42 protein-coding genes (1 of these 42 cut by a window edge) are annotated in these 57,671 nt (G+C 72.5%); 18 read left to right on the top strand and 24 right to left on the bottom strand.

From position 1 onward, the window contains the following. Positions 1 to 162: the start of a hypothetical protein gene (locus tag ACFYNP_RS33465; RefSeq protein WP_388419958.1), read on the bottom strand. 183 nt of this gene lie to the left of the window's left edge; only the first 162 of its 345 coding nucleotides appear in the window; it begins with the start codon at positions 160 to 162; the stop codon falls past the left edge of the window. Positions 163 to 632: 470 nt separating this feature from the next. On the opposite strand from ACFYNP_RS33465, the gene ACFYNP_RS33460 reads away from it, so the two are divergent. Further along, positions 633 to 5,051 carry a molybdopterin-dependent oxidoreductase gene (locus tag ACFYNP_RS33460; RefSeq protein WP_388790875.1) on the top strand — a complete coding sequence of 1,473 codons (4,419 nt, stop codon included), beginning with the start codon at positions 633 to 635 and terminating at the stop codon, positions 5,049 to 5,051. 37 nt (positions 5,052 to 5,088) lie between these two features. Here ACFYNP_RS33460 and ACFYNP_RS33455 read toward each other — a convergent pair whose 3' ends face one another. After that, complete coding sequence (locus ACFYNP_RS33455; RefSeq protein ID WP_388790873.1) at positions 5,089 to 7,077, bottom strand: MFS transporter; 1,989 nt, start codon at positions 7,075 to 7,077, stop codon at positions 5,089 to 5,091. A gap of 232 nt (positions 7,078 to 7,309) precedes the next feature. Beyond that, entirely contained in the window at positions 7,310 to 9,925 is a 2,616-nt protein-coding gene (locus ACFYNP_RS33450) for a serine hydrolase (RefSeq protein WP_388790871.1), read from the bottom strand. 145 nt (positions 9,926 to 10,070) lie between these two features. Between ACFYNP_RS33450 and ACFYNP_RS33445 the strand changes: the two genes are divergently transcribed. From ACFYNP_RS33445 to ACFYNP_RS33435, 3 genes are all read left to right on the top strand, one after another. Beyond that, positions 10,071 to 10,835 carry a GPP34 family phosphoprotein gene (locus tag ACFYNP_RS33445; RefSeq protein ID WP_388419965.1) on the top strand — a complete coding sequence of 255 codons (765 nt, stop codon included), beginning with the start codon at positions 10,071 to 10,073 and terminating at the stop codon, positions 10,833 to 10,835. Positions 10,836 to 11,062: 227 nt separating this feature from the next. Next, complete coding sequence (locus ACFYNP_RS33440; RefSeq protein ID WP_100574024.1) at positions 11,063 to 11,932, top strand: helix-turn-helix transcriptional regulator; 870 nt, start codon at positions 11,063 to 11,065, stop codon at positions 11,930 to 11,932. A 171-nt stretch (positions 11,933 to 12,103) separates the two neighbouring features. Then, positions 12,104 to 12,307, top strand: a complete 204-nt coding sequence (locus ACFYNP_RS33435; RefSeq protein WP_100574276.1) for a DUF397 domain-containing protein — start codon at positions 12,104 to 12,106, stop codon at positions 12,305 to 12,307. A 105-nt stretch (positions 12,308 to 12,412) separates the two neighbouring features. On the opposite strand, the gene ACFYNP_RS33430 is transcribed toward ACFYNP_RS33435, so the two are convergent. Beyond that, positions 12,413 to 13,252 carry a hypothetical protein gene (locus ACFYNP_RS33430; protein ID WP_388419968.1) on the bottom strand — a complete coding sequence of 280 codons (840 nt, stop codon included), beginning with the start codon at positions 13,250 to 13,252 and terminating at the stop codon, positions 12,413 to 12,415. A gap of 81 nt (positions 13,253 to 13,333) precedes the next feature. On the opposite strand from ACFYNP_RS33430, the gene ACFYNP_RS33425 reads away from it, so the two are divergent. Then, positions 13,334 to 14,116 (top strand): SDR family oxidoreductase, encoded by a 783-nt coding sequence (locus ACFYNP_RS33425; RefSeq protein ID WP_388419970.1) that lies wholly within the window; start codon positions 13,334 to 13,336, stop codon positions 14,114 to 14,116. Between the two features lie 388 nt (positions 14,117 to 14,504). Next, positions 14,505 to 16,109, top strand: a complete 1,605-nt coding sequence (locus ACFYNP_RS33420) for a sodium:solute symporter family protein (RefSeq protein ID WP_388790869.1) — start codon at positions 14,505 to 14,507, stop codon at positions 16,107 to 16,109. On the opposite strand, the gene ACFYNP_RS33415 is transcribed toward ACFYNP_RS33420, so the two are convergent. The 4 genes from ACFYNP_RS33415 to ACFYNP_RS33400 all read right to left on the bottom strand — a co-directional run bounded on the left by ACFYNP_RS33415 (position 16,013) and on the right by ACFYNP_RS33400 (position 23,009). After that, positions 16,013 to 16,468, bottom strand: a complete 456-nt coding sequence (locus ACFYNP_RS33415) for a hypothetical protein (RefSeq protein ID WP_388790867.1) — start codon at positions 16,466 to 16,468, stop codon at positions 16,013 to 16,015. The genes ACFYNP_RS33420 and ACFYNP_RS33415 overlap by 97 nt on opposite strands. An 82-nt stretch (positions 16,469 to 16,550) precedes the next feature. Further along, the gene (locus tag ACFYNP_RS33410; RefSeq protein ID WP_388419976.1) at positions 16,551 to 17,675 is read right to left on the bottom strand and encodes an ADP-ribosylglycohydrolase family protein; all 1,125 of its coding nucleotides are present in this window, start codon (positions 17,673 to 17,675) and stop codon (positions 16,551 to 16,553) included. Positions 17,676 to 17,746: 71 nt separating this feature from the next. Then, entirely contained in the window at positions 17,747 to 20,260 is a 2,514-nt protein-coding gene (locus tag ACFYNP_RS33405) for a tetratricopeptide repeat protein (RefSeq protein WP_388790865.1), read from the bottom strand. A 124-nt stretch (positions 20,261 to 20,384) separates the two neighbouring features. Then, positions 20,385 to 23,009, bottom strand: a complete 2,625-nt coding sequence (locus ACFYNP_RS33400) for a bifunctional FO biosynthesis protein CofGH (RefSeq protein ID WP_388790863.1) — start codon at positions 23,007 to 23,009, stop codon at positions 20,385 to 20,387. Positions 23,010 to 23,219: 210 nt separating this feature from the next. Here ACFYNP_RS33400 and ACFYNP_RS33395 point away from each other — a divergent pair, with 210 nt between their 5' ends. Then, positions 23,220 to 24,902: a CocE/NonD family hydrolase gene (locus ACFYNP_RS33395; RefSeq protein WP_388790861.1), complete on the top strand. Its 1,683-nt coding sequence runs from the start codon at positions 23,220 to 23,222 to the stop codon at positions 24,900 to 24,902. Between the two features lie 64 nt (positions 24,903 to 24,966). Here the strand turns inward: ACFYNP_RS33395 and ACFYNP_RS33390 are convergent, their stop codons facing one another. Beyond that, entirely contained in the window at positions 24,967 to 25,797 is an 831-nt protein-coding gene (locus ACFYNP_RS33390) for a TIGR03619 family F420-dependent LLM class oxidoreductase (protein WP_388790859.1), read from the bottom strand. Positions 25,798 to 26,051: 254 nt separating this feature from the next. Here ACFYNP_RS33390 and ACFYNP_RS33385 point away from each other — a divergent pair, with 254 nt between their 5' ends. The 3 genes from ACFYNP_RS33385 (at position 26,052) to ACFYNP_RS33375 (ending at position 28,648) form a co-directional block, all read left to right on the top strand. Beyond that, complete coding sequence (locus ACFYNP_RS33385) at positions 26,052 to 27,575, top strand: CehA/McbA family metallohydrolase (RefSeq protein ID WP_388790857.1); 1,524 nt, start codon at positions 26,052 to 26,054, stop codon at positions 27,573 to 27,575. An 89-nt stretch (positions 27,576 to 27,664) separates the two neighbouring features. After that, complete coding sequence (locus ACFYNP_RS33380; RefSeq protein WP_388419987.1) at positions 27,665 to 28,282, top strand: Uma2 family endonuclease; 618 nt, start codon at positions 27,665 to 27,667, stop codon at positions 28,280 to 28,282. A 42-nt stretch (positions 28,283 to 28,324) separates the two neighbouring features. Beyond that, positions 28,325 to 28,648 (top strand): putative quinol monooxygenase, encoded by a 324-nt coding sequence (locus tag ACFYNP_RS33375; protein WP_388419989.1) that lies wholly within the window; start codon positions 28,325 to 28,327, stop codon positions 28,646 to 28,648. Positions 28,649 to 28,680: 32 nt separating this feature from the next. Here ACFYNP_RS33375 and ACFYNP_RS33370 read toward each other — a convergent pair whose 3' ends face one another. The 6 genes from ACFYNP_RS33370 to ACFYNP_RS33345 all read right to left on the bottom strand — a co-directional run bounded on the left by ACFYNP_RS33370 (position 28,681) and on the right by ACFYNP_RS33345 (position 36,969). Next, on the bottom strand, positions 28,681 to 30,141 hold the full coding sequence (locus tag ACFYNP_RS33370) for an aldehyde dehydrogenase family protein (RefSeq protein ID WP_388790855.1): 1,461 nt from the start codon (positions 30,139 to 30,141) through the stop codon (positions 28,681 to 28,683). Continuing rightward, on the bottom strand, positions 30,138 to 31,877 hold the full coding sequence (locus ACFYNP_RS33365) for an amidohydrolase family protein (RefSeq protein WP_388790853.1): 1,740 nt from the start codon (positions 31,875 to 31,877) through the stop codon (positions 30,138 to 30,140). The genes ACFYNP_RS33370 and ACFYNP_RS33365 overlap by 4 nt, the downstream gene beginning before the upstream one ends. A gap of 628 nt (positions 31,878 to 32,505) precedes the next feature. Further along, a complete protein-coding gene (locus ACFYNP_RS33360; RefSeq protein ID WP_100574011.1) occupies positions 32,506 to 33,627 on the bottom strand; it encodes an LLM class flavin-dependent oxidoreductase in 1,122 nt (373 codons plus the stop codon). 137 nt (positions 33,628 to 33,764) lie between these two features. Beyond that, positions 33,765 to 34,550 carry an SDR family NAD(P)-dependent oxidoreductase gene (locus tag ACFYNP_RS33355; RefSeq protein ID WP_388419994.1) on the bottom strand — a complete coding sequence of 262 codons (786 nt, stop codon included), beginning with the start codon at positions 34,548 to 34,550 and terminating at the stop codon, positions 33,765 to 33,767. Positions 34,551 to 34,635: 85 nt separating this feature from the next. Then, positions 34,636 to 35,544 carry an LLM class F420-dependent oxidoreductase gene (locus ACFYNP_RS33350; protein ID WP_388790933.1) on the bottom strand — a complete coding sequence of 303 codons (909 nt, stop codon included), beginning with the start codon at positions 35,542 to 35,544 and terminating at the stop codon, positions 34,636 to 34,638. Positions 35,545 to 35,748: 204 nt separating this feature from the next. Next, complete coding sequence (locus ACFYNP_RS33345) at positions 35,749 to 36,969, bottom strand: amidohydrolase family protein (protein WP_388790851.1); 1,221 nt, start codon at positions 36,967 to 36,969, stop codon at positions 35,749 to 35,751. A 218-nt stretch (positions 36,970 to 37,187) separates the two neighbouring features. Between ACFYNP_RS33345 and ACFYNP_RS33340 the strand changes: the two genes are divergently transcribed. Next, positions 37,188 to 40,199, top strand: a complete 3,012-nt coding sequence (locus ACFYNP_RS33340) for a BTAD domain-containing putative transcriptional regulator (RefSeq protein ID WP_388419998.1) — start codon at positions 37,188 to 37,190, stop codon at positions 40,197 to 40,199. A 207-nt stretch (positions 40,200 to 40,406) separates the two neighbouring features. Next, on the top strand, positions 40,407 to 40,613 hold the full coding sequence (locus ACFYNP_RS33335; RefSeq protein ID WP_388420000.1) for a hypothetical protein: 207 nt from the start codon (positions 40,407 to 40,409) through the stop codon (positions 40,611 to 40,613). A 219-nt stretch (positions 40,614 to 40,832) separates the two neighbouring features. Here the strand turns inward: ACFYNP_RS33335 and ACFYNP_RS33330 are convergent, their stop codons facing one another. Continuing rightward, the gene (locus tag ACFYNP_RS33330; protein WP_388790849.1) at positions 40,833 to 42,413 is read right to left on the bottom strand and encodes a FadD3 family acyl-CoA ligase; all 1,581 of its coding nucleotides are present in this window, start codon (positions 42,411 to 42,413) and stop codon (positions 40,833 to 40,835) included. Positions 42,414 to 42,507: 94 nt separating this feature from the next. Here ACFYNP_RS33330 and ACFYNP_RS33325 point away from each other — a divergent pair, with 94 nt between their 5' ends. The 3 genes from ACFYNP_RS33325 to ACFYNP_RS33315 are packed head-to-tail and all read left to right on the top strand — an operon-like array spanning position 42,508 to position 44,861. Further along, positions 42,508 to 43,656 (top strand): lipid-transfer protein, encoded by a 1,149-nt coding sequence (locus tag ACFYNP_RS33325; RefSeq protein ID WP_388790847.1) that lies wholly within the window; start codon positions 42,508 to 42,510, stop codon positions 43,654 to 43,656. Positions 43,657 to 43,659: 3 nt separating this feature from the next. After that, positions 43,660 to 44,091, top strand: a complete 432-nt coding sequence (locus ACFYNP_RS33320) for a Zn-ribbon domain-containing OB-fold protein (protein ID WP_388420006.1) — start codon at positions 43,660 to 43,662, stop codon at positions 44,089 to 44,091. Continuing rightward, a complete protein-coding gene (locus ACFYNP_RS33315) occupies positions 44,088 to 44,861 on the top strand; it encodes an enoyl-CoA hydratase/isomerase family protein (RefSeq protein ID WP_388790845.1) in 774 nt (257 codons plus the stop codon). The genes ACFYNP_RS33320 and ACFYNP_RS33315 overlap by 4 nt, the downstream gene beginning before the upstream one ends. Positions 44,862 to 44,894: 33 nt before the next feature. Here the strand turns inward: ACFYNP_RS33315 and ACFYNP_RS33310 are convergent, their stop codons facing one another. The 3 genes from ACFYNP_RS33310 to ACFYNP_RS33300 all read right to left on the bottom strand — a co-directional run bounded on the left by ACFYNP_RS33310 (position 44,895) and on the right by ACFYNP_RS33300 (position 47,668). After that, positions 44,895 to 45,665: a maleate cis-trans isomerase gene (locus ACFYNP_RS33310; protein ID WP_388790843.1), complete on the bottom strand. Its 771-nt coding sequence runs from the start codon at positions 45,663 to 45,665 to the stop codon at positions 44,895 to 44,897. An 82-nt stretch (positions 45,666 to 45,747) separates the two neighbouring features. Further along, complete coding sequence (locus tag ACFYNP_RS33305) at positions 45,748 to 46,398, bottom strand: hypothetical protein (RefSeq protein ID WP_388790841.1); 651 nt, start codon at positions 46,396 to 46,398, stop codon at positions 45,748 to 45,750. Between the two features lie 70 nt (positions 46,399 to 46,468). Further along, positions 46,469 to 47,668, bottom strand: coding sequence for a DNA glycosylase AlkZ-like family protein (locus ACFYNP_RS33300; RefSeq protein ID WP_388790839.1), 1,200 nt, complete (start codon positions 47,666 to 47,668; stop codon positions 46,469 to 46,471). A gap of 122 nt (positions 47,669 to 47,790) precedes the next feature. Between ACFYNP_RS33300 and ACFYNP_RS33295 the strand changes: the two genes are divergently transcribed. Further along, entirely contained in the window at positions 47,791 to 48,603 is an 813-nt protein-coding gene (locus tag ACFYNP_RS33295; protein ID WP_388790837.1) for a hypothetical protein, read from the top strand. 195 nt (positions 48,604 to 48,798) lie between these two features. On the opposite strand, the gene ACFYNP_RS33290 is transcribed toward ACFYNP_RS33295, so the two are convergent. The 3 genes from ACFYNP_RS33290 to ACFYNP_RS33280 form a co-directional block, all read right to left on the bottom strand. Further along, positions 48,799 to 49,632, bottom strand: a complete 834-nt coding sequence (locus ACFYNP_RS33290) for a putative protein N(5)-glutamine methyltransferase (RefSeq protein WP_388790835.1) — start codon at positions 49,630 to 49,632, stop codon at positions 48,799 to 48,801. Positions 49,633 to 49,694: 62 nt separating this feature from the next. Beyond that, a complete protein-coding gene (locus ACFYNP_RS33285; protein WP_388420020.1) occupies positions 49,695 to 52,055 on the bottom strand; it encodes a PQQ-binding-like beta-propeller repeat protein in 2,361 nt (786 codons plus the stop codon). Positions 52,056 to 52,266: 211 nt separating this feature from the next. After that, the gene (locus ACFYNP_RS33280; protein ID WP_388790833.1) at positions 52,267 to 53,058 is read right to left on the bottom strand and encodes a VOC family protein; all 792 of its coding nucleotides are present in this window, start codon (positions 53,056 to 53,058) and stop codon (positions 52,267 to 52,269) included. 505 nt (positions 53,059 to 53,563) lie between these two features. Here ACFYNP_RS33280 and ACFYNP_RS33275 point away from each other — a divergent pair. Continuing rightward, positions 53,564 to 54,211: a TetR family transcriptional regulator gene (locus ACFYNP_RS33275; protein ID WP_100573995.1), complete on the top strand. Its 648-nt coding sequence runs from the start codon at positions 53,564 to 53,566 to the stop codon at positions 54,209 to 54,211. A gap of 261 nt (positions 54,212 to 54,472) precedes the next feature. Here the strand turns inward: ACFYNP_RS33275 and ACFYNP_RS33270 are convergent, their stop codons facing one another. Next, complete coding sequence (locus ACFYNP_RS33270) at positions 54,473 to 54,931, bottom strand: nitroreductase family deazaflavin-dependent oxidoreductase (protein ID WP_388790931.1); 459 nt, start codon at positions 54,929 to 54,931, stop codon at positions 54,473 to 54,475. Between the two features lie 38 nt (positions 54,932 to 54,969). Then, on the bottom strand, positions 54,970 to 56,157 hold the full coding sequence (locus tag ACFYNP_RS33265; RefSeq protein WP_388790831.1) for an acyl-CoA dehydrogenase family protein: 1,188 nt from the start codon (positions 56,155 to 56,157) through the stop codon (positions 54,970 to 54,972). A gap of 170 nt (positions 56,158 to 56,327) precedes the next feature. On the opposite strand from ACFYNP_RS33265, the gene ACFYNP_RS33260 reads away from it, so the two are divergent. Continuing rightward, positions 56,328 to 57,509 (top strand): acetyl-CoA acetyltransferase, encoded by a 1,182-nt coding sequence (locus tag ACFYNP_RS33260; RefSeq protein ID WP_388790829.1) that lies wholly within the window; start codon positions 56,328 to 56,330, stop codon positions 57,507 to 57,509. Positions 57,510 to 57,671: the final 162 nt, after the last annotated feature.

Below are 57,671 nucleotides of genomic sequence, written 5' to 3'. Positions count from 1 at the left end.
CAACCCCAGTGCATCCAGGGCTTGCGTGATCTGCTCACAGAGCTCGGCACTGAGCCGAACCCGATCGGGAGCGGCGTACCGCTTGATGAAGCGCATCGAGAGGCGCTTCACGCCGTGATCCACTTCAACCGCGTGCGCGATAATAGTGAAGTCCATAAGCATGTAGTTAACTAAATTAAGCCCTTGTGGTCAACGCCGTTAGCGAGGACTGTCGTTGACTCAATCTCCGTGCGACCTCTCGGCCTGGAGGAAGCGCCCTTCACCTATGGCCGCGCAGCAAGGCCCGACCGCGTCGTGACAGTCAGCCCGCACTCGACAACCCCAAAGACGCGGACGCCGTGGAAGCGAGCGCGGTGAGGCCGTCGTCCTGGACTCGTAGGGGCTCCCCCGGTCCGAGCTGATCCCTGTCCCTGTCCCGCATCGACATTGTCGCGGTACGGCACCTCCAGACTTCGGCCCCAGTGGCACCGGCTCAGGCCCGCCCACCCCCACCTCACACCCCCCACCCCACCCCCGTGTGCCCGGCGTAACCCCCCGCCTGCCCGGCCCGTGACGGCGGGGTAATTCGGGGTTTCTAGGGTGGTGGTGAGCGGAGCCCGCCGGGCGATGCGGGCGGAGGGGAAGGGGGCGTGATGGACGGCGGTGGGGTGCGTACGGTCTGTTCGTACTGCGGGGTCGGGTGCGGGATCGTGCTCGATGTGCGGCGGGGTCCGGGCGGGCCGGGCGAAGTCGGTGAGGCGCACGGGGACGCCGGCCAGCCCACCAACCCCGCACCCGGGGACGCCGGCCAGCCCACCACCCCCGCACCACGCGAAGCCGCCCCCGCACCACGCGAAGCCACCCCCGCACCACGCGAGGCCACCCCCGTCCCCAGCCACGTCATCAAGGTCTCCGGGGACAAGGCGCACCCCGCCAACCTCGGCCGCCTGTGCACCAAGGGGGCGACCAGCGCCGAGATGATGGCCGCGCCGGGGCGGCTCGGGCGGGCCCTCGTGCGCGGCGAACGCGGCGGCCCCGCGGTCGAGACCGATGTCGACGAGGCCGTCGCGGCCGTCGCCCGCCGGCTGCGGGGCATTCTGGACGAGCACGGCCCCGACGCCCTGTCCTTCTACGTCTCCGGCCAGATGTCCCTGGAGGCCCAGTACCTGGCGAACAAGCTGGCCAAGGGGTTCGTACGGACGCGGCACATCGAGTCCAACTCCCGTCTGTGCATGGCCTCCGCGGCCTCCGGCTACAAGCTGTCGCTCGGGGCGGACGGGCCGCCCGGCTCGTACCAGGACTTCGACCGCGCGGACGCGTTCCTCGTCATCGGTGCCAACATGGCCGACTGCCACCCCATCCTCTTCCTGCGCATGATGGACCGGGTGCGGTCCGCCGGGGCGAAGCTCATCGTCGTCGACCCCCGGCGCACCGCCACCGCCGACAAGGCCGACCTCTTCCTGCGGATCCGGCCCGGCACCGATCTGGCCCTCCTCAACGGGCTCCTGCACCTCCTCGTCGCCAACGGTCACACCGACGAGGAGTTCATCGCCGAGTTCACCGACGGCTGGGCCGACCTGCCGGGCTTCCTCGCGGACTACCCACCGGACAAGGTCGCCGACATCACGGGCCTCGCCGAGGACGACATCCGGCGGGCGGCGCGCTGGATCGGCGAGGCCGGCGCGTGGATGAGCTGCTGGACGATGGGGCTCAACCAGTCCACCCACGGCACCTGGAACACCAACGCCCTGGTCAACCTGCACCTCGCCACCGGCGCCATCTGCCGCCCCGGCGCCGGCCCCTTCTCGCTCACCGGCCAGCCCAACGCCATGGGCGGGCGCGAGATGGGCTACATGGGACCGGGTCTGCCCGGCCAGCGCTCGGTGCTCGTCGACGCCGAGCGCGCCTTCGTCGAGAAGCTGTGGAACATACCCGGGGGCACCCTGCGCACGGAGGTCGGGAGCGGCACCGTCGAGATGTTCGAGCGACTGGCCGCCGGGGACATCAAGGCGTGCTGGATCATCTGCACCAACCCGGTCGCCTCCGTCGCCAACCGCAGCACCGTCGTGGCGGGCCTCGAAGCGGCCGAACTCGTCGTCACCCAGGACGTGTTCGCCGACACCGAGACCAACGCCTACGCCGATGTCGTACTGCCCGCGACCCTCTGGGCCGAGTCCGACGGCGTCATGGTCAATTCCGAGCGGAACCTGACACTCGGTCAGCGATGCGTCGAACCGCCGCAACAAGCCCTACCCGACTGGGAGTTGATCGCGCGGGTCGCCTGCGCCATGGGGTTCGCCGACGGCTTCACCTACGCCTCCTCCGAGGAGGTCTTCGAAGAGCTCAAGCAGGCCTGGAACCCCAAGACCGGCTGGGACCTTCGGGGCGTGACGTACGAGCGGCTGCGCGCCACCTCCGTCCAGTGGCCGGCGCCGAGCCCCGACGGGCCGGACCGCAATCCGATCCGGTACGTCAACGACGGGGTCAGCCAGGACCTCCTGGAACTCCCGGACGGGACCCGGCCCCGGCTCGCCTTCCCCACCCCCGGCGGACGTGCGCGGTTCTTCGCGCGACCGCACCTTCCGCCGGCCGAACTCCCGGACAGCCACTACCCGTTCACCCTCAACACCGGCCGCCTCCAGCATCAGTGGCACACCCTGACCAAGACGGGGAAGGTCACCAAGCTCAACCGGCTCGACCCCGGGCCGTTCGTCGAGGTCCACCCCGAGGACGCCGCCGCCCTCGGGATCGGGGAGGGCGACCACCTGGAGGTCGCCTCGCGGCGCGGACGGGCCGTGCTGCCCGCCGTGCTCACCGACCGGGTCCGGCAGGGCGAATGCTTCGCGCCGTTCCACTGGAACGACCTGTTCGGCGAGTACCTCAGCGTCAACGCCGTCACCAACGACGCGGTCGACCCCCTCTCCCTCCAGCCGGAGTTCAAGGTGTGCGCCGTCGCCCTTGCCCGGACCGACGCACCCCGCCCCGCCGCACCGGAAGCACCGGAAGCACCGGAAGCACCGGACCCTGAGGGAGGACCTGAGGAGGGACCGGAGTCAGGGGGAGGACCGGAGACAGAGGGAGGAAACGGGGCTCGGGTGGGTCCGGGAGGGGAGGCGGTTGCGGCTCAACTCACCGCGCTGGAAGGTCTGTTCGGGGTCTCCGAGACCGGCGCCGGCCCCGCCCCGTTCACCGCACCCGAGCGGCGCTATCTGTCCGGCTTCCTCTCCGGGCTCGCCCTCGCGCCGCCCGACGGACGGGTCCCCGTACTGCCGCCCGGCGCGCCCATCGCCCCGGACCGTGCGCCCTGGGTCGACGGCGTCCTGGCCGGCATGTTCTCGCGGGCCGGCGCGGACGCCGCCGCAGCGGACGCCACCGGGGCCGCCACCGGGGCCGCCACGGGAGCCACCGCCCGGGCCGCGGCGAAGGCCACCGCAGCGGCCGCCCCCTCGCCTCCGTCCCGGCGGCTGCTCATCCTGTGGGCCTCGCAGACCGGCAACGCGGAGGATTTCGCCACCGCCGTCGCCGCGCGCCTCGCGGAGCCGGGCCGCGCGCCCGAGCTCCTGCCCATGGCGGAGGCGACCCCCGCCCACCTCACCACCGCGCCCGCCCCGGACGTGCTCGTCGTCACCAGTACGTTCGGGGACGGCGAAGCCCCCGACAACGGGGCCGCGTTCTGGCAGGCGCTCGCCGCCCCGGAGGCGGCCCGGCTCGACGGGATCCGGTACGCGGTGCTCGCGTTCGGCGACTCCTCCTACGCCGACTTCTGCGGCCACGGCCGCCGCCTCGACCAGCGCCTCGACGAACTCGGCGCCGCCCGCCTCCTCCCCCGCACCGACTGCGAACCCGACTACGCGGAGGCCGCCGAGCGCTGGCTGCGCGATGTCACGGCCGCACTCGCGCAGGAGCCTCCGGCCGGGGCGGCACCGGTCCCGCGGCGGACCGCGTACACCAGGGACTCGCCCTTCGCCACGCTGCTCGTCGGCAACAGGCTGCTGAGCCGACCCGGTTCGCAGAAGGAGGTGTGGCAGTTCGCCCTGGACACCCGGGACGGCGAGCTGACGTACGAGGCGGGGGACGCGCTCGGCGTCTGGCCGGTCAACAGCCCGGGCCTGGTCGCGGAGTGGCTCGCCCTCACCGGACTCGATCCCGGGGAACCGGTGGAGGTCGGCGATGCGGGCGAAAGGCTTCGCCTTCCGTTCGAAGAGGCGCTGCGCACCCGCCTCGACCTCACCGGGACATCCACCGGCCTGCTGCGTTTCGTCGTCGACCGCACCGGCGCCCACGACCTGAAACGACTGCTTCGCCCGGACAACAAGGACGCGCTGGCGAAGTGGAGTTGGGGCCGACAGGCGGCGGACGTGGTCGGGGCGTACCCGGTCCGCGCGTCCGCGGCGGACTGGGCCGGGGTCCTCAAACGGCTGCGACCCCGGCTGTACTCGATCTCGTCCAGCCCGCTGGCGCACCCGGGCGAGGTCCGGCTCACCGTTTCCGTCGTGCGCTACAGCAACGACCTCGGCCGCGACCGCAAGGGCGTCTGCTCGACCTATCTGGCCGACCGCGCGGACGACGGCCCCGTGCAGGTCTTCGTCCGGCGCTCCGCGCACTTCCGCCCGCCCGCCGCCCCCGCCACCCCCATGATCATGGTCGGTCCTGGCACCGGCGTCGCCCCGTTCATCGGCTTCCTCGAAGACCGCGCGGCCCGCGGCCACACCGGCCGCAACTGGCTCTTCTTCGGCGAGCAGCGCGCGGCGACGGACTTCTACCACCGCGAGGACCTGGAGGCGTACGTCTCCAGTGGGCATCTCACCCGGCTCGACCTGGCCTTCTCGCGTGACCAGCGCAACAAGGTCTACGTCCAGGACCGCATGCGCGAACACGGGCCGCGGCTGTGGCAGTGGCTCCGGGACGGCGCCCACTTCTACGTCTGCGGCGACGCGTCCCGCATGGCCAAGGACGTCGACCGGGCCCTCAGGGACATCGTGGCCCTGCACGGCGGCATGCCCGAGGACGAGGCGGCGGCGTACGTACGGCGGCTCGCCACGGACAAGCGCTATGTCCGGGACGTCTACTGAGCGGGCCGCCGCCTGTCCGGCGCCCCGCGCGGGCGGCTCAGGGTGCCGCCAGCTCCGGCGGGCACTCCGTTCCGCGCGGAATGCGGTACGGGGCGGCCACCCGGTACGTGCCCGGCTTCGGCGCGAGGAGTTCGGTCCACTCGTCGCCGGGACCGGTCGGCTGCACCTTGCGCAGGCAGCCGTTCGGGTTGGTGTACTCCTTCGGCCCGTGGCCGCGGAGCTTGGACTCCGGAGTCTCCTGCGGCGGCACCACACCGTCGCCCTTGTCGTCGACCAGCTTCAGCCACGGCGAGTACGGGATGCGGATCAGGATGGTGCCCGGCGCGCGCACGTCGACCGTGACCTCGCCCTCGCCGAAGTGCTTGACCGTGGCGGGCGGGTCCACGAGCGGGGTCGGGTTCTCGACCGCGAACAGCCGCCAGTGGTCGTCCGACCACACCTGCTTCAGATACGGCAGGCCCTGCTCGATCAGCTTGCCCTCCTGCACCGCGCCGTTGCGGTCGGCCGGGCCGAGCGGCAGCACCACGTACCGGACCGCCCAGCGGTTCAGCCAGGTGTGGTAGTTCTCCGCGTTCAGGGTGTCGTCGTAGAACAGCGGGTTGCGCTGCATGTCCGCCTGCCGGTTCCAGCCGCGGGCGAGGTTCACGTACGGGGTGAACGCGGAGGCCTCGCGGTGGCTGGAGGCGGGGACCACCTCGACCCGCCCGGTCGCGGCGTCGCGCCCCTGCAACTGGTCGACCAGGGGCGCCAGATCGCGTGCCCAGGTCGCCGCGGGGGCGGTGTGCACGATGTCGTCCACCGACTTGAAGCCGATCCACACGTTGAGCCCGACGAAGGCGAGCACCAGCGCGTACCACTTGCGGGACTTCGGCACCGTGTACGGCAGCGCGGCCAGGAGCAGCACTCCGGCGAACAGCATCGCGAGCCGGGTGATGTTGGAGCCGATCTGCGAGTTGATCGCGAAGCAGAGCAGCACCCCGATCCCGTACACCAGGGCGGCCGTGCGGACCGTCCGCCAGTCCTTCGGGACGAGGAAGAAGATGAGGGCCGCGAACAGGAACGGGCCGGAGGTGGTGGCGAGGGACATCGGCTGGGTGCCGGAGAACGGGAACAGCCACGCCGAGAGGGCCACCACGGCGACCGGCGGCAGGCCGATCGCGTACGCGCCCGGGCGGCGCTTGTTGAGGAACAGGGCGGCCGCGACGATGCCGAGGAACAGTCCGGCGACCGGGCTGCTCGCGGTGGCGAGCGCGGCGCAGGGCGCGGCCACGGCCGCCTTCGGCCAGCGGTTCTCGCGCTTGTTGTGCGGCCAGCAGAACACCGCGGCCACCGCGCCGAGCGCGAACATCGTGCCGAGCCCGAAGGTCACCCGCCCCGACATGGCGTTGCACAGGAAGGCGAACAGCGCGGCGAAGGAGCAGGCCAGCGGGTTGCGGACGGCCTTCACGCGCACCAGGATCAGCGCGGTGAGCCCGGCCGACACGGTTCCGGCGATCATCATCGTCGTACGGACGCCGAGCACCGACATCAGATACGGCGAGACCACGCTGTAGGAGACCGGGTGCATCCCGCCGTACCAGGCCAGGTTGTACGCGGACTCCGGGTTGCGGCCGACGAACTCGGTCCAGGCGTCCTGCGCCGCGAGGTCGCCGCCGCTGTTGGCGAAGAGGAAGAACCAGAGGATGTGGGTGACGGCCGCGACGGCCGTCACGAAGGCGACGGGGTGCCGCTTCGGCCAGGAGTCGGGCCCGAGCCGTATTCGCGAGAACCGGGACGTGCCGGACGAGCCGGAGTCGGAGTCCGCGCCCAGGTCCGAGCCGGAGTCGGGGGCGGGGGCGTCGGAAGCCGGGGTACCGGCGGTGTCCGGCCCGGCACCGGGGCCCGGGGTACCGGCGGTGTCCGGCCCCGTCCCGGTACCCGGCCCGGCCCCGGCGGGGCTCGTGCGCGTCCGCGCGCTCGCGGCTCCCGTGGTGCTCGTACTGGCGGTGCTGTCGGCGCGGGTGGGCGTCGGCTCAGCGGTGGTCACTGCGGCTCTCCCGGCTCACGCTGTCTCACCTGGCAATGCGCGACCGTGTGCGGCTGCACACGGTCGGCGCGGGGGCCGTCCGGCCGGCCCTTGCTTCTGGATTGCTGGGTCCGGAAGTCTCTCCGGAAATTCTGCCCCGATTCCAAGGACGCCGTCCCCGCGTCCCCAGTTGCCCGAAGCTAGCACGGGGGCGCCCCGCAGGTCGGGGCGCCCTCGACGCGCTCGGGGGCGGTCAGCCCAGTCGGGTGAGCTTGTCGCCCATGCCCGGCTCGGCCAGCGCGGTCTTCAGCTGGACCGGCGCGGTCAGCCTGCCGTTGCCGCTGCCGATGGACAGCTCGCCGACGACGTCGCCCGCCTTCGCGGAGTGCGGGACGGGCTTGCCGCCGTTGCCCAGGGTGACGTCGACCTTCAGGCCCGGCCAGCCGACCGCCTTGAGGTCCTTGGCCGCCACGACCGGGGTCTTGCCGCCGAGCCCGTCGTCCACGTATCCGACGACATCGCCCTTCTTGACGACGGTCGCCGAGGTCACGGCGTTCTGTACGGACTTGATCAGCGTGTAGCTGTTGGCGATCGCGGCCTTCAGCTTGTTGTCGAGCGTGGTGCCGGTGCGCTGGCCCATCACGACGCCGTAGATCCGCTGGTTCTTGCCGTCGACGATCGTGTCGGCCGCCCACAGCAGGTTGCCGCCGGCCGGCGTCGACGAGCCGGTCTTGATGCCGCTGACGCCCGGCTTGAGCAGGATCGTGTTGTTGTTGTAGATCATCGAGTCGATGCCCGGGATCTTGATCTGGGGCGTGTTGACGATGCCCCGGAACACGTCGTTCTGCATGACCGCCTGGGCCAGCTTGAGCTGGTCGGTCGGCGTGGAGACCGTGGTCTCCTTCAGACCGCTCGGGTCGGTGTACGTCGTGTTGGTCATGCCGAGCGACTTGGCGGCGTCGTTCATCTTCGCGATGAACGCCTCCTCGTTGCCCGCGTCCCAACGGGCCAGCAGCCGGGCCGCGTTGTTGCCGGACGGGATCATCAGCAGTTCCAGCATCTGCTTCTCGGTGAACTGCTGGTTCTTGCGGATCGGCGCCGTCGACTCCTCGGACTTCTTCGCGTCGTCCTCGGCCTGCTGGTCGACCGTGATCTTGTCGCCCTCCTGCTTCCCGCTGATCGGGTGGCCCTTGAGGATCACGTACGCCGTCATCGTCTTGGCCACGCTCGCCAGCGGCGCGGGCTTCTGCTCCCCGTGCGTACCGATCGTGCCCACGCCGTCCACGGCGACCGCGGACTGGCCCTCGGCGGGCCACGGCAGGTCGAGCGCGCCGCCGTCGAAGGAGTACGTCGCCGACGAGGTGAGGGTCAGCTTCGGGTCGGGCAGCGGACGCATGATCTGTACGACCGCGAGGACGACCAGGAGCAGCAGGACCAGCGGGGTCCAGATCTTGAAGCGCCGGACCGTGGAGCGGACCGCGGTCTGCGCCGGGGGCGGGGTGTTGGTCAGCTCGGCAAGGAGGTCGAGCGGGGGCTTCGGCGGCAGCGGCTGCTGCCGGGTCCGCTCGGCCCGGTCCGGTACGGGCCCGGTGGTGCCAGGGGCGGGAGCCGCGCCGAAGCCGGCGGACGGCGGCGGGGTCACCTTCGGCGCCTCGGGCCGTCTGACGGGGGCCGCGGGCTTCTTCGTGCCCGTCCCCGCGTCGTCCGAGCGCAGCGGCACGAACTGGCTGGTCCGCTCGGGGGCGCGCTCGGGAGCCCGCTCGCCGGTGCGCTCGGCCTCGGGCTCCCGCTGGGGCGCGGGCAGCTTGAGCATGGCCGTGGGCTGATCGACGGCCGGGGGCCCGGGGGCCTTGAAGACGGCGGTGGGGTGGTCGATGCCTTCGCCCGCCTTGGGCTTGTCCGCCCCTTCCGCCGCGCCGGCCTCACCTGTTTTGCCGGCCTCGGCGATCTTGGCTGCCTCGGACGCCTTGGCAGCGGGCGCCTTGGCCTCGGGCACCTTGGCGGCCTCGGCCGCGGGCTTGTCCGGGTCGGCGGCATCGGCCTTGGCGGGTGCCTCGGGCTCGGCCGGTTCCTCCGGCTTGGCGGAGCTCGGCTTTGCAGTCGCGACGCCCGCGTCCGGCCCGGCGTCCTTGGCCTCCTCGGCCTCGGCGGCCTCGGTCTCGGCGGCCTCGGTCTCGGCGGCAGGGGCGGCCTCCTCCGACGTGGCGGAGGCGTCGGGCTTGGCCGGGGAGTCAGGCGTGGCGGAGGCGTCCGCGGAGTCGCTCCGCTCGGCGTCGGCCGTGGCGGCGGGCTCGGCCCGCGCATCGTCGGCCTTGCCGCTGTCCTTGCCCCGCTCGACGGACTCGGCCACGACGGCCTTCACCGGCTTCGCCGCGCCCTCGGCCTCACCGACAGCGTTGTCCGCCGCCGGTCCGTCCGGCGTGGAGCCGGCCGCCTTGCCGTCCGTCGCCTTGCCGTCGACCGCCTCGGTGTCGGCCGCCTCGCCGTCCGGCGTCCCGTCGTCCTCCGGCGCCTTGTCGTCCGCCTCCTGGTCGACCCAGGCGGCGACCGCCGCGCGGAGCCGGGAGTCGCCGTCCTCCTGGCGCGGGGCCCGGAAGACCGCGGTCGCCTGATCCACGGAACCCGCGACCGAGCCCGAGCCCGTACCCGAATCAGCCCCGGAACCATTCGCCGCCCGAGCGGCGTCCTTCCCCGTGCCGGAAGGGGACCCGGAAGGGGACGGGGAGTGGGAGCCCGCGATGCGCGGATCGCGTTCGCTCGTAGTCGTCTCCCCCGACGACTGCTGCTGCTCCGACTTGTCGGGGGACTCGCCCGCCACCGATGCCTCCTCCAGACGCCGGGTGGCGTCATTCGAAACTGTCCGAACCATGTACCAGTGTCCCGTGTGCCGGGTAGGACCCCCTGGCTAGACGAGAACGACATACCTGTCGGTTCCCGTACGAACCGCCCAGGCGCTCTCGACAGATGAATGTGAGAGGGGTCACCCTGTCATTCATCCACGCGGGGAGGCATGGATGGGCAGGAGCCGCAGAACTATTCCGGAAGAGCTGTTGCTGCTCGCTCTGGACCCGGCCACGGGTACCACAGCGCAGCCGCAGTCGCTCGACCTCGGCCTCGCCGGAGCCCAGCTAGTGGAGCTGGCTCTGGCAGGACGGATAGCCCCAGACGGGGATCGTATCGCCGTGGTGATGGCACGGCCGACAGGAGATCCGACCTTGGACTCCGCACTGGAACTGCTGCGCAGGCGCGGCAGCCCGGTACGGGCCGTCCACTGGATCGGCGGACCCCGCCTCGGGCTCCGCCAGATTTACCTCGCGCACCTGGAGCGCTGCGGCATGGTCCATGCCGTGTCGGGCCAGATGTGCGGAGTGCTGCCGACGACTCGCTACCAGGCGACGGAGACAGCGATCAGCCGGGACATCAGGGCCCGTCTCGACAGTGCGATCCGCACCGGCGTACCGCCGGACCCGCGGACCGCGGCGCTTGCCGCGCTGGCCCACGCAGTCGGGCTCGGCAAGCACTTGTACCCCGGCAACGAGGGGCGGTCATCGCGCTCCCGTCTCCGGGACCTGATCAGGCACGACCCCATGGGCGGTCTCGTCGCGCACGCCGTGATGGACGTCCAGAACGGTGTGGCCGCTCAGCCACGCCGCAACGGCCAGGCCGGCACCGCCGCGCCGGACCCCGGGAGCCGCCACGCGGCGGCGGCCGGCGTCCCGATGCAGACGCATCAGCAGACGCATCACGGGGTGATGGCCCGGGCCGTGGCTCACCACTAGCGGAACCGGCACCAGACACCACCGGCACCAGTAGTCGCACCACCGCCGCACCGACGTCCCCATGACCCGGTTCGGGAGCCGCATCCAGGAACGCGCGGGGCTGTCCCAACAGCCCCGCGCGTTCGCGTAGTCGCTGTGTGTGGCCGTTTTCCAGCGCAGGCCGGGATGTTGGTGGCAGTCTGCTGAGCAGAAGAACAGAAGAGCCGTGAGCCGGAGGTGCGTTACCCGTGGCGTCCAACGTCAATCCCACCGTCAGGCGGCGCCGACTGGGCCAGGAGCTGCGCAGACTCCGCGAGCTGAAGGGCATGACGGCCGAAGAGGTCGCCGAGCGCCTGCTGGTGTCCCAGTCGAAGATCAGCCGTCTGGAGAACGGCCGCCGCTCGATCAGCCAGCGTGATGTGCGCGATCTGTGCGGGGTCTACGAGGTCGAGGACCACCGGATCGTCGACTCGCTGATGCAAATGGCCAAGGACTCCCGCCAGCAGGGCTGGTGGCACGCCTTCGGCGACATCCCGTACAGCGTCTACATCGGTCTGGAGACGGACGCGGCGAGTCTGCGCGTCTACGATCCGCAGGTCGTGCCCGGGCTGCTGCAGACCCGGCAGTACGCGGAGGCCCTGATCGCCGGGGCGCTTCCGGAGACCGCCCCGACCGACGTCGAGAAGCGGGTCAACGTCCGCCTTCGCCGGCAGGAGCGGGTGAAGGCGACGGAGAACCCGCTGCGTCTGTGGGTGGTCATCGACGAGGCGGCGCTGCGCCGCCGGGTCGGCGACAAACAGCTGATGATCGACCAGCTGGAATTCCTCATCGACCAGTCCCAACTCCCGCATGTCACCGTGCAGGTGCTGCCGTTCAGCATGGGCGCCCATCCGGGAATCAACGGCCAGTACGCGATTCTGGAATTTCCGGATGCCTCGGACTCCAGCGTCGTCTACATCGAGGGCGTCACCAGCGACCTCTACCTGGAAAAGGCCAATGATGTCCAGAAATACAGCGTGATGTACGAGCATCTGCGGGCGCAGGCGCTGAATGTGGACCAGACCCGGGAATTCATTACGAAAGTCGCCAAGGAATACGCCGCCGGCACGGCCGGCTGATCGGGGCGCGGCACGGTACACCCCGCGCGGGCCGGGATGGAAGACCCAACCGGAATATGCCATCCGGTCGAGTGAATGGCCGCCGCACACTACGGAACCTGCGAGTAGCGTCGATCACGTCAACGAAGACCGTTGGACGAGAACGACCAACTGGCAAGAACCGGAGCGATCATGGCCATTCTTCAGGGCGCCACGGACACTTGGACCAAGTCCTCGTACTCCACCGGAAACGGCGCATGTGTCGAAGTCAAGTCTCCCGAGACGCACGCCATCGCCGTGCGGGACTCCAAAGTGACCGCGGGCCCCTCGATCTCCTTCGCCCCCGGCGCGTGGAACGCGTTCGTGGCCGAGGTGACGCGGGACTCCCTCAGCTGACGACCGCCGCAGCCATCGTGATACCCGTCTTACCGACAAGAGCCCTCTCGACTGGTCCGCCGTCCCGGCCGAGGGGGCTCGGCCATGCCCGCGGCACCGGTGCCGCTACCGGAGTTCGTCCACGTAGCGGTCGGTGCCCGGCACGGTGGGGATGAACGGCGCCGCCAACTCCAGCCTCCCCAGACCCGTTTCGGCCACGGCGGTGTCGAGCCCGGTGAAGTGGTCCGCCCAGACCTCGCGCGGGTCCCGCTCCAGGAACCAGAGCAGGGTGAGCCGGGTGCCGACGCCCTCGACCTGCTTCACATAGGTCATGCGGTCCCCGGGCAGCGGCGTCGGCCGGAACACCGTCACCATCGCGGCGGGGCCCCCGGAAAGGCGTCGGGGCAGCTCGCGCGAGCGCAGCCACTCCAGCAACTCCGGCCGGGCGTCGGCGCTTTCGGCGTCGACGACCTGGAGGACCAGGCCCGCGTAGGGGTGGTCAAGGGCGTGGTAGTCGCGCGGTCCCGCCGCACCGTCGCGGTAGACGGTCGCCTCGTGGTCCTGGAACGCCGTGAAGACGTGGGTGCGGTCCTGGTAGACCCGGCCGTCGCGGTTGAGCCGCTTGTTGATGCCGACGGTCCACTTCATGTGCTCGTCGTAGCGCCCGTCGGTGATCCAGTACGTCGAGAGGTAGCAGCCCGTGCCGACCGGCTGGGCGATCGCCGACTTCTCCGGGTAGCGCAGCTCCTGGAGCTCGCGGGTGGCGACCCAGCGGCGCCCCGCGTACATCCAGGGCATGGCCATCGCGCCGGCGTAGTAGTGGTCGTCCTCGTACCAGCGGTTGTACGCGTACTCGTGCCCCGGGTGCGGCTCCACCATGGTGATCAGCGCGTGCCCCGGGCGCACCCCGTAGGGCCCCACCGACGCCAGCTCCGCGTATGCCCCGGGCCGTGTGTCCTCCGTCATGCCGCGTCCCTTCCCTCCGTCACCGGACGGACTTACTCTGACGCCCCGTCAGAAGATGTGCCAGAGCCGGGAGGCGACCGGATGTTGCTGAGTGGGAAGACCGTCATCGTGTCCGGGGTCGGGGCCGGGCTCGGGCACCAGGTCGCCGCGGCCGTCGTGCGCGACGGGGGCAACGCGGTGCTCGGCGCGCGCACCGCGGCCAACCTCGTGAAGTCGGCGGCCGAGATCGACCCGGACGGCGCCCGCACCGCGCATCTGCCGACCGACATCACGGACGAGTCCCAGTGCGAGGCGCTCGCCGCGCTCGCCGTGGAGCGCTTCGGCGGAATCGACGCGGTCGTCCATGTCGCCGCGTGGGACAGCTACTTCGGCGGTTTGCAGGACGCCGACTTCGCCACCTGGCAGCAGGTCATCGACGTGAACCTGCTCGGCACCCTGCGCATGACCCGGGCCTGCCTGCCCGCGCTCAAGGCGCGCGGCGGCTCGGTGGTGGTCATCGGCACGCAGTCGTCCGTGGCCTCACCCTCCCAGGTGTGGCAGGCGGCGTACGCGGCGTCCAAGGGGGCGCTCACCTCCGCGATGTACTCCCTGGCGCGCGAGCTCGGCCCCGACCGGATCCGGGTCAACACGGTCCTGCCGGGCTGGATGTGGGGGCCGCCGGTGCAGGCGTACGTCCAGTTCACCGCGCACACCGAGGGCGTGCCCGAGGAGGAGGTGCTCGGGCGGCTCACCGAACGCATGGCGCTGCCGGAGCTGGCCACGGACGGCGACGTGGCCGACGCCGTGGTCTTCCTGGCGTCGGACCGGGCCCGCGCGATCACCGGCCAGTCGCTCCTGGTGAACGCCGGAGAGCTGATGCGGTGATGTTCGAGCACCTCAACCGAGGTGTGTGCAAGGTCGGTTGGCCACCTGTCTCTCTCGACCGCACGGGACCCGCATCCCGTGCGGTCGTTCACGTCCGTACGCGCCGGGGTGGGCGGAGTCTGACGAAGCGCCCGCTCATCGTGTGGCCGTCGTCGCGTGCCCGACAACACCCTCGAAGGTAAAGGCGATGCAAAATCGTTCGCCTTCGTGACCTTCGTTCATATCCCTGACCCAGTGATGTCTTGACCACTCCTCCAGGAACGGGGTTCAATCCCTCAAGTCCCCACGCCCGCACGGGACTCCGCCGAACCGGATCACTGACGAACGCATCCGAGTTCCTTGACGTCTTTCAACGACGTTCACAAGGCGGACCCCTGGGAGGGGGCACATGAACAGTCTCGACTGGGCCGTGCTCATCGCTTACTTCGGCGTGATGGTCGCGATCGGCATCTGGTCCCACAAGCGGGTCGACGACGTCTCCGACTTCTTCACCGCCGGCGGCAGGATGCCGTGGTGGCTGTCCGGCATCTCGCACCACATGTCGGGCTACAGCGCGGTGATGTTCACCGGCTACGCCGGCATCGCCTACGAGTACGGCGTCACGTCCTTCGTGACCTGGTCCTTCCCCATAGCCGTCGGCATCGGCATCGGGGCCAAGCTCTTCGCGCCCCGGCTCAACCGGCTGCGCTCCCGCCTCCTGGTGGCCTCTCCGCTCGAATACCTCAAGAACCGCTACAACGTCTCCACCCAGCAGGCCCTCGCCTGGTCGGGGCTGCTTCTGAAGATCGTCGACGTCGGCGCCAAGTGGGCGGCGATCGCCACGCTGCTGTCGGTGTTCACCGGCATCCCGATCACCCAGGGCATCCTCGTCACGGGCGCCATCACCGCCGTGTACTGCACGGTCGGCGGCCTGTGGGCGGACGCGCTCACCGAACTCGGCCAGTTCATCATCCAGTTGTTCGCCGGGATCGCGATGCTGATCGCCGTCATGGGCAAGCTCGACGGAGTCTCCACGCTGTGGACCGTGTGGGACAAGCTGCCCAGCGGTCATGGCCACGCCACCGCCGGTCCGTACACGGTCACGTTCCTGATGGCGTTCCTCTTCATCAAGACCTTCGAGTACAACGGCGGCATGTGGAACCAGGCCCAGCGCTACATGGCCACCGACTCGGCCCGCTCGGCGACCCGTTCGGCCTGGCTGTCCGCCGTCCTGTGGGCGGTGTGGCCGACCGTGCTCTTCTTCCCGATGTGGTGCGCGCCGCTGCTCGTGCACGCCAAGAAGCCCGACGGGTCCGACAGTTACGCCCTGATGACCGAGACGCTGCTGCCGCACGGCATGCTCGGCCTGGTCGTCGTCGGCTTCTTCTCGCACACGATGGCCATGTGCTCCTCGGACGCGAACGCCATCTCGGCGGTCTTCACCCGGGACGTCATGCCGGTCCTGTCGAAGTCGGCCCGGGTCTGGAACGCGCGCGCGGGGCTCGTCGCGGCGCGCCTGTCGACGCTCGTCTTCCTCGGTCTGTCGATGACGGTCGCCACGCAGGTCGACTCGCCCGCGTTCAAGGACATCATCACCGTGGTGATCAAGTGGGTGGCCGGACTCATGGGGCCGATCGCGATCCCGTTCATGCTCGGCATGCTCAAGTCGTTCCGCAGGTCCGGTCCGACGGCGGCGCTCACCAGCTGGGCGGCCGGGCTGCTCGCGTTCTTCTTCGTCAACTACGACCTGGACGGATCGCAGAGGACCGGTGTCGCGCTCCAGTGGCAGGTGTCGGTGCCGCTGGCGATCTCACTCGTCCTGTACATCGTGGTCGGCCTGCTCAAACCGGAGGACACCCCGGAGCGGGACGCGCTGCTCGCGCGCATCAACTCCGATGGCGGCGGCCCTGGTTCGGATCAGCCGACGATGTCGGGCTCGTCGTCGGCCGAGCCCGAGCCCGAGCCGGAGTCCGAGCCGGAGTCCGAACCGTCGTCGCCGCCGCGCGCCGGGTAGGCCGCGTCGCGGTGCGGACCCCAGCGGTCCCACTCGCCCTGCCCCTCGTCGTCGTGCTGCGGCGGGCAGTGCTGGCCCTCGGTGTCCTCGCGCTCGTCCATCACCATGTCGTCGACGGCCTGCTGGGCGTCCCGGGCGTCGTACGGGGGAAGTTCGTCGCCGCGCGCCGAGGGGTCGGCGAGGGCGGGCTCGTCCCCGGCCTGGACGTACTGGGACTGTTCGGCGTCGTCGGAGGGGGCCGCGTGCGAGGATCCGGCGCCGGTGCCGAGCAGCGCGAGGGCGACCAGCGGAGCCGTGAACCAGCGGGCCGCCAGGGGGCGCCGGCGGCACGCGGTGCGGGCGGAGGGGTACGGGGTCATGACGACGACACTGGCGAACCCCCTCGCGTGCGCGCGAGGGACACGCGGCATTTGAGCCAATCCTTCGCCCTTACGAGTGGTTTCAGCCCCTCGGGTAGCGCAGCAGCCAGCCCGCCGTGTTGACGGCGGGACCGTGCAGCGCGGGCCCCTGCGTCATCTCCATCGCGAAGTCGTCGGCGAGTTCGAGCAGCGTCGAGCGGCCTTCGAGCTGGGCGAGCCAGGCGGGCGGCAGCGCGGTCTCGCCGTGCATCGCCCCGAGCAGGCTGCCGCAGACGGTGCCGGTGGCGTCGGACGGGCCGTCGTGGTTGACCGAGAGCAGCAGCCCGTGCCGGATGTCCTCGCCGACGAGCGCGCAGTACACGCCGATCGCGAGGGCCTCGGGCGCGCTGTGGCCGGTGCCGAGGGTCGCGACCAGGGCGGGGCTCGGCATGCCCTGGCGTACGGCGCCGAGCGCGTGCTGGAGCGCCTCGGTGACGCGCTGGTGCCCGGGGCGCACGGCGAGCTGGGCCAGGGTGCGCTGGACGGCACCGTCCATGGACTCGCCCCGGGCCAGCCCGTGCACGATGACGGCGAGGGCGCCCGCCGCCAGGTAGGCCGCCGGGTCGCCGTGGGTCTGCGCCGCGCACTCCACGGCGAGCTGGAGCACGAGCTGCGGCTCCCAGCCCACCAGGAGCCCGAAGGGGGCGGAGCGGGTGAGGGCCGCGGGGTCGTCCGCGTTCGGGTTCTTGGGCTGGTCCAGGGTGCCCATGAGGTCGTCGCCGAGCCCCACCAGACAGGCCTTGGCCGGGTCACGGCGGGCGTAGAGCCACTCCTCGCGGGCCAGCCAGCCGTTGTCCTCGCGGCGCTCGTCGGGCCCCCAGTCGCGCTGGGTGGCGGCCCACCGCAGATGCGCCCGGTGCACATCGGTGGGCGGGTGCCAGGCGCCGGTGTCGCGGCGCACCTGGGCGCGTATGAGCCCGTCGACGGTGAACAGGGTGAGCTGGGTGGCCGCGCTCACCGCACCCGGTCTGCCGTACACGGGGACGAGATCGCCGAGCGCGTCCGGGCCGTACCGCTCGCGGATCTCGCTCAGGGCGAGGGTGGCGACGCCCGCGCCCAGCGTGTCCCCGATCGCCCCGCCCAGCAGAGTGCCCCGTACCCGGCTACGGAAGTCCTGCTGTTCGGCGCGACCCCAGACGGGTGCGGTGGCTCCGGCTGCTGCGCTCATGCGGCAGCACGGTACCTGAACGGATGCGCCCGTTTAAGAGGGCCAATTGACCGGCCCGGGACGAAGCCCGATCACGGCCGGGGGGTGGGGCCGGGCACGGGCCGGGCGGCCGGATAGGCGGGGTCGCCCTCGTCGGCGGGCAGCGGGCCGCGCGGGATGCCCCGGGCCGTGTCCGCCTGCGCGGCGCGCGCCAGGTCGGCGAGCGCCTCCCGCTCCCGGCCCTCGGCCCGGTGCAGCCGGGCCCGCTGCTCGTACGCCCACCGGTAGCCCGGCACCAGGGCCACCGCCCGGTCCAGGTCGGCGAGCGCCTCGGTGCGCCGGCCCAGCTCGGCCAGCGCCACCGCCCGGCTGCCGAACGCCCACGCGTAGCCGGGGTCGAGCGCGAGGGCCCGCCCGTAGGCGGCGACGGCCTCCTCGTAGCGGGCCGCGAACCGGTAGACGTCGCCGCGCTCGCCCAGCACCCACGCCCACGACGGCGAGAGCCGCTCGGCCCGGTCCAGGTCGGCGAGCGCGCCCTCGGTGTCGCCCAGCTGCCCCCGCACATGGGCCCGGCGCACCAGCGCCCAGCCGTAGTCGGGGTCGATGAGCAGCGCCCGGTCGAAGTCCTCCAACGCCGTTACGGGGCGGCCGAGTTGGGCGTACGCCTGGCCGCGGCTGCCGAGCGTGAGGGCGTCGGACGGGTCGAGCGCGAGGGCCCGGCACAGCTCGGTGACGGCGTCCTCGTAGCGGCCCGCGCGCCGGTGGGTCTCGCCGCGCTCGCGGGGCGCGCGGGCGCGGCCGGGCTCCAGTTCTTCGAGCCGGTCGAGGTCGGCGAGGGCCGCCGCCCAGTCGCCGACGGCCCGGTGGGCCACGGCCCGGCCGTGGTGCGCGTCGGCGCTGGACCCGTCCAGGGTGAGGGCCCGGCGGTAGTCGGCCAGGGACGGCTCGTACGCCTCGGTCCTGAAGTGGCCCCAGGCCCGGGCGATGTACACGGCGACCCGGTCCGCGTCGGTGAGTTCGGGGCGGGCCAGCATCATGCCGAGGACGTCGATGCCGTGCCTGCGCTCGGCGGCCAGGGCGGCGAGGCAGGCGGCGCCCCACTTGCGCAGCGCCTCGCGGTTGCCGTCCTCACCGGCCTCGGCGATCACCCGGGCCCAGCGGCGCGCGGTGACCGTGCCCTGGCGGCAGGACTCGATGCCGTCGCGCAGCGCGTCCGCGAACGCGCCGGCCGGGTCGGCGCACAGCCGGTGGTAGAGCTCCTCAAGGCGCGGCTCGCGCCAGGCCTCGTCCCGCCAGCGTCCGCAGGACGGTCCTTCGGCGGCGGCCCGCTCGCGTCCGTACCAGGCGGCCAGCCGCTCGTGCCCGGCCCGCCAGCGCTGCGGTGACGAGGTGCGCTGGAGGCGCTGCATCGGGGCGCGGACGACGTCGTGGTACTTGATGCGGCCGCCCTGGTCCCGTACGAACGGCAGGGAGCGCAGCCAGTCGAAGAGACCGGCCGCGTCGCCGGTCACGGCCGCCCGGAAGACGTCCTCGTCGAGCCGGCGCGGCAGCGCCCCTTCGAGCGCGGCGGAGCGGCGCACCGGGTCGGGCTCCCACTTCAGGAACCGCTCCACCGCCGTGGCGCTCGGGTCGCCGATGTCGCCGGGGGTCGCCGGACTGCTGCCGGCGAGAGTGCTGACGAGTACCGGGAGGCGCCCGGAGAGGCGCAGCACATCGCGGACGACGTCCTCCTCCACCACGCCTTTCGCAGCCAGCAGTTGACGGGCCTCGTCCTCCGTGAAGGGTTCGAGCGGGAGGTCGGTGGCGTAGTCCGTGGCGGCGGGCCAGCCCAAGGGGTCGGGGCGGCCCTGGCCGGACAGGGTGAGGACGGTGTTGGCGGGCAGACCGCCGTAGCGGTCGGTGGTGACCAGATCGCACAGCCAGCCGTCGAGGTAGGCGCCGGTGCGCTCGTAGGTGTCGAAGAACAGGGCGATCCACGGCACCTGCGCGGCCACCCGGCCCAGCTCCTCGACGAACACCGGCGTGAGCACGCGCAGCGGGTCCAGGACGAGCTGGACGTCCTCCTGGCGCCCCAGGCGTGCGCTGAGCGCCGCCCTCAACCGCTCGGCGCCCTCGGCCAGTTGGGTCGCGTCGACGGTGGTCGCGAGCACCCCGACCCCGGGCACCAGCCCGATCCCGGCGAGGCCGGCCTGCGCCGCGACGACCGCCCCCGCCGAGGGCCCCGACCCGGCCCCGCCGCCCGCGCCCGCCGCCTCGGCCTCGTAGCGGCGCTGCCGGTAGGTGGCCAGAATGCGATCGAGCGCCTTGAGCGGCGAGCCCTGGCGGGCGAACCGGGCGCTGATCGCACCCATGGCCTCGGGGACGCCGTCCACGCTCTCGTCGGTGTAGGCGGTCAGCACCCCGCGCTCGACGGCCGCCTGCTCCAGCTCCCGGACCAGGAACGTCTTGCCGACCCCGGCGTTGCCGTGCACCCGGAACACGAACCGGTGCCGCTCGTCGTCGACGGGAATGTCGAAGTTCCGCCGGAACAGGGCGAGTTCATCGCGCCGCCCCACGAATCCGGCGCGCTTGCGCCGCCGGATGAGCTCCTGCATCGAAGGCCGCACGCCCCCCACCTTCCCCCACTCCCCACCGGCCGAGGCCGGCTCGCTCCCCACCTCGACCATATCGGGCGGCGCCGGACCGCACCTGTCCGAAATCGGCCTGGTGCGCGCCGCCCGACAGGTCCGTTCAGTCCCCCAACACCGGCAGCAGCTCCGGCAGATGACCGTCCGAGGCGTGCGCGGCCGTCATGCGCTCCGGCGGGACCTCGCCGTACAGCGTGGTGCGCGGGCGGGAGGGGCGGCCCGCCGCGTCCGCGATGGCGACCAGGTCCTGGATGGAACGGTACGAGCCGTAACTGGAGCCCGCCATACGGGAGATGGTCTCCTCCATCAGGGTGCCGCCCAGGTCGTTGGCACCCGAGCGCAGCATCTCGGCCGCGCCCTCCTGGCCCAGCTTCACCCAGCTGGTCTGGATGTTGGGGATGTGCGGGTGCAGGAGCAGGCGCGCCATGGCGGTCACCGCCCGGTTGTCACGGGCCGTGGGGCCCGGGCGGGCGATGCCGGCCAGATACACCGGGGCGTTGGTGTGGATGAAGGGCAGCGTCACGAACTCGGTGAAGCCGCCGGTCTCCTGCTGGATGCGGGCCAGCGTGCGGAAGTGGCCCAGCCAGTGGCGGGGCTGGTCGACGTGCCCGTACATCATCGTGGAGGAGGAGCGGATGCCCAGCTCGTGGGCGGTCTTCACCACCTCGATCCAGGTGGCGGTGGGCAGCTTGCCCTTGGTGAGGATCCAGCGGACCTCGTCGTCCAGGATCTCCGCCGCCGTGCCCGGGATCGAGTCCAGACCGGATGCCTTCGCCTCGGTCAGCCACTCGCGGATCGACATCCCGGTGCGGGTCGCGCCGTTGACGACCTCCATCGGCGAGAACGCGTGGACGTGCATGCCAGGGACGCGCTCCTTGACCGCCTTCGCGATGTCGAAGTAGGCGGTGCCGGGCAGGTCGGGGTGGATGCCGCCCTGCATGCAGACCTCGACCGCCCCGACCTCCCAGGCCTGTTCGGCCCGGTCGGCGACCTGCGAGAGCGAGAGCGTGTACGCGTCCGCGTCCGTGCGGCGCTGTGCGAAGGCGCAGAAGCGGCAGCCGGTGTAGCAGACGTTGGTGAAGTTGATGTTCCGCGTGACGATGTACGTCACCTCGTCGCCCACCACCGACTTGCGGACGTCGTCCGCGACCCGGCACAGCGCATCCAGGGCCTCGCCGTCGGCGTGCAGCAGCGCGAGCGCCTCGTCGTCGCTCAGCTTCGTCGGGTCGTCGGCGGCGACCGAAAGGGCCTGGCGCACGTCCGCGTCAATGCGGGAGGGCACCATGCCCGGCGCCGCCGCCTCGCGCAGGGCCGCCCAGTCTCCGTACACCGAGTCGAAGTCCTCGCGGCGGTCGCCGGTGCGGCCCTCGGTGTCGATGGTGTGGTGCAGATCGGTGCGGCCACTGGCGGCGAAGCCCTCGTCGGGCTCCTGCCACGGCAGCCCGCGCACCTCGGCGCCCTCGTTCGCCAGGCCCGTCTGCGGGTCGGCGAGCGCGCGCACGTGCGGCAGCAGCCGGGGGTCCAGCCACGGCTCGCCGCGCTGGACGAACTCCGGGTAGATGCACAGCCGTTCGCGCAGCGAGAACCCGGCCGCGCCGGACTTCTCGGCGAGCTCGTCGATGCGCGGCCAGGGCCGCTCGGGGTTGACGTGGTCGATGGTGACCGGCGAGACCCCGCCCCAGTCGTCGATGCCCGCCCCGATCAGCCGGCCGTACTCGCCCGCGACCAGGTTCGGCGGCGCCTGGAGACAGGCCGAGGGGCCCATGATGTGCCGGGCCACCGCCACCGTGGCGACCAAGTCGTCGAGTTCGGCGTCGGGCATGCCCCGCATCGCCGTGTCCGGCTTCGCGCGGAAGTTCTGGATGATGAGTTCCTGGATGCCGTGGTACGAGCGCGCGATGCGGCGCAGCGCGAACAGCGAGTCCGCGCGCTCCTCGTACGTCTCGCCGATCCCGATGAGCAGCCCACTGGTGAACGGCACCGACGAGCGGCCGGCGTCCTCCAACACCCGCAGCCGCACGGCCGGTTCCTTGTCCGGGGAACCGTAGTGCGGGCCGCCCGGCTCGGACCACAGCCGGGTCGCGGTGGTCTCCAGCATCATGCCCATGGAGGGCGCGACGGGCTTGAGCCGCTGGAAGTCGGTCCACGAGAGCACCCCGGGGTTGAGGTGCGGGAGCAGGCCCGTCTCCTCCAGGATGCGGATCGCCATGGCGCGTACGTACGCGATCGTGTCGTCGTAGCCGTGCGCGTCCAGCCACTCGCGCGCCTCGGGCCAGCGGTCCTCGGGCTTGTCGCCGAGCGTGATCAGGGCTTCCTTGCAGCCCAGTTCGGCACCCTTGCGCGCGATGTCGAGCACCTCGTCGGGGGACATGAACATGCCGTGGCCGGCCCGGCGCAGCTTGCCGGGCACGGTGACGAAGGTGCAGTAGTGGCACTTGTCCCGGCACAGCCGGGTGAGCGGGACGAACACGCTCTTGGAGTACGTGATGACGCCCGGCCGCCCCGCTGCCGCGAGGCCCGCGTCGCGCACCCGGGCGGCGGACGCGGTGAGGTCGTCGAGGTCGGCGCCCCGGGCCTGGAGCAGCACGGCCGCCTCGGCGACGTCCAGCGCCACCCCGTCCCTGGCGCGTTTCAGCGCGCGCCGCATCGAGTTGGCGGTCGGTGCGGCGGAGGGCCGGTGGGCCGCGTCCGGTCCTTCTGCCTGCGGGGGCTGCGCGCTGGAAGTCATCCTCCGAGGATACGAGCGCGCCTTCGCGACGGGGCCCCCGGCGTCCCGCCCGGCCCTCCGGCACCACCCGGGGAGCGTTTCCGGCCGATCCCTGCGAAAAGCCCCCAATACGCTGCGCGTTCACCTAGATACTGGGAGTCGCTCCGGGCCCGAGCGGCGACACCCGTGCAACGACACCCGCGCAAGTCGACGAACTGGAGTGGGACCGACGTGACTTCAAAGGGAACGCAACCGGACGCCGTCACCAGCCTGTACCCGGAACTGGACGAAGGCGCGCTCGCCCAGGTCGTCCAGGCCCTGCGCAGCGGCGACACCTCGCAGCTCTCCCCCGCGCGGGCGGCCGAGGTCTGTGAGGCGCGCGCGGCCGCGACCTTCCGGGACGGGGTGAAGGTGCCGGTCGGCGAAGGTGTGGAGCTGGACGCCGCGTTATGGCTGCACAAGGGCGAGGGACCGCACCCGCTGATCGTGATGCCCTCGCCGTGGGCCAAGCAGGGCTGGACCGTGTATGCCGTGCAGGCGATGCGCTTCGCCCGGCGCGGCTACCACGTACTGGCCTACACCGCGCGGGGCTTCGGCGAGTCCGGCGGCGAGGTCGAGGTGGCCGGCGAGGCCGACGTCACCGACGGCATCAAGGCCCTCGACCACCTCATCGAGCAGACCTCCGGCGCGATCGGCCGCGTCGGCTTCCTCGGCGACTCCTACGGCTCGGGCATCAGCCAGCTCGTCGCCGCCGAGGACCCCCGGGTACGGGCCGTGGTCGCGCTCAGCACCTGGGGCGATCTGGGCGAGGCGTTCTACGAGAACGGCACCCGGCACGTGGCCGCCGTGCGCACCCTGCTCGGCGCGGCCGCGACGGCCCGGCTCAGCGAGCGCACCCAGCAGGCCTTCGACGACGTCCTGGCCAACGAGAACGTCGAGGAGACGCTGCGGTGGGCGGCCGAGCGCTCGCCATTCCACCGGGTCGGCAAGCTGAATGAGCGTCAGGTGCCGGTGCTCTTCTCGCAGGCCTGGCACGAGACGCTGTTCCCGGGCAACCAGACCCTGAAGACGTTCAACGCGCTGAGCGGTCCCAAGCGGCTGCTCTGGTCGATCGGCGACCACTCGGGCCCCGAGATGACCGGCATCCTCGGCCTGCCCAACCGGATCTGGCAGGAGGCGCACCGCTGGTTCGACCAGCACCTCCTGGAGGCGGACGACGACGAGAGCGCGGCCGCCGCCTTCGACGAGGCGTCCGGCGCCGAGGACCAGGTGGTCAGCGAGATCATGTGGGGCCGGGGTCTGGAGTCCCGGCCGACCTGGGACGCGGCCACCGGCACCCCCGAGCGCTTCCATCTGACCGGCCCCGCCGAGGGCGGCAAGGACGGCGGGCTCCTGGACAAGCCCGCCAACGGCTGGCACACCACGTTCCGCACCGGCACCGACACCCCGGCCACGGTCGCCGACCAGATCCTGGTCACCGGCTACGCCGAGCTGGCCGGCCTGCCCAAGGCGTACCGCACCGGGAAGATCGACCGGGAGGCGGCCGGGGTGTGGACGACCGCGCCGCTGCCCTCGCGCCAGCTGCTGCGGGGCGTGCCCCGGCTGCGGCTGACGGTGGCCCCGAGCGCGGCGGACTCGACGTTCGTGGCGTACCTCTTCGACGTCAACGCGCTCGGGATCGCCCGCATCATCACGCACGCCCCGTACACCGTCCTCGGCGCCGCCCCGAAGGAGCCGGCCACCGTCGACATCGCGCTCCAGGTCACGGGGTACGACGTGAAGGCCGGGCACCGCCTGATGCTGGTCCTGGACTCGGTGGACCCGTTCTACGGCCCCGCCGCCGAGACCCCCGGCACGATCACGGTCACCTCGCCCGACGAGGACCCGTCGTACCTGGAGATCCCGCTGGCCTGAGGCGGACCGGGGGCGGTCCGGCGTTCCGGGGCCGCCCCCGCCCCCGCCACTGACGCCGGGCCGCCTACAGGTACCGGGCGTACTCGTCGAGCACCTTGAGCACCGAGGTCTCGTCGGCGGACGGCAGTTGGAGCACGACCTCGTCGATGCCGAGGTCCGCGTAGTGCGCCAGCTTGCCGGCCTCCGGCAGGACCGCGTACGGGACGACCTGGAGGTCGCCCTCCGCGCGCCCGGCGTCCGCCCACACCTGCCGCAGCACGGGCAGCGACTCGCTCAGGCCGCGCCCGCCGATGGGCAGCCAGCCGTCCGCGTACTCGGCGATGCCCGCGAACAGCTTCGGCCCGGCGGCGCCCCCGACCAGGGTGCGCGGCGCGCCGCCACGGTGCGGCTTGGGGTACGCGTACGAGGCCCGGACCGACCCGAACTCGCCTTCGTGGGGCGTGGGTTCATCGGCCCACAGGGCGCGCATGAGGGCCATCCGGTCCCGGACGAGGTCGCGCCGGGTCGTCCACTCGACGCCGTGGTCGGCGGCCTCCTCCCTGTTCCAGCCGTAGCCGAGCCCGAGTGTGAAGCGCCCGCCGGACAGATGGTCGAGCGTGGCGATCTGCTTGGCGAGGTCGATCGGGTCGTGCTGGGCGACCAGGGTGATCCCGGTGCCGAGGTGCAGGCGCTCGGTGACCGCCGAGGCCTGGCCGAGCGCCACGAACGGATCGAGGGTGCGCCCGTACTCCGCCGGCAGCTCCCCGCCCGCCGGGTAGGGAGTGGCCCGCTCCACCGGAATGTGGGTGTGCTCGGGCAGGTAGAGCCCGGCGAACCCGCGCTCCTCCAGCTCGCGGGCGAGGCGGACGGGGGTGACGGTCTGGTCGGTGAGGAAGATCGTGACGGCGATGCGCATCGGCATACCTTCCGGTCGGTCCGCGGTGGGGATCACTTCCTATCCCCAGGGCCGCGAGGCCGCAAGGGATGCCCGCCGGCCGTGTCCGCGCGCCGCGCGAATCGGACACGGTCCCTCAACTCCCGGACTCCCCGCGTTCACCCGCGGGTACCACAGTGGGCAGGCGACCGGTGGGGGCGACCGCCCCCAGCCGGCCCCTTCGATTCCCGCCCCGCTCGACTCCTCCCCCTCTCGACCCGTTGGGAGCTCAGCTCATGACCGAGAACGGATCCGGATCCATCGGCAGACGCGGCCTCATCGTGACGGGCGCGGCCACCGCCCTCACCCTGGGAACCGTGAGCTTCGCGAACGCGGCGCCGAGCGGCGGGGCCGGCGGCGGCCGCCCCGACGAGACCAAGGTGGTGCGCGGCACGCTGCCGTCCGGCTCGCCCGACTTCGTGTACCTCCCGGTCGAAGTCCCGCACGGGGTAAGGGAGTTGGCGGTCTCGTACGCGTACGAGAAGACGCCTGTACCGGCCGGCACCCAGGGCAACGCGCTCGACATCGGCATCTTCGACGAGCGGGGCACGGCCCTCGGCGGGGCCGGGTTCCGCGGCTGGTCGGGCGGGGCGCGCAGCGCGTTCTTCATCCGCGCCGACGACGCGACCCCCGGGTATCTGCGCGGCCCGGTGCGCGCCGGGACCTGGCACATCGCGCTCGGCCCCTACACGGTGGCCCCGCAGGGCCTGCCGTACACGGTGACGGTCACCCTGAAGTACGGCGAGCCCGGCACGAGCCCCGCCCCGGTCTATCCGCCGGTCCGGGCCAAGGGCCGGGGCCGGGCCTGGTACCGGGGCGACTGCCATCTGCACTCGGTGCACTCGGACGGCGGGCGCACCCCGGCCGAGATAGCGGCGCTCGCGCGCGCGGCCGGCCTGGACTTCATCAACACCTCGGAGCACAACACCACTTCGGGTCACCGGGCCTGGCAGGGCCTGTGGGGCGACGACCTGCTGATCATGACGGGCGAGGAGATAACCACCCGCAACGGCCATGTGGTCGCCCTCGGCACCGAGCCGGGCCACTTCATCGACTGGCGCTACCGGGCCCGGGACAACCGCTTCGGCCGCTTCGCGCGCGAGGCCCGCGCGGCGGGCGGCCTGGTCGTCCCGGCCCACCCGCACGCCACCTGCGTCGGCTGCGGCTGGAAGTTCGGCTTCGGCGACGCGGACGCGGTGGAGGTGTGGAACGGCCCCTACACCCCCGACGACGAGGTCACCCTCCAGGAATGGGACAACACCCTTGCCGTCGCCGCCCGTTCGAACAGGCCGTGGCTCCCGGCGATGGGCAACAGCGACGCCCACCGCGACCCGGACCGCGTCGGCGGCCCGCAGACGGTGGTGCTGGCCGACGACCTCTCCCGCGAGGCGATCCAGGCGGGCCTGAAGGCGGGCCGCTCGTACGTGGCGGAGTCGGCGGCGGTGTCGCTCTCGTTCTCGGTCTCCGGCGGCCACGGCCAGCACGCGGGCATCGGCGGACGCCTGCGGGCCGGCGCGGACGAGCCGGTCACGGCCCGCCTGGAGGTGACCGGCGCCCCCGGCTGCTCGGTGTCCTTCGTCACGGACCAGGGCACCCTGTACACGACCCCGCTCCCCGCCTCGGGCACCGGCACGGCCGAGTGGGCGACCACCCCCTCGTACGCGACCTACATCCGCGCCGAGGTCCGCCACGCCCCCGCGACACCGGGCCTGCCGGGCCCCCTGACGGCGTTCACGAACCCGGTGTTCCTGGAGGGCTGACACAACACCCGACGTAACCCCGTCACCGTGCGTATCGTTGTACTGCGCGGCTGTGTTCGTTCGAGAAGCGGCCGGGGAGAAGCGCCACCATGACCGTTGTCGACGACCGGATCACGGACGACGAGACCGACGACAGGATCGAGATGGCCGAGAACAGGAACAACGAGCGCATGCTCGACACGCTGTTCGAGTCATTCCAGAAGACACCCGCCCTTGAGGGTTATCGCATCGACATTGTCGAGGGGGACGTCTTCATGACGCCGCAGCGGAGCATCCACTGGGACATCATTGCGGACATTTTTGAACAAATGAGGAAGAAGTTTCCACGGAAGCGCCTTCTCTCCGATGTCCGGATCGACTACCCGGGACACCTGAACGGCTTCTGCTCGGACGTCATCCTCGTGTCCGAGGCCTCCGTGGAGCACGGCGCACGACGCTTCGTCCACGACGACGTGGAGTTCGTCGCGGAGGTGGTTTCGAAGGGCACCGGTGCCAACGACTACGGTCCCAAGCGGATCGCCTACGCGAAGGCCGAGGTCCCGGTCTACGTGATCGCCGATCCGTATCAGGGCAAGTGCCACGTCTACACCCAGCCCAAGATGGGGGACTACGTCAGCGAGCTCAAGGTGCCCTTCGGGAACGACCTCGACCTGACCGGCACGGTTGTCGACCTCGTCCTCTCGACGGACGAGTTCCCCCGGGAATGATCCGGTTTGCAACCAAACGGCCCTTACCGGCACGGTAGGGGCATGATCTTCATCGCTGTCCGTTTCACCGTCCGCCCCGAGCACGCCGACAACTGGCTCACCATCGTCGACGACTTCACCCGCGCCACCCGCGCCGAGCCGGGCAACCTGTTCTACGACTGGTCGCGCAGCGTGGACGACCCGAACCAGTACACCCTGCTCGAAGCCTTCGCCGACGACGCGGCGGGGGCGGCGCACGTCGACTCCGAGCACTTCCGGGCCGGGATGGAGGCGATGGCCGGCGCCATCGCCGTCACCCCGGACATCATCAACGTCCAGGTGCCCGGGCAGGGCTGGAACAAGATGGCCGAGCTCCAGCCCAAGTAGCACCCGGGGGGCCCGGGAAGTCCTGGGAGCGGCTAGCCGGGCCAGACGATCGACTGGATCTCGCTGTACGCGTGCAGCGCGTACGAGCCGACGTCGCGGCCCACCCCGCTCTTCTTGAAGCCGCCGAACGGCGCCTCCATGTTGCGGCCGATCGTGTTCACGCCGACCCCGCCCGCGCGGAGCCGGCGCGCGACGCGGAAGGCGCGGGCCACGTCCCCGGACCACACGTAGTCGAGCAGGCCGTACTCACTGTCGTTGGCCAGCGCGACGCCCTCCTCCTCGTCGTCGAAGGGGATCACCACGACGACCGGGCCGAAGATCTCCTCGCGGGCCACCCGCATGTCGTTGGTGCAGTCCGCGAGGAGGGTGGGGGCCACATAGAAACCCCGTTCCAGTGGTGGGCGCTCGCCGCCCGCCACGACCGTGGCGCCCTCCTTGCGGCCCAGTTCCACATAGGACTCCACGCGGTCGCGGTGTGCGGCCGAGATCACCGGGCCGACCACCGTGTCCCGCGCGGTGGGGTCCCCGACCTTCAGGTACCCCGCGTACCCCGCGAGCTTCTCGACCAGCCGGTCGTGCACGCCCCGCTGCACCAGGACCCGGGTCGGGGCGGTACAGATCTGGCCGCTGTAGAAGGAGAAGGTGGTGCCGATGCCCTGGACCGCCGAGTCGAGGTCGGCGTCGTCGAAGACCAGGGCCGCGCCCTTGCCGCCCAACTCCATCAGCTGCCGTTTCATGTGGCGCCCGCACACCTCGGCAATGCGCTGACCGACGGCCGTGGAGCCGGTGAAGGACACCATGTCGACGTCCGGCGAGTCGACCGCGGCCTCCCCCACGGCGGGCGCGGACCCGGTGACCACGTTCACCACCCCCCGCGGCACCCCCGCCTCCGCCAGCGCCTCGGCCATCCTGAACACCGACAGCGGGTCCTGCGGGGCCGGCTTCACCACAACCGTGTTGCCCATGGCGAGCGCGGGCGCGACCTTGCCCGCCGGATTGGCCCACGGGTTGTTGTACGAGGTGACACAGGTGACCACGCCCACCGGCTGCCGCACGGCGAGCGCCCCGAACACCCCGGCCCTGCCCATCGGCCCGGCCTCGTTGATCTGCGGCACGAGCGGCTGCTCCACCGGCTCCAGGGCACCCCGCGCATACCGCCGGAACCGCGAAACACCCACCGCCACCTGCATGCCGCGCGCGGTGGCGGTGGTGGCTCCGGTCTCGGCGCGGGCCAGTTCGGCATGGGCGGCGAAGTCGCGCTGCATGAGCTCGGCGGCGCGGTCCAGGATCGCGGCCCGCTCCTCGGGGCGCGTACGCGACCACGGCCCGAAGGCCTCCCGGGCGGCGGCCGCCGCCTGGTGGACCTGCTCCCGGCTCGCCTCGGGCGCGAGCCCGACGACCTCCTCGGTGGCGGGATCCAGCACGGGGTAGTGGCCCCCGTCGGGCGCGACCCATTCCCCGCCGATGAACAACTCGCCTTCAGACAGGCTCATTTGGTGCTCACCGTCCTGGTGTCGCGGCCCGAACGCAGCACCGTGCCCGGCACGGCCCCCGTCACCCGGTCGTCCCGGAGGGTCTCGACGCCGTTGACCCGGACCGAGACGACACCGATGGCCTTGGAGTCGAGCCGGGGGCTGTCGCCCGGCAGGTCGTGCACGAGGGTGGCCGGGCCCGCCTCGATGCGCTCGGGGTCGAACAGGACGAGGTCGGCGTGGAAGCCCTCCTCGACCCGGCCCCGTTCCCGCAGCCCGAAGAGCCGGGCGGGGTCGTCGGTGAGCATCTGCACGGCCCGCTCCAGGGGGACGAGCCTGCGCCCGCGCAGACAATCCCCGAGGAAGCGCGTGGTGTACGGGGCGCCGCACATCCGGTCCAGATGCGCCCCCGCGTCCGACCCGCCGAGCAGTACGTCCTCGTGCTCCCAGGTCTCGCGGCGCAGCGCCCAGGTGGCGGGGTCGTTGTCGGTCGGCATGGGCCAAAGGACCGTCCGTAGGCGGTCGTTGGCACAGATCTCGACGAGACAGCGGAAGGGGTCGATCCCTCGCTCGGCGGCGATGTCCTGGACCACCCGCCCCGAAAGACCCTCGTTCTCCGGGCTGTAGGTGTCACCGATGACGTACCGGCCGAAGTTGGCGAGGCGGCGGAAGATCCCGGCCTCCTTGCTGTCGGCGCGGCGCAGCATCTCGGCCCGTACGTCCGCGTCGAGCAGTTGGGCGATGCGCTCGGGGACGGGCAGGGCGAGGATCTCGCCCCAGCCGGGGATGAGGTTGAGGGCGCAGAAGGTGCCGAGCGACATGTTCATGGGCGTCAGGATCGGCATCGTGAGCGCGACGATGCGGCCACCGGCCTTGCGGGCGCGCTCACTGGGGACGAGCTGGCGCGGTACGCGCTCGGGTACGGCGGCGTCGATGGTGAGGACGTTCCAGTTGAGCGGGCGCCCCGCGGCGGCGCTCATCTCGACGAGCAGGTCGATCTCGTCGTCCGCGAACTGGTCGAGGCAGCCGGCGACGATGGCTTCGAGCTGAGTGCCCTCGTGCTCACCGACCGCCCTGCTGAGGGCGAGGAGTTCGGCGGGCTCGGCGTGCCGCGAGGCGACGGGCTTCCCGTCCCCGTCGGAGTGGGTGGAGGACTGGGTGGTGGAGAGCCCCCAGGCCCCGGCGGCCATGGCGTCGTGGAGCAGCGCGAGCATGGCGTCCAGCTGCTCGGGGGTGGGCTGCCCGCCGACCGCGTCCGGGCCCATGACGTGCCGGCGCAGCGCGCAGTGGCCGACCATGAACCCGGCGTTGACGGCGATCCGCCCGTCGAGCGCACGGAGGTACTCGTCGAAGGTGGACCACCCCCAACTCACGCCGTCCTCCAGGGCCTTGAGGGACATCCCCTCAACCTTGGACATCATGCGGCGGGTGTAGTCGGCGTCCTCGGGGCGCTCGGGGTTGAGGGGGGCGAGGGTGAATCCGCAGTTGCCGCCGGCGACGGTCGTGACGCCGTGGTTCATGGACGGGGTGGCGTACGGGTCCCAGAAGAGCTGGGCGTCGTAGTGGGTGTGCGGGTCCACGAACCCGGGGGCGAGGACGAGGCCGGTGGCGTCCTCGCTGCTCGTGGCCTCCTCGGTGACGGTGCCGGGCGCCGCGATGACGGCGATCCGGCCGCCGCGGATCCCGACGTCGGCCCGGCGGGCCGGGGCGCCGGTCCCGTCCACGAGGGTGGCGCCCTTGATCAGGTGGTCGAGCATGGGTTCCCTTTCTCGGTGGGTGCTGGCCCCCGGGGGCGGTGGTACGGGTACGGGGTTCGCCCCGGCGGGGCGGGTCGGGTACGGGGTTCGCCCCGGCGGGGCGGGTCGGGCACGGAGTTCGCCCCCGGCCGGGGGTCGCCGCGAATGGCCTCCGGCCGGGGGCGGTTACGAGGCGGCGGTCCGGGAAGACACCGCCCCGCGTCTGTTCGGGGCATCGGGCCGGTGGGGCCACTCCCCGGGGCTCCGCCCCGGCCCCGGGGATTCCCCCACCCCGCCCCTTCCCGAGACCCTCCGGGGGTGGAAAGCGTCAGACCCTCCGGGGGTGGAAAGCGTCGGGCGCGCTGCCGGCTGCGGGCCGGCGGTGGCCGTTCGCGCAGTTCCCCGCGCCCCTTGCCCCGCTTTCGTCTGCGGACCGTGCGTGGTTGCTCGCGCAGTTCCCCGCGCCCCTAAAAGCCTCGGTGCCGGCCCACATCGGGCATCTCCAGCCCGTCCGGCGTTTGAGGACGAGCGCCGTTCAGGCGCGATACGGGGTCCGGGGCGGAGCCCCGGGGGCCGGAACCAACCAACCCCGAGCAACGGGCGGGCGGGTGGGCAAACCTCCCGGGGTCTGGGGCGGAGCCCCAGGGGGCTAGGCGGAGGCGCGGAAGCGGGACGTGCGGTGGACCGGGTCCGTGTCGATCCGCGGAATCACATGCTCCCCGATCAACCGAATCGTCTGCATCGTGTCCTCGAACGGCACCCCGATCGGCAGCCCGAACGACAGCTGGTCCGCCCCCGCCTGCTCCCACCGCTTGCACTGCGCGGTGACCTCGTCGGGATCGCCACAGATCATCAGCTCCTCCGCGATGAGCAGTTCGATGATCTCCGCGTTGTACTCCGGCAGCAGCTCCGGCCACTCCGGAATCCCCTCCGGCCGGGGGAACGTGTCGTGGTAGCGGAACACCAGCGACTGGAGCCGGTTGAGGCCGCCCTCGACGGCGATCCGCACCGCCTCGTCGTGCGTCGGCGCACAGATCGCCGTGGAGGTCACCATCACGTTGTCGTTGACGAAGTCCCCGATCGGCTCGGCCTCCTGGATCGCCGTCTTGTACTGCTCCAGGACCCACTCCATGTCGGAGACCTTCTGCACGGAGAACCCGAGCACCCCGAGCCCCTTGCGCGCCGCCATGGCGTACGAGGGCGGCGACCCGGCCGCGTACCACATGGCCGGGTGCGACTTCCCGTACGGCTTGGGGAAGATCTTGCGCGGCGGGAGCGACCAGTGCTTGCCCTGGAACCCCGGGTACTCCTCCTGGAGCCACATCTTGGGGAACTCGGCGATGGTCTCTTCCCAGATCTCCTTGGTGTAGTTCATATCGGTGACGCCCGGTATGAACCCGAGGATCTCGTGGGAGCCGGCGCCCCGGCCGCTGCCGAACTCGAAGCGGCCCTCCGAGAGGTGGTCCAGCATGGCCACCTTCTCGGCGACCTTGACCGGGTGGTTGACCTGGGCCAGCGGGTTGAAGATGCCGGAGCCGAGGTGGATGCGTTCGGTGGCGTGCGCGAGATAGCCGAGGAAGACCTCGTTGGCCGAGAGGTGGGAGTACTCCTCCAGGAAGTGGTGCTCGGAGGCCCAGGCGTACTTGAAGCCGGACTTGTCGGCCTGGATGACGTACTTCGTCTCCTCCATCAGCGCCTTGTGCTCCGCCATGGGGTCGACCGCGGACCGTGCTGCCGGCACGTATCCCTGCACAAAGAGTCCGAATTCCAAGGGACTTCTCCTTCATGGGAATCACTTGTTTCTGACGCATCGTCAGATTGTGACGGGCTCGACTGTTCCACCGGCCGCGAGCACCGTCAATACCTGACGCACAGTCAGGTACCGTGCTGCGAGGGACCTTTACCGCCTCAGAACAGCGAGACTCCGGCCAGCCAGCCCCCGTCGATCACGAACGGCTGCCCGGTGACGTACGAGGAGTCCGCACCGGACAGGAACAGGGCGAGCGCCGCCACCTCCTCGGGCCTGCCCACCCGCCCGAGGGGCACCAGCTTGCGGTAGAGCTCGTCCAGGGCGGCCGAGGTCTGCGCGGCGTCCGCCGTCGGGTCCAGCTGGGCGGGGTTGGACATCGCGGTGTCGATGGCGCCCGGGCACACCGCGTTGACCCGGATCCCCAGATGCGCGAGCTCCATCGCGGCGACCCGGGTGAGTCCGAGGATGGCGTGCTTGGTGGCGGCGTAGGTGCCCACCGCGCTCATGCCGGTCATCGCCGTGTACGAGGCGGTGTTGACGATCGTGCCCCCGCCCGCCGCCCCGATCTCCGGCGCCACCGTCTTGATGCCGAGGAAGCAGCCGACCTGGTTGACCTGGACCACCTGCATGAACTCGTCGAGCGGGGTGTCGACGAGCGCGTTGAACCGCAGGATCCCGGCGTTGTTGACCAGCCCGTCGATCTTCCCGAAGGCGTCCTTCGCGGTGGCCACGGCCGCCGTCCACTCCTCCTCCCGGCTCACGTCGAGGTGGACGAAGAGCGCGTTCCGCTCCCCCAGCTCCTTGGCCAGCGCCTCGCCCTGCCCGTCGAGCACATCGGCGACGACGACCCGGGCCCCTTCGGCCACGAAGAGCCGTGCCTCCTGCTCTCCCTGGCCGCGCGCGGCACCGGTGATGAAGACGACCCGCCCATCGAGCTTGCCCATGCGGTCCTCCTGTTCGTCGGGGTGTACGGGACGTGCGTGACGTGCGTGACGTGCGTGACGTGCCTGGCGGGCGTGACCGGCAGGCTCAGTCGTTGAGGTGCGGGGCGACCTCGGCCCCGAACGCGCCCATCTGGTCGATGAGTTCGGCGCGCGACCGCGACCGGAAGCGCACCTGGATCTGGTCCACGCCCATCGCGCGGTAGGCGCGCAGCGACTCGGCGAGGGCCTCCGGCTTGCCCGTGAGGGTGCGGCGCCCGGTGTCCCAGCCGGGGTCACCGACGTACAGCGCCTCGGTGATCGCGCCGACGGTGATCGGGTCGGCGACCCCGGCCTCCTCCCGCAGTCTGCGCAACTTGGCTATCTGGGCCGGGAGTTCATGACGTGGGTCACCTTGCGGGAGCCAGCCGTCACCGCGCAGCGCGGCCCGGCGGACGGCGGCGGGGGACGAGCCGCCCACCCAGATCGGCACCTGCCGCTGGGCGGGCCGGGGCCGCTGCCCGAGCCCCTCGAAGGCGAAGCGTTCACCCTGGAAGGAGGGGTACTCCTCGGGTCCGAGCGCGGCCCGCAGTGCGTCGATGGTCTCGTCGAGAACCGGCCCCCGTCGCTCGAAGTCCGCCCCGACGGCCTCGAATTCCTCGCGCACGTGCCCGGCCCCGACGCCCAGGATCAGCCGGCCCCCGCTGAGGTGGTCCAAAGTCGCGTACTGCTTCGCGGTGACGAGCGGATGGCGCAGCCCCACGACCGCGACATGGCTCATCAGCAGGACCCGGTCCGTGATGCCCGCGAGGAAGGAGAGCGTGGCGACCGGGTCGTACCAGATGGTGCTCATCGGCCCCGCGAGCCGTCGCGGGACGCCGACGTGGTCGCAGCTCGCGAGGTAGGCGAAGCCGGACCGGTCGGCGGCCCGGGCGATCTCGGCCAGGTCCTCGGGGCCGGCCCCGGCCTCCCAGCCCTCCGCGTAGATGGTGCTCTGCGACTGGACCGGGAGCTGCATCCCGTACACCAGTCGCCCGTTCGGCAGTATCGGCACCGCGCGCCCGCCTCCAGCCTGATCTGACGATCCGTCACATGAGTTGGTGGGCTCATCGTCGTAGCTGACGGACCGTCAGGCAAGGGGTGTGCGGGCACTGGCGCACCGCCGGGAGGCGGGCGGCCGCTCCGGCGGGCGGGGGCGCCGTGCGGCCCGGAGCCGAGATCGCTATGCCCCCGTCCAGAGCCCCTCGGGGCTGAGACCCAGCAACTCGATCGCGTTGCCCCGCACGATCCGCTCCACCACGTCCGGCGACAGATGGCCCATCTGTGCCTCGCCGACCTCCTTCGACTTGGGCCAAGTCGAGTCGGAGTGCGGGTAGTCGGTCTCGTACAGGACGTTGCCGACGCCCACCGCGTCCAGGTTCTTCAGGCCGAACGCGTCGTCGAAGAAGCAGCCGTACACGTGCTCCGCGAAGAGCTCGGACGGCGGGCGGTGGACCTTGTCGGCCACCCCGCCCCAGCCGCGGTTCTCCTCCCACACCACGTCCGCGCGCTCCAGGATGTACGGGATCCAGCCGATCTGGCCCTCGGCGTACATGATCTTCAGCCGCGGGAAGCGCTCGAACTTGCCGCTCATCAGCCAGTCGACCATCGAGAAGCAGCAGTTGGCGAAGGTGATGGTGGAGCCGACCGCCGGCGGGGCGTCCGGCGAGGTGGAGGGCATGCGGCTGGAGGAGCCGATGTGCATGGCGATGACCGTGCCGGTCTCGTCGCAGGCGGCGAGGAAGGGGTCCCAGTCGTCGGTGTGGATGGAGGGCAGGCCGAGGTGCGGGGGTATCTCGGAGAAGGCCACCGCGCGCACGCCGCGGGCGGCGTTGCGGCGGACCTCGGCGGCGGCCAGCTCCGCGTCCCACAACGGGATGAGCGTGAGCGGGACGAGGCGGCCGTGCGCCTCGGGGCCGCACCACTCGTCCACCATCCAGTCGTTGTAGGCCCGCACCGCGAGCAGCCCGAGTTCGCGGTCGGGGGCCTCGGTGAAGGTCTGGCCGCAGAACCGGGGGAAGGTCGGGAAGCACAGGGCCGACTGGACGTGGTTGACGTCCATGTCGGCGAGCCGGGCCGGCACGTCGTACGAGCCGGGGCGCATCTGCTCGTACGTGATGACCTCCAGCTTTATCTCGTCCCTGGCGTAGCCCACCGCCGTGTCCAGGCGGGTCAGCGGGCGGTGCAGGTCCTCGTACACCCACCAGTCGCCGATCGGTCCGTCGTCGCCCTTGGCGCCCATGACCGGCGCGAACTTGCCGCCCAGGAAGGTCATTTCCTTCAGGGGGGCCCGCACGATGCGCGGTCCGGTGTCGCGGTACTTCGACGGGAGGCGGTCCCGCCAGACGTTGGGGGGCTCCACCGTGTGGTCGTCCACCGAGATGATCTTCGGGAAGGTCTCCATGCCGTTCACGGTAGACCTGATCTGACGATCCGTCAGCTAGTTGCGCCGCCCCTCCTGCCCCGCCCCGGCCGTCAGGACCGCCGCCGGGGGCTTGCGATGAGTGTGCAGACCATGTGTCGAAGCCTTGTGCAGAGCGTCACCCGTTGCTGACGCGGCCCCTCCGGACAGGGCAGACTGGCGGGGAGCAATCCAGGAGTACGGGGGTACAGGGGGCAGCTATGGACCGTGACGGCGGGCCGCGCGTACCGGAGCAGCGCGCTCCGGTACCGCCGCCGCAGCACGCGACGGGGCGGCCCGGCGAGCTGACGCCCGGGCCGGGCCCGGAGGCCGCCGGCGCCGGGCTCCGCTTCGGCGTGCTCGGGCCGGTACGGGCCTGGCGCGGCGACGAGGCGCTGCCGTCCGGGTCCCCGCAGCAGCGCGCCCTGCTCGCCGCCCTGCTGCTGCGCGACGGCCGCACCGCCACCGCCGCCGAGCTCATCGACGCCATCTGGGGCGAGGACCCGCCCTCGCAGGCACTGGCCGCGATCCGTACGTACGCCTCGCGGCTGCGCAAGGTCCTCGACCCGGACGTGCTGGTCAGCGAGTCCGGCGGGTACGCGATCCGGCCCGCCGCCGCCACCCTCGACCTCACCGCGGCCCAGGAACTGGCGACGGCCGCCGAGAAGGCGCGGGCCGGCGGCGAGAAGGGCCGCGCCCGCGATCTGCTGAACGCCGCGCTCGCGCACTGGGACGGCGAGCCGCTGGCCGGGGTGCCGGGCCCGTACGCCGAGAACCAGCGCACCCGGCTCGCCGAGTGGCGTCTCCAGCTCATCGAGGCGCGCCTGGACCTGGATCTGGAGGCGGGCTGCCATGCCGAGGCCGTCTCCGAGCTGACCGCGCTGACCGCCGCCCAGCCGCTGCGCGAGCGGCTGCGCGAATTGCTGATGCTGGCCCTGTACCGCAGCGGCCGCCAGGCCGAGGCCCTCGCCGTGTACGCGGACACCCGGCGGCTGCTCGCCGACGAGCTCGGCGTCGACCCGCGGCCCGAACTGGCCCACCTCCAGCAGCGCATCCTGCGCGCCGACCAGGACCTCGCAGGCCCGCCCGTCGACGCACCCGCGGCGGCCGCACCCGCACCGGTCCGCCCGGCCCAACTGCCCGCCTCCGTACCGGACTTCACCGGCCGTGCCGCGTTCGTGCGGGAGCTCACCTCGCGGCTCGCGGACGCCGGGACGACGGTGATGGCGGTGTCCGCACTCGCCGGGATCGGGGGCGTCGGCAAGACCACCCTCGCCGTGCACGTGGCGCACGCGGCCCGGCCCCACTTCCCCGACGGCCAGCTCTACGTCGACCTCCAGGGCGCGGGCCAGCACTTCGCCGAGCCGGACACCGTGCTCGGCGCGTTCCTGCGTGCCCTCGGCACCCCGGACTCGGCGATCCCCGAGTCGATGGAGGAGCGGGCCGCCCTGTTCCGCTCCACGCTCGACGGCCGCCGGGTCCTGGTGCTGCTCGACAACGCCCGGGACGCCGCCCAGATCCGGCCGCTCCTGCCGGGCACGGCGGGCTGCGCGGCGCTGGTCACCAGCCGCATCCGCATGGTCGGCCTGGCCGGCGCGCACCTCGTCGACCTGGACGTGATGTCCCCCGAAGAGGCGCTCCAGCTGTTCACCAGGATCGTCGGCGAGGAGCGGGTGTCCGCCGAGCGCGAGGCCTCCCTGGACGTGGTGGGCGCCTGCGGCTTCCTGCCGCTCGCCATCCGCATCGCCGCCTCCCGGCTCGCCGCGCGCCGCACCTGGACGGTCTCGGTGCTGGCCGCGAAGCTCGCGGACGAGCGCCGCCGGCTGGACGAGCTCCAAGCCGGCGACCTCGCGGTCAAGGCGACCTTCGAGCTCGGCTACGGCCAGCTGGAGCCCGCCCAGTCCCGCGCCTTCCGGCTGCTCGGGCTGCCCGACGGCCCCGACATCTCGCTGGCCGCGGCGGCCGCCGTCCTCGACCTCCCGCAGCAGGAGACCGAGGACATCCTGGAGTCGCTCGTCGACACGTCCCTGGTGGAGTCGGCCGCGCCGGGCCGCTACCGCTACCACGACCTCGTACGCCTCTACGCGCGCTCCTGCGCCGAGCGCGACGACCTGCCCCCGGCGGAACGCGAGTCGGCCCTGTCCCGCCTGCTCGACTTCTACCTGGCGACGGCGTCCGGGGTGTACGCCCTGGAGCGCCCGGGCGACCGCCTCGTGGACCACCTGGAGCCCACCACCTACCGGGGGCTCTCCTTCGGCGACCGCCACCGCGCGCAGGACTGGCTGTACGCCGAGGCCGACCCGCTGCTCGCCTGCGTACGCCAGCTGTCGGGTCCGGCCACGCTGCGCCGGGCCGTCGACCTGCTGTACGCGGCGCTCGACCTCGGCGAGTCCGGCGCCAACTCCCGGCAGTACGAGGCGACCGCCGAGGCCGTGCGCGAGGCCGCCCGGACCCGGGGCGACACCCAGGCCGAGGGGCGCGCGGTGATGACCCTGGCCAACGTGCACCAGCTGGCCGGCCGGTTCGAGCACGCCGACCGCGAGGCACAGGAGGCCATGCGCCTCGCGGGTCCCACGCACGATCCGCTGCCGCTGTGCTGGGCCTCCAACGCGCGCGGCATCATCGCGCTCTACCAGAACCGGCCCACCGACGGCGAAGGTCATCTCACGCGCGCCATCGAGGCGTTCCGCGCCGACGACAACCGGCCCGGCGAGGCCAGCGCGCTGTGCAACCTGTCCCGCATCCACCTGGCGATGGGCCGCACCGCGAGCGCGGTCACCCTCGCCCAGGAGGGCATCGACATCTACGACGCGATGGGGCACGAGCTGCGCGGCGCCAACGGCCGTTACGCACTGGGGCTCGCGCTCACCAAGAGCGGTCAGCTGCGCGCGGCGGCGGACCGGCTCAACGAGGCACTGGCCGTCTTCCGGGACAGCCGCCAACGGCTGTGGGAGGGCATGACGCTGTTCCGGCTCGCGGAGGTCGACCTGGCGGGCAGGCGGCCCGCGCAGGCGGCGGCCAACGCCGAGATGGCGCTCACGGTGCTGCGCGGCATCGGCGGGGAGTGGCGGCGCGGCAATGTGCTCACCGTGCTCGGCCAGGCCCTGGCCGGCATAGGGCACGCGGGCCGGGCGCAGGTCTGCTGGCGCGACGCGCTGGCCATCTTCGAGGAGCTGGGCTCCCCGGAGGCGGACCAGGTACGCGCTCTGCTCAGCCCCGTGGCGGCCGCATAACGCCCCCCGGTCAGGGCGTTCATTGAACGTTTATCGGGGTCCGGCATTGTCTTACGTGTCGGCCCGCCGCGTCGGGGGGCGCGCGAGCCGACCGGAAGGCCGGACTCCACCTGTCGGCCTGGCAAGTCCGTCCGGCCACCCTCGGGGGAGTGGCCGGACGGTTTCGCCTCTTCCATCAGGCAGCGTCATCAACGGGAGATGAGAAACATGGGCGACGTGAAGAAGAACGAGCCGCCGATCGTCACGCCGCAGGACCAGCACGCCACGGACGAACCCGCCATCGCCACACTCGACCAGCAGCCGCCCACCGGCTCCCCGATCACCACGTTCGACCAGCACGCCACGGACGAACCGGCGATCACCACCATGGACCAGCACGCGACCTCGGAGCCCTTCAGGGCAGCGGCCCAGTAGAGCCGCCCGGAGCGGGGACCGGCCGCGGCGGCACGGAGGGGAGCCGCCGCAGCCGGAGACACGGGGGGACACCGGGGATACGGGGGACTCGGGGGATACGGGGGATCAACTACGCGGTGCGGGCCCGCTGGGGGGCGGGTTCGTACGGCTTCACGACGTGGTGCGGGCCCGCTGGGGGTGGGTCCGCACCGCGGCACGTCCGGACGGTCGGCCGGGGCTTCACCGCCCCCGCAACTCCCCCTTCACCACCTTCCCGCTCGCGTTGCGCGGGAGTTCCGCCACGAACTCGACCTCCCTGGGCACCTTGTAGTTGGCCATCTCACGGCGCGACCAGGCGATCAGGTCGTCGGCGGTCAGAGGTGAGCCGGGGCGGCGGACGACGTAGGCGCGGCCCACTTCGCCCAAGCGCGGATCGGGGACGCCGATCACCGCCACGTCGGCCACCTCCGGGTGCAGGCCCAGGAGTTGTTCGATCTCGGCCGGATAGGCGTTGAAGCCGCCGACGATGAACATGTCCTTGATCCGGTCGGTGATGCGCAGGTTGCCGGCCTCGTCCAGGACGCCGATGTCCCCGGTGTGCAGCCAGCCGTCCGGGTCGATCGCGCGGGCCGTCTCCGCCGGGTCCTCGAAATAGCCCCGCATCACGTTGAAGCCGCGTACCAGGATCTCGCCGGGCTCCCCCGGACCGGCCAGGACGCGGACCTCGGTGCCGGGTATCGCGCGGCCGGAGGTGGCGGCGATGACGCCCGCCGGGTCGCCGCGGCGGCACATCGTGACGATGCCGCTCGCCTCGGACAGGCCGTACGCGGTCAGGACGGTGTCCACGCCCAGCTCGCCGCGCAGCCGCTCGACCAGGCGCAGCGGCACCACCGCCGCCCCGGTCACCACCAGGCGCAGGGCGCTGAGGTCGTGCTGGTCGCGGGTGGGGTGGTCCAGGAGGGACTGGTGGAGGGTGGGCGGTCCGGGCAGGACGGAGATGCGTTCGGCGGCGATGTTGGCGAGGGCGGTGTCGATGTTGAACACGGGCTGCGGCACCATCGTCGCGCCCCGCATCAGACAGGCGATGACGCCCGCCTTGTAGCCGAAGGTGTGGAAGAACGGGTTCACGATCAGGTACCGGTCGCCCTCGCGCAGCCCCGCGAGCTCCGACCAGATCGCGTAGCCGCGCAGCGTCTGCGCGTGGGTGATCACCGCGCCCTTGGGGCGGCCCGTGGTGCCCGAGGTGTAGACGATGTCGGAGGGCGAGTCCGGGGCGATGGCGTCCGCGCGTGCCGCGACCTCCGCGCCCGAGATCCCCTCCCCGCCCGCCAGGAAGTCCTTCCACGTACGGAAGTCGTCGGGGGCGTCGTCGGAGAGGACCACCACCTGCTCCAGGTGCGGGAGCGAGGGCAGCGGGCCGGCCCCGGGCCCCTCGGCGGTCGCGCGGCGCAGCGAGGCCACGTAGGAGGTGCCGAGGAAGGTGCCCGTCACGAACAGCAGCTTGGCCCGACTGCTGTCGAGGACGTACGCCGCCTCCGCGCCCTTGAACCGGGTGTTCAGCGGCACCAGGACCGCCCCCGCCGTGACCGCGCCGAGCGCCGAGACGATCCAGTCGGCGGTGTTGGGCGCCCAGATGGCGACCCGGTCGCCGGGCTCGACACCGGCCGCGAGGCAGGCGGCGGCCGCACGCTCCACCCGCTCCCCCAGCTCCGCGTACGAGAGGCGGCCACGGCCCTCGACCACCGCCTCGCGCTCGCCGTACCGGGCGGCGGCGCCGCGCACCAGCTTCGCGATCGTGCCCCACTCCAGGTCCCCGCGCATCGGAAAGCCCCCTCCGCCTGCTAGCTGACTAACCGTCAGATTAGCTGTAGCCTCCTCCGCTGTCAGTACTGGTGACGCTCGTGGAGGTGGGGCCATGGCCACCCTGAAGGACGCGACAGCCATAGTCGGGATCGGGCAGACGCCGTTCGCCAGACAACTGCCCGAGTCCGAGAAGACGTTGGCGTGCCGGGCGATCCTCGCCGCGCTCCACGACGCGGGCATCGGCCCGGCCGAGGTGGACGCGTTCGCCTCGTACACGATGGAGGAGACCGACGAGGTCGAGGTCGCCAAGGCCATCGGCGCGGGCGATGTGACCTTCTTCAGCAAGATCGGCTTCGGCGGGGGCGGCTCCTGCGCCACCGTCGGCCACCTCGCCTCCGCGATCGCCACCGGCCAGGCGAGCGTGGGCGTCGCCTGGCGCTCGCGCAAGCGCGGCAGTGGCCCGAGGCCCTGGAAGAACACGGCGGTCCAGCTGCCGACCCCGGCCCAGTGGACCCGCCCCTTCGGCCTGCTGCGGCCCGCCGACGAGATCGGCATGCTGGCCCGCCGCTACCTCCACGAGCACGGCGCCACCCGCGACCACCTCTTCAACGTGGCCCTCGCCTGCCGCAACCGCGCCAACCAGAACCCGGCCGCCATCATGTACGAGCGACCGCTGACCCGCGAGATGTACATGACCTCGCGCTGGATCAGCGACCCGCTCTGCCTTTTCGACAACTGCCTGGAGACGGACGGGGCGTTGGCGTGCGTCGTCGTCTCCGCCGAGCGGGCCCGCGACTGCCGGCAGAAGCCCGTGTACGTGCACTCCGCCGCCCAGGGCCTGCCCTCCCAGCACCACGGCATGGTCAACTACTGGAACGACGACCCGCTGACCGGGCCGGCCTGGACCGCCGCCCGACACCTGTGGAAACAGGCCGACTTCGGGCCCGAGGACATCGACGTCGCCCAGATCTACGACGCGTTCACCCCGCTCATCCCGCTCTCCCTGGAGGGCTACGGCTTCTGCGGACGCGGCGAGGGCGCCGCGTTCACCGAGGGCGGGGCCCTTGAGATCGGCGGACGGCTGCCCATCAACACCGGGGGCGGCGGCCTGAGCGAGGCCTATGTGCACGGGTTCAACCTCATCAACGAGGGCGTGAAGCAGTTGCGCGGCGTCAGCACCGCCCAGGTACCGAACGCCGCCACCTGCCTGGTCACCGCGGGCGAGGGAGTCCCCACCTCCGCCCTTCTGCTGAGGAGTTGAGAGATGCTGTCACCCGTTGTGGACGACGACGGCGCCCCCTTCTGGGAGTACGCGGCCCGCGGCGAGCTCCGCGTCCAGGCCTGCGCCGCCCCCGACTGCGGCCGGCTCCGCTTCCCGCCCCGCCCCTGCTGCCCGCACTGCCAGTCCTTCGACAGCGAGTGGCGCCGGGTCTCGGGCCGCGGCCGCATCTGGTCGTACGTCTTCCCGCACCCCCCGCTGCTGCCCGACTACGCGGCCCACGCCCCCTACAACGCGGTCGTCGTCGAACTCGCCGAGGATCCGCTGATCCGCCTGGTCGGCAATGTGGTCGCCGACCCCGACGCGGCCCTGAACTCCGTCGACCCGGCCCGGCTGAAGATCGGCGCCCGCGTCCAGGTCGCGTTCACCGAGGTCGACGGGGTGACCGTGCCGCGCTGGCTCCTGGAGCGCGCGTGAGCGTCCTGGTGACCCGCGACAAGGAGACCGGAGTCGCGATCGTCACCCTGAACCGGCCCGAGCGCCTGAACGCGATCGATCTGGACACGGTGGAGCAACTGGCTTTCACCTGGCGCGAGTTGAGAAATGACGACACGGTACGGGCCGTCGTCCTGACCGGCGCCGGCGAGCGGGCCTTCTGCACCGGGATCGACCGCTCGGCCGAGGTGCCGCAGCCCTCGTCCCCCTACTCGACCGACGACCCGCTGCTCACGATCGGCCCGAAGGCGAACGACCTGTGGAAGCCGGTCGTCGCGGCCGTCCGCGGGATGGCCTGCGGCGGGGCCTTCTACCTCCTGGGCGAGGCCGAGTTCGTGATCGCCGCCGAGGACGCCGCGTTCTTCGACCCGCACACCACCTACGGGATGGTCAGCGCGTACGAGTCCATGTACCTGGCGCTGCGGATGCCGCACGGCGAGGCGGCCCGGCTCGCCCTGATGGGCACGGCCGAGCGGTTGTCGGCGCGGCGCGCCCACGAGATCGGCTTCGTGAGCGAAGTGACGCCGCCCGGAAAGGAGTTGGCCGCCGCCGTGCGGTGCGCCGGGACGATCGCCTCGTTCCCGACCGAGGCGGTGCAGGGAACGGTGCGCTCGCTGTGGGCGACGAGGGAGGCCACCCTGGCCCAGGCCCACTCCCGCGCCCCGGCCTTCGTCGCCCTCGGCAACCTGCCGCCGGAGCGGCAGGCCGAGCTGTTCACCGCGCGCCGCTCGAAGGACTTCCGGATGCGGTGAGGCGGGCGCGCCGAGCGGCGCCGAAGGGTGGGGCTACGGGTGGGCGAACAGCCGCCCGTAGCCGATGATGTCGTCCATCGCGGCGCCCGCCGCCCGCAGGGTGCCCCACAGCACGACCTGGTTCGCGGTGAGGACCGGCAGGCCGAGGGTGGTCTCCAGGGCCTCGATCGCGCCGACGGCACGGAAGCCGTTCCCGCCGATCACCACCGCCTCCGCCGCGTCGGGCACATGCGCCGCCACCCAGTCGTGCAGCGCCGCCGGCTCGATGAGCGTCTGGCCGCTGGGAAGCCCGGCCGCGCCCCCGTGCACGACCTCCAGGCCGCAGTCCGTGTAGTAGCGCCGCCCCAGGTCGCTCAGCTCGGCGTCGAACCACGGCGGGTCCACGAGCGCGATCCGCCCGGCGCCGAGCGCGCGCAGCGCCTCGACGGCGGCCGCGCAGGTGGCCACCACCGGCAGCCCGTGGGCCCGCTCGCCGAGCCGGGCCACCATGTCCGCCTCGCCGCGCGGCCCGATGACGTACGAGGACGAGGTGAAGGCGAAGGCGATCGCCGCCACCGGGGCGTCGGCCAGCACGCCGGTCGCCTCGTCCACGTGCGGCGGCTCGGCGAAGGCCCGTACGGGGGCCAGCGGGATGGTGTCGTCCATCACGCCGCCGCGCCGGATCGCCCCGAACGGAACCCGCGCGGCGTGCAGCCCCACCTCGTCGGGGGCCATGGCGCGCAGCTCCGACTCGGGGCCGACATCGCCGTGCGGGGTGAGGATTCCAAGGCGGACGCGGACGTCCCACCCGTCGGGCTGCCACATCACGCGTTCCTCTCGGAGAGCGGGCCGGGCCCCCACTGTGGCAGCGGCACCCGCCGGGCCGGGCCGCGGCGGCGCCCGGCGGCTAGGGCGTCGCCCGGACGGCGCAGCGGCTCACCCGGGAGGCGCGTGCGGGCTCGCTCATCTTCACGTCGAGGCTCCGTGCGGTGTCCGGACCGAGGGTCACCGAGGTGGCGGCCTGGTCGACGGTGGTGCCGGCGGCGTCGGAGAAGGTGACCGTGACCCGGTAGCTGTGACTGCCGCTGCCCGAGCCGGTGCTCACCCGCACCGTGGCGACGCCCTTCGTGTCGGCCGAGGCGCAGGTCGTGACGGACGCGGTGGCGCCGGCCGTGGAGCCGGACGAGCCCGGGGTGGACGAACCGGTCGTGCTGCCCGTGGTGTTGTTGTAGCCGGAACCGTAGCCGGAGCCAGAACCGGAACCGTAGCGGTTGCCGTTGTAGCCGCCGCCGGTGCTTGTACTGGTGCTGGTGCTGGTGCTGCTCGCGTCGCCGCCGGCACCGCTGTCATCCGTACTGCTGCCGCCGCCGCTGCTGCTACTGCTACTGCCGCCGCTGCTGCTCGTGCTCGAACTGCCGTTGCTCTTGTGCGAGTTGGAGCAGCCGCCGCCCGAACTGTGACTCGATCCGTGACCGTGACCGCCATGACTGGAGAACCCCGTCAGCGCGAGCCCCAGACCTGCCGCTACGGCGGCGCACTTCATACCGCGACGTATCACCGTCGCACCCCCTCCGAAGACCGGCCGACACTTTAACAGCGCCTGACCAACCGATCCGGGCGGTCAAGCATCAGGCCCGGGACCGGAGTTCGGCGATTCTCGGGGCCCGGGCCCTGGGCGAATCCAGGCTGAATCCCCGCGCATCGCCCAGTTCGTCACGGACGAACGCGGTGACCCGGTCGATCTCCGCGCGCAGGGCCGCATCCGCCGTCCCGAACGCCTGCCACACGATCTCCGCGCCCTCCACGTCGTACTCCCACAATCCGACGATCCGCCCCCGGTCCACGATCGCGTGGGCCGGCAGATCGGGGCGCGCGTTCAGCGCCTTCTTCTGGAAGACCCGTTCGCCGTCCGCCGGGTCGAGCAGCCGTGGCAGGTCGCGGTGGAGCAGATGGATGCCGTCGATGCCGGCGAGCAGGGCGTACGCCGGCGCCGTCGGCCGTTCGTACTCTGCGAACTCCTCGCGCAGCGCCCCGGGCAGCAGCAGTTCGCCCCCGTCGGCCAACGGCTCCAGGCCGAGACCGGCGACGGCCGCCTTCGCGGCGGCGGCGGTGAACCCGCTGAACCACCGGAAGTGCTGGAGGGACGCGGGGGCAGCCCAGTCGAAATAGCGCCGGGCCAGCTCGGCCGCGGCCCGCTCGGGCGTCCACTCCCCCGTGTCGAGACCCCAGCGCACATAGCCGTAACGCTGCTGGTCGAGGCGGCCGTTGACCGGCACCCGCCGGATCGCGCCGCTCGCCTGCAACCGGCCGAGGGCCAGCGGCAGGGGTGTGGCGAGGCTGCGCTTGCGGCCCGCGTCCCCCAGGTCCCGCACGGTGCCGCCCAGGGCGGCCTTGATCGCGGCCGGGTCCAGCGGGGTGTCACCGAGCACACCGACGACGGCCGCGCACAGCTCGTCGACCTCCTGTCCGGTGACCCCGAGGTGCTTGGCGGCAGCCCGGATCTCGGCCTCCGGAGGGCCGGCCGCCAGGGCGAGGCCGAGCGCGAAGTCCCGGCCGGGCAGCACATACGTACAGCCGCGGGCGGAGGGCAGCTCGTGCACGTCCAGCCGGGCGACCGCCTCGTCCACGCCCGCCCGGCTCGCGCCGCAGCGGGCGTACAGGCCGAGGTAGGGCGCCGAACCGCCCACCGAGCGCGCCCAGCCGGTGCGCGCGAGCACCTCGGCGGGGGGCCGCCCGGACATCGTCCCGTCGAGCCCCTGCCGATGCGCCCACCAGGCACGCAGCCGCGCGCGCTCCGTCGTCGTACCGTCCCGCGTCGCCTTCGTCATGCTCGTCAGTGTCACGCGCGGCACTGACAACGGGCGAGCGCGGGACCGGCCGCCGGGTAGCGGGGCGGGCGCGCCGGGCGTAGCGTCGGCAGCGAGAGCCGCTCTAGTTAGGAGGGCCGGAGATGGCCCGCAACGTCCTCGGCTCGATCCTCGCTCTCATCGGAGCGACGGCCGCCGTCTGGAGCCCCTTCCGTGCCTGGTACGACGGCCGTCACGGCAGTACCTACCGCATCGACGACCTGTTCTCGGGCATCTCGGCCGACAAGGCCGCGGTGGCCGGTTCGGTGCTGCTCCCCCTCGCCTTCGCGGCACTGGTGACCCTGGTGGGCCTGGTGTTGCGCTCCCGTGTGCTGGTCGCCGTGGCCGGGCTCGTCGTGCTCGGCTTCACCGTCCTGTGGATGGTGCGCCAGGGACAGGCCGCCGGCAGCCTCACGGTCGACTCGTCCGGCAAGGGCCTCGGCCAGGGCGTCGCGATGGCCCTGGGCGGCGGCGTGCTGCTGCTCCTGGCGGCGGCCCTGATGTCGGGTCGGCGCCGGACCGTGCGGGAGCCCGTCGGCTACGGGGTGCCGGCCTCGGACGCCCCGCGCCACCGCGGCCCCGCCGCGGCAGGCCCGCAGGAGCCGCCCGCCGACGAGGACCCCGCTTACGGGAACCCCGGTTACGGGGGCGCTGCTCGCGGTGGCCCCGCTGACGGGGGCCCTGCTCGTCATGGCGGCCCACAGCCCCCGCCCCCCGTGGGTCACCAGGACCCGCCCGCGTCCGGGGACCCGCACGAGGGGACGCGTGAGTTCCCTCGGTACGGGGCCACGGACGAGGCACCTCCTTACGAAGGCCCGCGCGAAGGTCCGCACCCGGGCACGCGACAGGGCCCCTACGAGGACCCGCCCCGCCGAGGCCCCTACGAGGGCCCGCACGGGCCCCCACCGCGCGACTGACGGACCGGCGGCCTGGCGCTGACCGGCAGCCTGACGGACCGACGGCTTGGCGCTGACCGGCAGCCTGACGGACCGACGGCTTGGCGCTGACCGGCAGCCTGACGGACCGACGGCTTGGCGCTGACCGGCGGCCTGGCACCGATCGTCGGCCGGCCGGGCACTGACCGGCCGGCCGCCGACGGTCCGGCGAATCCGCTACCCCCGCACCCCGGTCACCACGTTCGCGTACAGCTCCTCCGAGGTGACCAGGCCGGACCTCAGGCCGCCCGCGGCCATCGCGGCGAGGGCGCCGGGCACCTGGCGCTCACTGGTCTCGGTGAGCAGAATCCCGCCGGGGGCAAGCCAGTCGGGGGCCGCGAGGGCGACCCTGCGCATGATGTCGAGCCCGTCCGAGCCGCCGTCGAGGGCGACGAGCGGCTCGTGTTCCCGGGCCTCCGCGGGGAGCAGGCCGACCTCGTCCGAGGGGACGTAGGGGACGTTCGCGGTGAGGATGTCGATACGGCCGCGCAGCTCTGCCGGAAGCGCGTCGAAGAGGTCGCCCTCGTAGACGCGGCCGCCGAACGGGGCCACATTCCGGCGGGCGCAGCGCACGGCGGCCGGTTCGATGTCGGCGGCGTACAGCTCCGTGCCGGGGAGCGCGGCCGCGAGTGCCGCGCCGAGTGCGCCCGAACCGCAGCACAGGTCCACGACGACGAGCGGCCGGGGTCCGTCGGCGAGCGGTCGGGGTCCGTCGGCGGCGAGCGGCCGGGATGCGTCTGCTGCGGCGAGCGCCTGGTGCACCAGGAACTCGGTGCGGCGCCGCGGCACGAAGACGCCCGGGTCCACGGAAACCCTCAGCCCGTGGAACTCGGCCCAGCCCAGGACGTGTTCGAGCGGCAGCCCCGACGCCCTGCGCTCCACCATCGAGGCGACCTGGTCGGGTCCGTCGGCGGTGCCGAGTATCAACTCGGCCTCGTCCTCGGCGAACACGCATCCGGCGGCGCGCAGCCGGGACACGACTTCCGGCCCGGTGATGGGCTCAACTGTCATACGGGATAGGCCCTTTCGGCCACGGTACGGACAGACCAGCGGAGAACCAGAAGACAGGCCCCCTAGCGGGATCCAGAAGTGGCCGTCCCCTTCACCGCGTCCAGCGCGTACACGCACCGGTCCTTGCTGCACGCGTAGACGACCCCGGCCCGCACCACGGGCGAGCCCGTGATCTCACCCCCGGTGGCGAGCTTCCAGCGCAGCTGGCCCCCCGCCGCGTCCAGCGTGTACAGGCAGTGGTCGGCCGAGCCGAAGTGGATGCGTCCGTCGGCGACGACGGGCGTGCCCACGACCTCCCCGCCCGCGGCGAAGCGCCACTTGGGGGTCGAGGTGACCGCGTCCAGGGTGTAGAGCGCGTTCCCGCTGCCCACGTGCACGTTGCCGTCGGCGACCAGGACCGGCTCGACGGAGTTGCGGGACTCGGTGGCGATGCGCCAGCGGTCCTTGCCGGTGGAGGCGTCCAGGGCGTACACCGTGCCGAGGTAGTCGGCGAGGTACACCCCGCCGCCCGCGACCGCGGGGCCGGGCGCGAACGTGGGCGGGCACAGGAAGACCGCGGGGGCCTCGAAGTGCCAGCGGACGTGCCCGGAGGCGATGTCGACGGCAAGCACCCGGGTGCCGGCCGAGACGTACACATAGCCGTCCTGCGCGGGCGCGACCCGGACCGGGACGCCGCCGCAGGAGGCCGCGTCGCCGACCGGGTAGGACCAGCGCTCGGCGCCGGTGCGGGCGTCGAGCGCGCGCAGCCGGGCGTCCTGCCAGACGTAGACCGTGCCGTCGTGGACGGCGGGCCCGGCCTCGGGGGTCTCGAAGTCGCTCTGGGCGCCGGAGAGCTCCCACAGCTTCTCGCCGTTCGCCGCCTCCCAGGCCTGGACGCCGCCGCCACGGGTGCCGGTGACGACCGTGCCCCGGTCGGCCTTGAGGGAGTACACCCAGGCGTCCGCGGACAGCCGCCACAGCTCGCCGCCGTCGCTCGCGTCCAGGGCGTACAGGCTGGGCCCGTCGGAGGCGTGGATGCGGCCGGCCTCCACGGCCATCGCCCAGGCGACGTCCCGCGTCTTGAACTGGCGGCGGCCGGTGCCCACGTCGAGGGCGTGCACCTCGAAGGACGTCACGTACAACAGGTCGCCGGCGACGGCGGGGGTGCCCCACACGTCGTTCGACATGCGGAAGCGCCAGGGGCGCCAGCGGCCCGGGACTTCGGGCGGATGGGCCGGCGGCGGCACCGGCGCGGTCTGGGTGCCGACGGCGGCGGGCGCCCCGGGCCTGCGCACCCAGCCGGTCGCGGACCCGGCCTCCACGGAGACGCGGGAGGCGTCCGAGGCCCGGGGGCCCGGTCCGATGGGCACTTTCGCGCCGGGCAGGCGCACCGGCTCGTCGGCCCGGACGGGCGGATAGGTGACGGCGGGACCCGCGTGCCGGGCCGCGTACGGGGGCTCCGCGGGGCGCGGCGGGGCCGGGTGGCCGGTGCGGCCCGAGCGCAGGGCCGAGCTCGGCGCGGGCTCGGCGGGCGGCACGACATGCATGCGTCCGCCGCCCCTGCGCTCCTCGATCATGGCGACCGAACGGGGCGGCAGCCACGCCGAGGCGGTGCCGCTGTCGTCCGAGCCGGAGGCGAAGAGGTGGGGCGCGAGCTGGGCCTGGAGGTCCTCGGGCGAGGGGCGGTTGGGGTGCTCCATCTGCATGCAGGCCTCGATGAGCGGGCGCAGCTCGTCCGGCAGGCCGGTGATGTCGGGGCCCTCGCGCAGCAGCATGAACACGGTCTCGACGGGGTTGGCGCCGTGGAAGGGCGCGTGCCCGGTCGCGGCGAACACGAGCGTCGAGCCGAGGGAGAACACGTCGGAGGCGCCCGTGACGCTGCGCGAGTCCTTGGCCTGCTCGGGCGACATGTAGGCGGGGGTGCCCACCGCCACGTTCGTCATGGTCAGGCGGGTGTTGGAGACCCCGGACGCGATGCCGAAGTCGATCACGCGGGGCCCGTCCTCGACGACGAGGACGTTCGACGGCTTGAGGTCGCGGTGGACCAGGCCCGCACCGTGGATGGACTGGAGGGCCTCGGCGATGCCGGCCGCGAGCCAGCGCACGGCCTGGGCCGGCAGCGGCCCGCACTCATTCACTATTTCTTCGAGGGAGGGCGCCGGTACGTAGGCGGTGGCGAGCCAGGGCACGGGAGCGCGGGGGTCGGCGTCGACGACGGCGGCGGTGTAGAAGCCGCTGACCGCGCGGGCCGCCTCCACCTCGCGCGTGAAGCGGACCCGGAAGAGCTGGTCCTCGGCGAGTTCGGTGCGCACCGTCTTGATGGCGACGCGGCGGCCCGACGCCGAGCGCGCCAGATAGACGAGGCCCATGCCGCCGGCCCCGAGCCGGCCAAGGACCTCGAAGGGGCCGATCCGCCTCGGGTCGTGCTGCGTCAGCTGCTCCACTTGCCTGCGACCTCCCCGTACGGGCCGTGCCTGAATGCGGCCCCGTGCAGCGTCTCACGCGGCACCCCGATTCTCCCTGCCGGAGGTGGCCGGTGGCCAACCCGGGTCGAGACCGGGATGTTCCCGCTCGATCCGGGGCACCTCGGACAGTCAGGGGATGCTTTTCGTGTCGGTTCCGCGCGTCGGCCTTACGTGTCCCGGCCCTGAAGGATCACGTGTCCTGACCCTGAAGGACGGCGAAGGGGGCGCCTTGGTTGTCGGTGAGGACGGCCATCCGCCCGTACGGGATGTCGAAGGGCGGGGCGGTGACCCGGCCGCCGAGCCGGACGCAGCTGGCGGCCGCGGTGTCGCAGTCGGTGACGCTGAAGTAGACGAGGAAGTGGTCGGGCAGCGCCGCGGGGAAGGCGTCCGACATCAGGCTGCGGCCGCCGATCGCGCTGTCGGGGCCCGGCTCGGTGCCGGGCAGCGACCAGGTGCGGAAGTCGGCGCCGATCTCGTCGGGGGCGCCCGGGTCGCCCCCGAGATAGCCGAAGACGGACTCGTAGAACGCGTCGGCCTGGTCCTTGTCGCGGGTGTAGACCTCGGTCCAGCAGTACGCGCCGGGCACCCGGGTCAGCTCGAAGCCGGCATGGCCCTCGCCCTGCCACAGGCCGAACACGGCGCCGCCCGGGTCCGCGGCGACCGCCAGGGTGCCGTGGGGCGGCACCGGCAGCGGGTCGGTGATCAGCCGGCCGCCGGCCTCGCGGATGCGGGCGGCGAGCGCCCGTGCGTCCGGGGTGGCGAGGTAGACGGTCCAGGAGGTGGGCATCCGGCCGTCCCGCTTGGGCTGGAGGGCCGCGACGCTCCTGCCGTCCTTGTAGGCGCGGGTGTAGCGCCCGTGCCGCTCCGCGGTGTCCTCGTCGAAGGTCCAGCCGAAGAGTTCGCCGTAGAACCGCTTGCCGGCCGCCAGGTCGGCCAGCGAGACGTCGGCCCAGCACGGCGCGCCTTCCGGATATCCGCCCATGCGCCTGTTTCCTTCCTGAGGTGCCCCCGGCGGGACCGTCGTGGGACCGCGTCGGGGCCAAGCTAACGAGCCATCACGTGCGACGCGGACGCACAATTCGAACATATGGCCAGATTGGGGCGCACGGCGGGTCATTCGGTCAAGTCCCGCACGGGTTGTCCACCAAAGTTGTCCACAGGGTGTTGATAACACCATTCGAGTGGCAGACCCGGTCGTTCAAGGGCAGGCGCGGCCTTCGCGTGCTGGCCGGGCGGGGCGGGAGGCCCGCCCCCTCGGCCGTCCGTCGGCCGTTCCGTCGGGCGACCCACTGACGGCCGGAGGCCGACCGACGGACAGCCGACGCGCATCCGGCGGGCATCCGACGGGCATCCGACGGGCATCCGACGACTCCTGGACGGTCACGCGGGGCGACCGGTTCCCCGCGCTCATCGGCACATACCGCCCCCGGGCCCCCATTTGCACTCGGCCGAATCGCGCTCCGATCACCCCTCGGTAAGCTGACGGCATGACAGGACAAGTACGCACCGTCGACGGCCGCGTGGCCGGCCGACGCGGGCAGGCGACACGGCAGAAGCTGCTCGACTGCCTCAGTGAAATGCTCAGCTCGTCGCCGTACCGGGACGTCAAAGTCATCGACGTGGCCCGGAAGGCGGGCACTTCACCCGCGACCTTCTACCAGTACTTCCCCGATGTCGAAGGGGCCGTCCTGGAGATCGCGGAGGAAATGGCCAAGGAGGGCGCCGGGTTGACCGCTCTGGTCGAGGGCCGCTCCTGGGTCGGGCGCGCGGGCTGGCAGACGGCGGAAGAACTCGTGGAGGGCTTCCTCGACTTCTGGCGCAAGAACGACGCCATCCTCAGGGTCGTCGATCTGGGCGCCGCCGAGGGCGACAAGCGCTTCTACAAGATCCGCATGAAGATCCTGAACTCGGTCACCAACTCCCTTACGGACGCGGTCACCGAACTCCAGGCCAAGAACAAGGTCGACAAGGACGTCAGCCCCGCGGCGATGGCGGGTTCGCTCGTCGCGATGCTGGCCTCGGTGGCCTCGCACCAGAAGGGCTTCCAGACCTGGGGCGTCAAGCAGGCCGAACTGAAGCCGAACCTGGCGCTGTTGGTCCACCTGGGTATCACGGGCAAGAAGCCGACGAAGTAGCCCCGGGCACGTCGGTCCATACCCAAGTCCTGTCGCGCCGACGGCGGTTCACCCCTCTACGGGGCAACCGTCGTCGGCGTTCCCGTCCCCGGCCCCGGCCCCGGCCCCGGCCCCGAATCAGCATCGGCCCCCGAACCCCACCCCGGACCCCGAACCACCTCGGGACACGGACCACCCGGACCCCGAACCACCTCGGGACACGGACCACCTCGGGCCACGAAAGCGTGCCGAGCCCCACCCCCGCGCCAGGGCCGGCCCGCGTCAGACCTCGCGCCGCTCCAGCCGGAAGAGGCGTATCTCGCGCTCGATCCGGGACTGGTAAGTGGCGTACGGGGGCCAGAACTTGAGGGCCGCCTCCCAGGCCGCGGCCCGCTCCTCGCCCTCCAGCAGCCGGGCCCGTACCGGTATGTCCCGGCCCTTCCAGCTGATCTCGGCGTCCGGATGGGCGAGCAGGTTCGCGGTCCACGCCGGATGACCCGGCCGCCCGAAGTTGGACCCGATGAGCACCCACGTGGCCCGCCCCTCCTCGGGCATGCAGGCCAGCGGAGTGGCGCGCGGCAGGCCCGACTTGGCCCCGTACGCGGTCAGCACGGCACCGGGAAGCATCTGTGCGCTGAGGATGACCCGGCCCCGGGTGAGGCGGTGCACCGCCCGGTCCATCGCGGGCACGAAGTGCGGCGCGATCCTGGCGAACGTCCGCGTCGACGACACCTTCCGCATGAGCCGCACCCCGGGCGCGGGCCGGTCGGCCCCGGCGCTCACGCCCGCACCTCGGAGGCGGCCGGGTCGAACAGGCCGGCCTGTTCGGCGGCACGGCCGCGCAGCCGGTCCACCGGCCCGAAGAGCAGCTCGTCGGACGCGGCCCGCTTGAAGTAGAGGTGCGCCTCGTGCTCCCAGGTGAAGCCGATGCCGCCGTGCAGCTGGACCGCCTCCGACGCGGCGGACCGCAGCGCGTCGAGCCCCTGGGCGAGCGCGAGCGCTCCAGCACCGGGGTCCCAGGCCGCGTAGTACGCCGCCGACCTGGCCGCCTGCACCTGGACGTACAGGTCCGCGAGGCGATGCTTGACGGCCTGGAAGGACCCGATCGCCCGCCCGAACTGCTCCCGCTCCTTGACGTACGCCACCGTCCGCTCCAGCGCCTCGCCCGCGGCCCCGACGGCCTCGGCGGCGAGACAGGCGGCGGCGGTACAGCCGGTGGCGGCGAGCGCGGGATGGATGTCGACGGAGTCGTCGGCGCCGAGCAACTCCGCTTCTACGTCCCTCAGTTGTACGCGCGCCTGGGTCCGGGTCTCATCGAGGGTGGTGCGCCGGGTGCGCCGCAGCCCGGCCGCGTCGCCCTGCACCACGAACAGAAGGACACGGCTGCGGGCGAAGCCTCCGGTATGGGCGGCGACGAGCAGCAGTTGGGCACTGTGCCCGTCGAGCACCTGGTCGGCCTCGCCGTACAGCCGCCAGGTCCCTTCCGGCGAGCGTCTCGCCTGCACCCCGCCCGCCCGGCCGCCGCCGGCCCACTCGGCGTCCGCGTTCGCGCCGGTGAGCCCGAGCGCGAGGGCGAGGCCGGTGCCGGGAACGGCGAGGGTCGCGGTCCGCTCACCGCGGGCGACGAGCGGGAGCAGGGCGCGCTTCTGGGCGTCGGTGCCGAGCGCGGCGACGAGCGGGGCCGCGAGGACGGCGGTGGCGAGCAGCGGGGAGGGCAGCAGGGCGCGCCCGATCTCCTCACAGGCCAGGGCGAGTTCGGCGGTGGTGCAGCCGACTCCCCCGTACTCCTCGGGCAGCGCGAGCCCCGGAAGCCCGAGCTCGGCGGCGAGCCGCCCCCAGAGCGCGCTGTCGTGGCCGACGGGGGTGCGCACCGCACTCTTCACGTCCTGTGGGCCGCAGTGCTTGGCGAGCAGTTCGTGCAGGGTGCGGCGGATCTCGTCCTGCTCCGCGGTGAAGGCGGCGTCCATCCGGCGGTCTCCTCCCCCAGAGGCGATGCCTCTGAACTGACGGGGCGTCATGTTAGGTCCGGGCCCGCCAAATGCACAGACCGCGGGCGGGCCTGTCGCAACGGGGGGCGGCGAGCGGCAGGCGCCGTTCGGTGCCCGCGAGACACACCATCTGATGTACCGTCAGATTTATGCCATCACCCTCAACGCGCCGCCCCCGCAAGGTCGCTGTGGTCGGGGTCGCGCTCTCCGATACGGGCCGGGTGGACGACGCCACCCCCTACGCCCTGCACGCCCAGGCCGCCCGGCGCGCGCTCGCGGACTCCGGGCTCGACCGCTCGGTCGTCGACGGGTTCGGCTCGGCGGGGCTCGGCACGCTCGCGCCGGTGGAGGTGGCGGAGTACCTCGGGCTCCACCCGGCCTGGGTCGACTCCACCACCGTCGGCGGCGCCACCTGGGAGGTCATGGCCGCGCACGCCGCCGACGCGATCGCCGCCGGGCACGCCAACGCGGTCCTGCTGGTGTACGGCTCGACCGCGCGCGCGGACATCAAGGCGGGGCGGCGCACCTCCAACCTGTCCTTCGGCGCGCGGGGCCCGCTCCAGTTCGAGGTGCCGTACGGGCACACGCTGATCTCCAAGTACGCGATGGCCGCGCGGCGCCACATGCACCAATACGGCACCACGGTCGAGCAGTTGGCGGAGGTGGCGGTGCAGGCACGGGCGAACGCGGCGGCCAACCCGGACGCGATGTTCCGCGATCCGATCACCGTCGACGACGTGCTGTCCGGCCCGATGATCGCGGACCCGTTCACCAAGCTGCACTGCTGCATCCGCTCCGACGGGGGCTGCGCGGTGCTGCTCGCGGCCGAGGAGTACGTGCCGGACACCGCCAAGTCGCCGGTCTGGGTGCTGGGTTCGGGCATGTCGGTGTCGCACACGACGATGTCGGAGTGGGAGGACTTCACCGTGTCCCCGGCGGCGGTCTCAGGCCGCCTCGCCTTCGAGCGGGCCGGGGTGGGCCCGGCGGACGTGGACCTGGCGGAGATCTACGACGCGTTCACGTACATGACCCTGGTGACCTTGGAGGACCTCGGGTTCTGCGCGAAGGGCGAGGGCGGCGCGTTCGTGGAGAAGGGCCGTCTGCTGCGCACCGGTGAACTCCCGGTCAACACCGACGGGGGCGGGCTCTCGGCCTGTCATCCCGGGATGCGGGGACTGTTCCTCCTGGTGGAGGCGGTACGGCAGCTTCGGGGGGAGGCGGGGGCGGCCCAGGTACGCAGGCCCGGGGGGCGGCTTCCGGAGCTGGCGGTGGCGTCGGGGACGGGGGGTTGGTTCTGTTCCTCCGGAACGGTGGTGTTGGGGCGGGGTTGAGGGGGGTGGGGGGGTTGGGCCCCCCCCCCCCCCCTTGCCCGGGGGGGGTTGGTGGCGGGCCCGGGGGGGGGGGCGGCCCCCCCCCCCCGGGGGGGGCCCCCCCCCCCCCCCCCCGGGGGGGGGTGTGGGTTGGCTGTCTGGGCGGGGCGGCCCAAGCCCACC

The sequence above is a fragment of the Streptomyces sp. NPDC006691 genome (assembly GCF_042869955.1).
GTDB lineage: Bacteria > Actinomycetota > Actinomycetes > Streptomycetales > Streptomycetaceae > Streptomyces.
This window is presented reverse-complemented; position numbering and strand designations above follow the sequence as displayed.

Bases quoted from the DNA above. Each gene is read 5' to 3' on its own strand.
- ACFYNP_RS33460 (WP_388790875.1), top strand. From the start codon at position 633: ATGGACGGCGGTGGGGTGCGTACGGTCTGTTCGTACTGCGGGGTCGGG.
- ACFYNP_RS33450 (WP_388790871.1), bottom strand. From the start codon at position 9,925: ATGGTTCGGACAGTTTCGAATGACGCCACCCGGCGTCTGGAGGAGGCA.
- ACFYNP_RS33445 (WP_388419965.1), top strand. From the start codon at position 10,071: ATGGGCAGGAGCCGCAGAACTATTCCGGAAGAGCTGTTGCTGCTCGCT.
- ACFYNP_RS33435 (WP_100574276.1), top strand. From the start codon at position 12,104: ATGGCCATTCTTCAGGGCGCCACGGACACTTGGACCAAGTCCTCGTAC.
- ACFYNP_RS33430 (WP_388419968.1), bottom strand. From the start codon at position 13,252: ATGACGGAGGACACACGGCCCGGGGCATACGCGGAGCTGGCGTCGGTG.
- ACFYNP_RS33425 (WP_388419970.1), top strand. From the start codon at position 13,334: ATGTTGCTGAGTGGGAAGACCGTCATCGTGTCCGGGGTCGGGGCCGGG.
- ACFYNP_RS33420 (WP_388790869.1), top strand. From the start codon at position 14,505: ATGAACAGTCTCGACTGGGCCGTGCTCATCGCTTACTTCGGCGTGATG.
- ACFYNP_RS33415 (WP_388790867.1), bottom strand. From the start codon at position 16,468: ATGACCCCGTACCCCTCCGCCCGCACCGCGTGCCGCCGGCGCCCCCTG.
- ACFYNP_RS33410 (WP_388419976.1), bottom strand. From the start codon at position 17,675: ATGAGCGCAGCAGCCGGAGCCACCGCACCCGTCTGGGGTCGCGCCGAA.
- ACFYNP_RS33400 (WP_388790863.1), bottom strand. From the start codon at position 23,009: ATGACTTCCAGCGCGCAGCCCCCGCAGGCAGAAGGACCGGACGCGGCC.
- ACFYNP_RS33390 (WP_388790859.1), bottom strand. From the start codon at position 25,797: ATGCGCATCGCCGTCACGATCTTCCTCACCGACCAGACCGTCACCCCC.
- ACFYNP_RS33385 (WP_388790857.1), top strand. From the start codon at position 26,052: ATGACCGAGAACGGATCCGGATCCATCGGCAGACGCGGCCTCATCGTG.
- ACFYNP_RS33380 (WP_388419987.1), top strand. From the start codon at position 27,665: ATGACCGTTGTCGACGACCGGATCACGGACGACGAGACCGACGACAGG.
- ACFYNP_RS33375 (WP_388419989.1), top strand. From the start codon at position 28,325: ATGATCTTCATCGCTGTCCGTTTCACCGTCCGCCCCGAGCACGCCGAC.
- ACFYNP_RS33370 (WP_388790855.1), bottom strand. From the start codon at position 30,141: ATGAGCCTGTCTGAAGGCGAGTTGTTCATCGGCGGGGAATGGGTCGCG.
- ACFYNP_RS33365 (WP_388790853.1), bottom strand. From the start codon at position 31,877: ATGCTCGACCACCTGATCAAGGGCGCCACCCTCGTGGACGGGACCGGC.
- ACFYNP_RS33355 (WP_388419994.1), bottom strand. From the start codon at position 34,550: ATGGGCAAGCTCGATGGGCGGGTCGTCTTCATCACCGGTGCCGCGCGC.
- ACFYNP_RS33350 (WP_388790933.1), bottom strand. From the start codon at position 35,544: ATGCAGCTCCCGGTCCAGTCGCAGAGCACCATCTACGCGGAGGGCTGG.
- ACFYNP_RS33345 (WP_388790851.1), bottom strand. From the start codon at position 36,969: ATGGAGACCTTCCCGAAGATCATCTCGGTGGACGACCACACGGTGGAG.
- ACFYNP_RS33340 (WP_388419998.1), top strand. From the start codon at position 37,188: ATGGACCGTGACGGCGGGCCGCGCGTACCGGAGCAGCGCGCTCCGGTA.
- ACFYNP_RS33335 (WP_388420000.1), top strand. From the start codon at position 40,407: ATGGGCGACGTGAAGAAGAACGAGCCGCCGATCGTCACGCCGCAGGAC.
- ACFYNP_RS33330 (WP_388790849.1), bottom strand. From the start codon at position 42,413: ATGCGCGGGGACCTGGAGTGGGGCACGATCGCGAAGCTGGTGCGCGGC.
- ACFYNP_RS33325 (WP_388790847.1), top strand. From the start codon at position 42,508: ATGGCCACCCTGAAGGACGCGACAGCCATAGTCGGGATCGGGCAGACG.
- ACFYNP_RS33320 (WP_388420006.1), top strand. From the start codon at position 43,660: ATGCTGTCACCCGTTGTGGACGACGACGGCGCCCCCTTCTGGGAGTAC.
- ACFYNP_RS33310 (WP_388790843.1), bottom strand. From the start codon at position 45,665: ATGTGGCAGCCCGACGGGTGGGACGTCCGCGTCCGCCTTGGAATCCTC.
- ACFYNP_RS33300 (WP_388790839.1), bottom strand. From the start codon at position 47,668: ATGACGAAGGCGACGCGGGACGGTACGACGACGGAGCGCGCGCGGCTG.
- ACFYNP_RS33295 (WP_388790837.1), top strand. From the start codon at position 47,791: ATGGCCCGCAACGTCCTCGGCTCGATCCTCGCTCTCATCGGAGCGACG.
- ACFYNP_RS33290 (WP_388790835.1), bottom strand. From the start codon at position 49,632: ATGACAGTTGAGCCCATCACCGGGCCGGAAGTCGTGTCCCGGCTGCGC.
- ACFYNP_RS33280 (WP_388790833.1), bottom strand. From the start codon at position 53,058: ATGGGCGGATATCCGGAAGGCGCGCCGTGCTGGGCCGACGTCTCGCTG.
- ACFYNP_RS33275 (WP_100573995.1), top strand. From the start codon at position 53,564: ATGACAGGACAAGTACGCACCGTCGACGGCCGCGTGGCCGGCCGACGC.
- ACFYNP_RS33270 (WP_388790931.1), bottom strand. From the start codon at position 54,931: ATGCGGAAGGTGTCGTCGACGCGGACGTTCGCCAGGATCGCGCCGCAC.
- ACFYNP_RS33265 (WP_388790831.1), bottom strand. From the start codon at position 56,157: ATGGACGCCGCCTTCACCGCGGAGCAGGACGAGATCCGCCGCACCCTG.
- ACFYNP_RS33260 (WP_388790829.1), top strand. From the start codon at position 56,328: ATGCCATCACCCTCAACGCGCCGCCCCCGCAAGGTCGCTGTGGTCGGG.